Below are 55,016 nucleotides of genomic sequence, written 5' to 3'. Positions count from 1 at the left end.
AAAAAAGTGGACAAAGAAGAGAGATGGTATCCCCCTTGCCTAAGCGGAACCGGTTAGGCAAGGGGGATTAAGCAACGGTTCTCGCAAGGAGATATCATCGCAATGGATTATTACGCATCTTACAAAAACAGTAAAGACCCTTCGTTGTTGAGAAAAGAATTGGTCGGCTACGCGCTAACGTATGGCAACAAAAAAGCTGCATAGCACTTTCAAACAACTTTAAAAATGGTAAGAATAAAATGGAGAAAACGCTGGCAGGCAAAAAGGAATGGTGCCCAAAGGTCTGTCTAACAAATCTGAGAAAAACCTGCGCATGATGAAGATGTATTGGTAATTCAAAATGAAAGCCATAGCAGGAAAAGCACCGCCGATAATAAACGTATTAACGCTGCAATGATTAGATGTGAGTATAATATACCTTACTCGTCGAGTATCTCTAAAAAACTGATTCGCAGTCTGCTTTAGCGGATATGATAAATCATTTCCTTACAGAACAAGCCGATAGGCTTGATGTTTTTAGAGGTGCTTTATAGTAATCTGTTCTGCAACCTCCGGTTCGGACAGGTTTATAGCCGCTTGATAGATAGTCTATGTCCTGTTTTTATGATATAATCGGTATTATACGAAGTTTTTTTTCAGCTGCGAAAATGGCGCGGCTGAAAAACATGTCGAGTTTGCTTACCGCAAACATCACAGATTGACGTGTACGCTATCGCGCACCAATGCAGCCGTTTTCAGAAACTGATGTTTCTGAAAACGGCTGCATTTTAATGAACGAAAATAATCCCCGCACATATAACAAGGAGATAGTACTATGTCTAACACAGGTCATCAAGCATGTACAACTGTATTGGTCGGCAAAAAAGCCTCCGTTGACGGTTCGGTGATGATTGCCCGCAACGAAGATTTTCATGAAGCAATTTCGGTAAAGCTGTTTACCCTAGAGCCGGCAAGTGAGGTACAAAACCGCATCTACCATTCCCGCAATACCGGTGTGCGGGTTGCGCTGCCTGATAAGGCATTGCGTTGTACCTCTGTACCGCAGGCATTTCCCTTGCTCAAAGATGCGGTTGGCGAATATGGAGAAGCGGGTATCAACGAAAAAAACGTTGCCGTCAGCTCCACTGAAAGCGTGTACGGAAATCCGCGTGTGCTGGCATTTGATCCGCTTGTACCGGAGGGAATTGGAGAAGATGCTATTAACAGCATTGTTGCACCCTTTATCAGCTCTGCACGGGAAGGGGTTGCGTTTTTAGGCAAGCTAATTGCTCAGTACGGTTCGGCAGAAGGGAACGGAATTCTCTTTGCAGATACGGAAGAAGCGTGGTATATGGAAATTCCGTGCGGCCATTATTGGGTAGCTCAGCGTATTCCCGATGACTGCTATGCCATAGCTCCTAACCAGGTAAGTATTGAACATATTGATTTTTCTAATCCGAATGATTTTATGTGGGCTGAGGGAATTGCTGCTTTTGTCGATACCTATAAGCTCAATCCCGACCGAGAAGGCTTTAACTTTCGGCATATTTTTGGTACTTCAACCGAAAAAGACCGTGTGTACAATACACCCCGCGCATGGTTTGCTCAAAAGTATCTTAACCCTGAGATTGAACAAAGTCCAGCTTCAAACGATATTCCGTTTATCCGAAAGGCGAATAGGCTTATTTCAGTAGAAGATGTGCAGTATATCCTGAGTTCGCATTATAATGAAACCGTATACGATCCAATCGGTGCTGCCGGCTCAGAATACGAAAAGACGCGTTTCCGCTCTATTTCTCTTTCCCGCACAGCTGAATCGCATATTCTGCAGCTGCGTCCTGACACGGCTGCGGGGGTTGCCGGTATTCAGTGGCTGGCGTTCGGTACTACTGCGTTTACCCCTTATGTGCCGTTTTTTACGAACATTAACGACACCCCGAAAATCTATAAAAAGCGGACACCCTCTGTTTCACTCGATAATGCCTATTGGCTGTTTAAGATTCTCGGATTTTTTACGGAAAGCCGCTATAGAGCCTTCCGCGATTCAAATACTACATACCTGCGTGATATACAAAGCTATGCGTTCCGGCGTATCCATGAGATAACGGAAAAGGCAAAACCCTTGAGCGGAGCGGAACTCACTGCGTTTTTAACAGCAGAAAACGAAAAAACGGCGCAGTATGTCATCCAAAAAACACGCGATCTCATCGCTGAGTATATGCTTGAATCATTTAACCATTCAAAATTGAGCTTTACCATGGATAAAAATCTGTAACCGAGGGTGGCGGCAGCGAATATATGCTGCCGTTTATCGAAAAAATGACCGGACTGACTAAAGCGGAAGTCGCGAGTTTGTAATAGCTCAGCGCATCGCTCCCCTTGTACAGAGCGGGGCTACTCCTGTCCTGCTCTGTGCCCAACATGAGGGTATTGTACCCTTACTTCGCACCATGCTAAGAAGCGGTTCACGCTGCTTTGCGGCGGCAGTCGGTTCTACCTCCCTACAGATCCTCTACCCGTCGAATGTATCAAAAAAGTTATAAAAAATAATGTTTATTAGTTTTTTTGATTTTTTTAGCCATTTTTGTGTCCTACGCTTTATAAGAAAGGAAGTTGTCAGCAGCTTACAGAGCTGATGGAAATTCATTTTCTCAACCTCTCACGAGCCGAAGAGAAGGAGATACAAAAGGAGCCTATCAAAAAAGAGCAAAAATTGATACAGTGGTTGCAGTTTATAAATACAGACCTGAGGGAGGTAAGAAATATGCTGGCGGCTACATCACCGATATTGCAAATGTTGAATGAGCAAATAGATGTATTGAGCTTGAACCCGATAGAACGGAAGCTCTACGAATCACGGATGAAGCTAAAAAGCGACATTGCAACTATCTCAGAGGTACAGTATAAAGCCGGAGCTGAATGGGGGTTGGCTGAGGGCGAAGCACGCGGGCTTGCCGAGGGTAAATCGCTTGGTTCCCGCCAAGCAAAGCTCGAAACAGCACGGTTAATGAAACAAGCCCACTGCGAAATACCGTTTATCGAAAAAATGACCGGACTGACGAAAGCGGAAGTCGCGAGCTTGTAATAGCTCAGCGCATCGCCCCCCTTGTACAGAGCGTAGATAATCCTATCCTGCTCTGTGCCCAACATGAGGGGATTGTGCCTCTGCTTCGCACCATGCTGAGAGACAGTTCATGCAGCGGCGATGTTTGACAAATGCGTACATCCGTGTATCCATTTGATACCGAGTTTTGTTCGCTTATATCCTGAATGCGAACAAAACAGTGTTTCTGCTTAGCACCCCCGCCCTCCTTGGCGGGATAGATCGCACATCTCGTCGATTACAACTGCACATGGACGTGCAGTTGTAATCATGTCATCACGAACGGCGCACCAGCCGCAATCCAAGAGTCTTATCAGAGTAATGTGGAGTGAACTCACTACGCCTCGTACAGGCGGAGTCGTTCTTTGGGGCAGCGTATGCGCTGCTGCGTGCGATGCGCTGGTTATGCCCCATCGCTGGAACACCGGTCGGATCCTGTCCGCCCGCAGGCGATTGCACGTCGTACCAATCCCAGCACCGTTCGCATACATTTCCTCCCATATCGTATAACCCGTACCCATTCGCCGCCTTTTTCTTTACTTCATGCGTTCGATTATCACTATTAACATTGTACCACGCATAGTTTACGAGCTGCGTTTCCTCATCCGTTCCGGGATATGTATGCCGTGCAGGACCTCCTTGCGCTGCCCAATTATATCTTCCTTATGGTCCTTGATGATGGCAGACGAAGTTATGCCTCGATTTTTGCTTGTGCAACATCCCATATGTGCTTCACTATTTCTATAGCCGTTATGACCCCCGTACTGTTCTGGTTTTTGATAATCTGCCAAATATCTCCTGCGATTTCTTGCAGATTTTTACCGGCATTCATACTCTGCTCAAGAGCTGCTTTTGCTCTCTTATCTGTTTTTATGATTTCGTTTATCGCAGAAATATTCAATAGTTGTTCCTGCAGTGCAAAATAGATAAAACTTGTCAGCTTAACCCGTATCAATTCCCTGTTAAAACTTGAATCAGTAAAAAATCCCATATCCTTCAAGCTTTGGATAAAATCACGTTGCAGTACCGGATTTTCTTCTAAAAATATCAGATAGTCTCCGTCTATTACTGCCTTTGTTTTATGTGATGCCAATTTTTCTAGCACCTGCTTACAGTGTTCCTTTTGCATATTTTTGCCATATTTTGCATACGAATCTGCCATGTACGTTTTTAAACGGCTTTCGTTGAGATTCAGGTTGAATGCTTTTTCCCGATTGGTTTTTCCTTCTACCAGCTCATATTTTTCAAACAGATAAAACAATAAGCATTCGATGTCCCGCTTCGGCATACTGCCAAAGGGGGACTTTTGCAGTTCGGAAAGGAAATCCCTGCAAAACCGCTCCGCTGTACTTTCCCCGCTGCCGAGTTTTTCCACTGCAATATCCATTAGCTACACACCTCTCTTATAAATATATAAAAATTTATCTATAAAACCACTAACTCTATATTGAGTACAGTAGTTTTGCACAATCTGGTGCCGGCTACATGAGCTTATTGTAAGCGCCGTAGTGGAGTACTTTTGAACATCATACACCGTATCATAAAAACATATTTGATATGCATAACAGAGAAGCAAATATAAACATTGAAAAAACACTAATGGCAAAACGCGTATTGCGTGCAAAAACCTGTGAGGAGTATTTCTTATAACGTGTTCTTCATGCTTAACTACAGATAGTGCGCGCGCTGAGTTGGTTAGAAGGTGAGTAGGGGGGAAACTCGTTTACAGATAAAGACTTATCCAATTCTTCTTTTTGTAATAAAAAAGCCTCCGGGGTCGTACGGTATTGTTTTGTGCGGTGAGTAGTCTTTATCTTCATAGACTTCAGTCTATACCGGTTTTACTGCGCTGTCAAGGAAAAATATCAATACAGTGTAAAGGGATTCTATAGTCTAGAACATAGATTCCATGTGTTTTTATTTATAATGCGGAATCCCTGGATGCCCATTAGTTTCTTCTTGACAAATACTTCTGTTTAGCATTAGTATGGAAATGTGATAAGAAGTTTTGATGATAGAGAAGCAGAATCAATAGGCAAAGGTAACAAAAGTAAAAAGTTACCGATGACGATTCAAAATGTTGCAAGAAGAAAACTTCGAATGATTGAAGCTGCAAAAGTTGTAGAAGATTTAAGGATCCCTCCAGGTAATCGTTTAGAAAAACTTGCTGGGAATTTAGACGGATTTTATTCAATCAGAATAAATGATCAATGGAGAATTGTCTTTAAGTTTGAAAATGGAGGTGCAGAAAATGTTAGAATCACAGATTATCACTGATGAAAAATTACCCAATGTTCATCCAGGAGAAATTCTTAAAGAAGATTTTTTAAATGCAATGAACATTTCTGCATATCGTCTGGCAAAAGAAATCAATGTTCCTGAAACAAGAATCTCCGAAATAATTCACGGAAAGCGTGCAATTACTGCGGATACCGCTATCAGATTTTCAAAATTCTTCGGAACGACAGCAGAATTCTGGCTCAATCTTCAGAATCTGTATGATTTAGAAGAAGAAAACAATAATCACTCCCGAGAATTTGAAACAATAAAAATGTACGCCTATGCCTCAGTTGTCTAACCCCCCCGCTTCAACGCTGACATTTGTTTTGGCGCGAAAGTTGCTTAATCGATTGTAATCTCTTTATGGTTGCTATTTTAGGTCAGATTTTTATGTGATGTGCCGCTTCTTTTTCAGTTAGATTTAATGCGATAGAATGAGACCGCTTACATTTTCTCTGCTTCTATGCTACACTAACGCCATAAGAGAAAATAAGGTATAAAGATGCTTACAATACGGAATGTTTCAAAAACCTATGGGGCTTCTGCAGAAAAGGCAGTGGATAATCTTTCGTTTGAGGTAAAGCCGGGGGAGATTTTCGGCTTTTTGGGGCCGAATGGGGCAGGAAAAACGACAACAATCAAAATGATAACCGGCATTATGAGTCCTGATAAGGGAGATGTTTCGGTCGGCGGTATTGATATGTGCAAATATCCGCTTGCCGCAAAGCAAAAAATCGGCTATGTAACGGATAATCCTGAGGTTTTTGTGCAGTTTAAGGCGCTGGAGTATCTGAATTTTACGGCGGATGTGTACGGTGTTTCTACAGAGGATCGGCAACGGCGGATAGAAAAATATACGGCGCTTTTTGAGCTGGATTCGGTACTTAATACCCGTATTGGGAGTTTTTCTCATGGTATGAAGCAGAAATTGCTGATTGCGGCGAGCCTGATCCATGAACCGGAGCTGTGGATTTTGGATGAACCGATTGTCGGACTTGACCCTCAATCAGCATTCCGTCTTAAAACATTGATGAAGGAATACAGCAGCCGGGGAAAAACGGTCTTTTTTTCTACCCATATTATGGAAATTGCAGAAAAGCTCTGCGACCGGCTTGCCATTATCCACAAGGGAAAGCTCGTATTTTGCGGCTCGTTGCAGCAATTACGAGAACAGCAGGGCGGCTCCGATTCCCTTGAACAGCTTTTTTTAACAATGACGGAAGCAGGAATGCCGGATGGCGGCAGTACGGCTGTTGCCCGGCACATATAGCAGGCGGGCGATAGCATGAAACAGCAAAGAGGTACCGGTCAGCAGAATGCTGCTGTCTTTTGGCGCTTGCTCAAGATGTATATTACACTGGTCTTCGGTATAAGCCGCCTGAGTGAGTTCATACAAGATAAAAAGGCAAAGGGTGAACCCCGGAGAGCGGCAGAAAGCGGAGATGGAAAAAACGGCGGAAGCAGGATAGATAGAACTGCCGGCAGAGACAGAAGCCCGGGCGAAAAGATAGTAGACGGAGATGCCGGCAAAGATGGAGGAACGGGCAGCGAGACGGTTGATGAAGCAGACAGCAAAGGAACGGTAGCTTCCGATGCGGCAGCTCATCGCAGCGATGAGGTTTCTATCGTGAAAACAGCCCTGCTTGCATTATTTTTGATATATATCGGCGGCTGTTTTATTGTGCTATTCGGTACTATGGCAGCCAATCTGTACAAAATATTCAGCCCGCTGGGAATGCGGCAGCAGCTTTTTGAACTGGAAATGCTCATGATGCTGCTCTTCCTTTTGATGGCAAACTTTGTACTGACCCTTTCTACCTATTCGATAGGCGGTGTTGAAGATATGCTGCGGGCAATGCCTATTCACCCTGCCGTGCTTTTTGGTGCAAAGTATCTTGCGCATTGCATACCGGCAATGCTGATTTCTCTGAGTTTTTTCCTGGTAACCGCTGCCGTATATGGGTTTTATGAGCAGCAATCCGTTGTTTTTTATGCTGCCGCGGCAATCGGCGGTATATTTTTTCCGCTTCCGGTTATCGGTTTTTGCTATCTTGTACATATTCTGCTGATGCGTACTACCGCAACTTTTAAAAATAAACAGGTTATTATGCTGCTCGGCAGCTGTATCGGAATTGCACTGGCGCTGGGTATCAACTACCTTGTCCATTGGTCACGAGATCCTGCTGCATTACAGACTATGCTGATGCAGTATCAGCACGGAAGCGCTGCTCAATTCGCCGCTGTGTTACCGGCACAGCTCTTTGCAAAATCCCTTGCGGCATCTTCCACGGCGGAGATGCTGGGCTTTTTGCTCATCTTTATTGTCCTGTGCAGTACGCTTGCAGCGGCGCTGGTTTTCTTGTTTTCACAAATGTATGTAAAAACTCTGGACGGCTTTAATGAAAAAAAGCTGAAAAGATTAAATGCTTCGGAGCGCCGCAAGCTATTCGGCGGTAAACTTGTGCAGCGTCCGCTTTGGTTTTCCCTGCTGTTGAGAGAAATCCGCATGATGAACCGGGAACCAGCCTATCTGCTGAACGGTCCATTTATGATTATTATGTTACCGCTGATACTGACACTCATGTATGTTACCGGCTCAGCGGACATACCGGCAGCAGTTTCCGGCTTGCTGGAGGGGGGGCGCGGTCTGCTCATTACCGCTTTATGCGGGGCTTTTTTAGGCTCGGCAACGAATATTGCCGCAACAGCGGTTTCCCGCGATGCCAAGAATATCAGTTTTATGAAAAGCCTGCCGGTTCCAGTTGCCGCCTATATGCAGGCAAAACTTACACACGCAATGCTGGTCGCTCTTATTGGAATTCTGATTGGAACAGGAGGAGCTGCCTATTTCTTTTCGCTTCGTGCAGCAGAGACCGCCGCTGCCGTTAGTATCGCACTTGCACTGGCATTTTTCTGCAATATCCTTGCACTGATGCTTGACACTGCACATCCAAAGCTTCACTGGGACAGTCCCGCGGCGGCAATAAAGCACAATATAAATGCCATTGTGATTATGTTTACCGATATGCTTCTTGTAAGCATAACAGCAGCGGCTGCATTGTTCCTCTCATTGCCGGTGTATATGTATGTCCTGTATTTTGCCTGCATACCGTTTGTCTTGAGCTGCGGTATGCTGTACTTTTTCCTTCCTTACGCAGAACGGAAAATCAGCAGGCTGGAGTTATAGGCAGCGAGGGCTTATTCATGCGGGAGGTTTTAATACCTTTTGTTACGGCGCGGTTTGTGAACATTAACCCACACGAATCAACTGCAAAGATGCTAAGACAGCAGATTATTTGGCGATATCGGTGTTGCAGCAACTAACACAATTTCTTTCCGTAGTTCATTTAAAAGTGCATCATAGTGTTCCGGCAGAAGTTCAATATCTCCTCTGCTGAATGACATTGCATTCTGCGGATAGGCAGTGTTTGAAACAAATTGCAGTAGAATTAGAATATGCTGTACAGGATTGATCATCCGCAACATATGCATCACGAGTAAGAAGCCGAGCGTAAGTGCAATAATCATTCCGCTAATGCCGATATAGCGAAGCATGAAAGTGCATTCGTTCCATAATTCTTTTTCTTCTACAAAAGCAATGAGTTTCCACGGCAAGTTAGAGAGTGTATATACTTGAAAGAACATATTTTTATTATCAAAGATAACCCGTTGGAGACGGTCTGTTGCCTGCATAAACCGCTGCGGCTGCAGTATATCCGTTGCGATAATATGAGTGAAAATATGCTGAGGGTTTGTGGGGTCGGCAAGGATAATTCCATCTTCTTGCATCAGTATAATTGAACCGCTTTCTCCTATCCCGAATTTTGCTATTTTTGCCGTTAATGTGTTAAGCGAGAGACTTATAGCAACATTTCCGGTAAAGGCATTCTCTGCATTATAGAAACTTTTTACCATCGCAATTACCGAAGCTGCCAAATTATGGGTATAAAATGCCTTTGTGAGGGCAACTTCCCCCTGCGCATCTGATCCTAACTGATACCAAATCCGTTTACGGGGATCATAACCGGCAGATATTTCTCCTTTATAGCTGGTTGCAAAACCGCCCCACTCTGTACCCATGAAAATCTCTAAATAGTCGGAAAAACCAGCATAGATCGATTCAAATAAAAGCGAGATATTTTCTTCGGCTCTACTTTTAGAAATTGCTGAAGGTTTCATCTTTTTTGTTTCGGTTGTATAGATATGAATGGTATCATCCGCTCCCCGTACATAGGGATGGCTTGTGAGCATGTCAAGCATTTGTGAGGTACTGTCAAAAAAACTGAGGATTTCATTTTCCGCAAGTTTAACGCTGTATGCAACGTTTTTATGAAATAAATTGCACTGAGTGTGCATCCGATCAAAATGGACACTGCTAAAATAGCAGGAACAATAATAGCAATAACCATGTATCGGTTTTTTGTAAAAAGCGGAATGCGAAACTGTAGGTGCTGGCAGTTTGAAGTGTACAGCATTATTTTGTCCTTTTTGATCATGTATTTTGTTATTTGTTTTATCTATAAATTATGCAGTCTTATACTACATAATAATGAAGGATAACACAATACATCGCTAATCAGCAGGGCTTCAGCTGAAAACATAATGAAGAGAAAAATATCGCACTTTCTGTGTGATAGCATGTGCAAAAAAGAGGGGGCGCTTTTGTTTCGCTCACATAAATCCGGTATAAAAAATGTATCAGAGAAATACGGTTTTTGATATTTTTGCGGCATTGTTAACTTCACAATCCTCTTTTTTTATGTACTTACATCCGTTTTCTCAGCGGAATCCCTGAAACCTCCCCTTGACATTATTTTTCTGGATGGTATACTTACGGTACTATTTGTAAGTTCTAGTTAAATTATTCAAATGCCGATTGGATACGTCGGGATGAATAATAACTGCTGAGAAACGCTCAAAAAAGTCAGTTTGCAGGCTTTTGTAGTAAGTCTGTTCGGAAACTTCCGTTTCTGAACAGGTTACTTTGAAATGCGATATTCTAAATCGTGCTATTTGTGCGGTTTAGAACTCGTCGACCTAGTCGGAAACGCAGTTATCGAATAGGGCTAGTATTTCTGTATCGAGGTTTTTATGTTTATCAAACAATATAAAACATATTCTCTTCGCACATTTTTCTGTGCTGTTCTGTTCGCAATTCTTTCAGTGTCAACGGTTTTCGCCCAAGATAATGCCGAGGCATTGGATTCGTGGACAAAAATCGTAACAAAGATGGAAGTGCACCTGAATAATGCATATAATCTGTATATTCAGGGTAAAGCGAAAGAAGCGTATGATGAGGTAAACGTTGCGTATTTCCGCTTTTATGAATCGAAGGGAATGGAAAAAATAACGATGGGCTATCTTTCCGGAGCTAGGAAAACCGCCGTTGAAAATGCGTTTTATGAATACCGCCGCAATGTTTACAGCGATAAAGATAACGAAATGGTCAAGGCGCATAAGGATAAACTGATTGCGATGCTGTACCACGATGCAGCTGAACTAGACGGTACGTTGGATCAGAGCGGTAATGAGACGGAGGATACTGCCAAGTCCGCAGTAGTTGCGGCGTTTATTTCTTCCTTTGTACTCGTATTGCGTGAAGGATTGGAAGCAATCCTTGTTATTGCGGCGATTATTGCCTATTTAGTAAAAACAAATAAGAAAAAATATATCGGTTCAGTCTATATCGGAGCCTTGGGCGGTGTTCTGGTAAGTATTCTGCTTGCTTTTATTTTCAGTGTTGTTGCCGGAGCGCAAAGCGGTATTGCACAGGAGATATTTGAAGGTGTCGGTATGTTTGTTGCTGTTGTTGTGCTCTTTTACGTCAGCAACTGGATGCTTTCAAAATCGGAAACCGAGGCATGGGAGAAATACATCAAGTCAAAGGTAGAAACATCTGTTACTACAGGCAATAAATGGGTGCTGATTTTCGCAGCCTTCCTTGCAGTTGCCCGTGAAGGCGCTGAGCTGATTTTATTCTTCCGCGGGGTGCCCATCCACGGTGCAAGCGGACAGCGGGCGGTGATTTTAGCAATTATTCTTTCATCCCTAGTGCTTATTGCGGTATTCCTGGCGTTTAGGTTCTTAACCGTAAGGCTGCCGCTGAAACCGTTCTTCTTGGTAACCAGTCTTTTAATGTATGCTATGTGTTTTTCGTTTACCGGAAAAGGCGTTTCCGAACTGCAAGCTGCCGGTGTTGTGAATAAAACTCTTATCCCGTGGATGGGCTTCGAGTTTGACTTCCTCGGTATTTATGCTACGTATGAAAGCCTGATACCGCAGATTGTTGTGCTTGCGGTGATTATCACGATGTCTGTGGTGTATGCAAGGAAGAACAAAAAACAACGCGCTCAAATTGAAGCTGAAAAGGCAAAGTGTGAGCAAAAGTAAAAATATAAGAGACATCTCTCAGGATTGAAATCTTTAGAGATGAGGAAAACAACAGCTTTTGAGACATCCGGATGTGAGAAAGAGCATGTTCTAAAAAGCTGTAACAAATGTGGAACAAAAAGAAACTAAATATATTACAGGAGGATAGTTTCAAAATGAAGAAAACTGTATCTTTTCTTTTTGCACTGATGGCAATCGCTTTTGTGCTTGCATCATGTGAAAAACCTGCTCAAAAGCAGGAAATGGCAAAACCCGCTGCGGAACAAAAAATGGCTGCAGCTCCTGCACCGACTGAAGAAGAAGCTGCAGGTTTTGATGAGTTCCCGATTGGGGATGAACAGGATGTAGGACCGCTCCACATCGGCGGCGTTTACTTCCAGCCGGTTGATATGGAACCTGCCGGAAACAGCCTTTCCAAGAACGAAGCTGATTGTCACGTCGAAGCAGATATTTCTGCTAATGAAAACGGGGCTTCTTTGGGCTACGGTGTCGGTGACTTTGTTCCTTATCTCCATGTTAAGGCATACATCCAAAAGCAGGGTTCCAGCAAGGTTCAGGAAGTTGCATTTATGCCGATGAACGCAAGCGATGGTCCCCACTATGGTGCTAACATGAAGTTTGAAGAAGGACTTGGCAAGTACAATGTTAAGTTCGAAATCAAAGCTCCGGGTAATGACTACCTGTTGCACGTAGATAAAGAAACCGGTGTTACCAGCCGTTTCTGGACAGAACCGCTCATCGTTGAATGGAATGACTTCGAGTGGAAAGGACCGCAGTGGTAATAAGCCCTGTTCGGCAACGAATGTATCGAATGGGTCTATTCTGTGAAGGATGAATAAAAGCAGAGAAAAACACTCGCTTTTGGAACAATTTTCATAGAAACACACGACAATTACGCTGATGAGGTTTGCGCTATAAGCCTCATCAGCGTTTGCTTTGAAACATACCGTTTTCTGTTACAGTAACGGTATCTTTTGAACATTCTATCCATGAATGTTATGGATGCTCTCAAACGTCAGCTTTCGGGAGGTGTATCATTTTAAAATTTTATATTAGAGTTTTTGAAGCCGGTATTGCGTTCGCCCTTGTGCTTGCAGTAGTATTTGCTTCATTTAAAACTCAGCAGTCAGAGAGAACCGAGGAGTCTGAAAAAAAAAACAGATTATTGCATCGCTAAGTATTTTACTCGGCATCATCGGCAGTATTATTTCAGCTATCCTTCGGTCAATTCCTAATTATATCAATAGAACGCATTTTGCTTTTTGGTGCATGGTACCTGTTGCCATTTCACTGGTATTCTTCCTTATTCTTCTTTTCCTTAAAGATCAGCATAAACAAAAAAGACCGCGCCTTTACGAAAATCTCTTTGGCGCAGCGGTGTTTTTATATACGGCATCAACCATATTCTACTATCTTCCTGTTATTATCATGCTGGCGAGGACATTGGTCAATTATGGGGAAAGTGCGGTTAGCACCATCGTCCTATTCAGGCTGATCGGCTATGTGTTAGGGCTTGCGTGTATGCTGCTATCGGCGCTTGCAGTGTATAAAACACTGATTAAGCTTTCAGCACTCGAGCTGAAAGTGTCGGTTGCCGGAGCGTTGAGCATTTTCGGCATTACGCAGATTGTGGTGATCTTGCAGCGGCTCTATTCTCTCGGTATTATTCCCCGCAACGATCTTATCTTTGCTTTTATTGCCGGTGTGGTAAACCACGGAAACTTTTTCACCTTTGCTATTATCTTCTTTATTATGCTGCCGCCCATTGTTCTGTGGAAAAAGAACCGCAGTATTACCGAAGTTTACCATAATAATGCGGAACTGAGGAAACTGAAAGCAGGAAAACGTAATGCACGGCGATGGGCAAAATGCTCTTTGGCACTGCTGGCCGGCTCAGTACTTTCCCTCTCCGTGCTGCGGCATTATGTTGACCGCGAAGTTCCGCTGTCTCCGCCGGAGAACTACACTATTGCCGACGGGATGGCAATAATTCCTATCGCAGAATTAGAGGATGACAAGCTGCACCGCTATGCGTATATATCGGAGCAAGGCATTGAAGTACGGTTTATCGCTATTAAAAAAAGCGAAGGTTCGTATGGGATCGGGCTTGATGCCTGCGATATCTGCGGGCCGACGGGCTACTTTGAGCGGAATGGTGAAGTAGTATGTAAGCTCTGCGATGTAGTTATGAACAAGGGAACAATCGGTTTTCCCGGCGGCTGTAATCCCGTACCGATTGCCTATATCGTTCATGACGGTAAAATCAAAATTAAGATAGCCGACCTTGAAGCGGAAGCTCACCGCTTTAAATAGCAATACCCAGATGGAGGTTTGATAGCAATTATGTTTTGGAGAATGATAGCCGGTTCTCTTTTTCGCCAAAAGGGAAAGATGGCAATGATTGCATTCACCATTGCATTGGGAGCAAGCCTTTCAAGTGCAATGCTCAATACCATGCTTGGTGTCGGCGATAAGGTGAATCAGGAACTAAAAACCTACGGTGCAAACATCAATGTTGTGCATAAAGAAGCTTCGCTGTTGGATGACATTTACGGTGTAGAATCCGGAAGTACAAAAAAATATTTACGCGAAGATGAACTCTATAAAATTAAGACGATTTTCTGGGCATATAATGTTGTTGACTATGCCCCCTTTCTCAATGTTGCGGCAGAGTATCAGGGACAAAATAAGCCTGTCCGCCTGACCGGTACCTGGTTTGACAACACAATAGACTTGCATACCGGGCAGGAAGTTATTACCGGAATTAGGCGGATGCGGACATGGTGGGAGGTTACCGGCAACTGGGCTTCCGATGATGATGATTCCAGCTGTATGATCGGCAGTTTGTTTGCAGGCAGGAACGGCATCCATGTAGGAGACACTATCGAGGTAAAAAGCGCTGCGGGAATAGCAACGCTGACGGTGTCCGGTATTTTCAACTCCGGCAGTAATGAAGACGAATATATCTTTACGACACTGCATACGGCACAGCGGCTGTTGGGTAAGACTGATGTGTGCGAAAGTATTGAAGTCAGCGCCCTTACCACCCCCGATAATGATTTGGCACGGAAGGCTGCACGGAATCCCTTGAGTTTAACCATCAAAGAGATGGAGGTGTGGTACTGTACCGCGTATGTCAGCAGTATCTGTTATCAGATTCAAGAAGTGATAACCGATGCAGTCGCAAAACCGGTGCGGCAGGTGGCAGAATCCGAAGGGGCTATCCTGAATAAAACCAGCCTGCTTATGCTGTTGATCACGGTGCTGAGCTTACTCGCTTCTGCTTTGGGGATTTCCAACCTCGTAACCGCAAGCGTTATGGACAGACGGGCAGAAATAGGCTTAAAAAAAGCGATCGGGGCAAGCAACGCAGCTGTAACGGTCTCTGTACTAACGGAAATTATGATTATCGGGCTTATCGGCGGTACCATCGGCTACTTTGCAGGCTTAGGACTCACCCAAATTATCGGCAGAAGCGTATTCGGTTCGGCTATTCCCCCTGCCCCGATGGTTATCCCGATTGTTATTTTGATTATCTTCCTTATTACCTTGCTGGGGAGCTTCCCCTCGGTGAAATACCTGCTCAAGCTCAACCCGACGGAGGTGCTGCATGGACGGTAGGAAAGGGAGTGGATATGCATATCTTGCGAAACGCAGTGAACGGAGTAGAGCGCTATGACACGAAATAAAATGTATCTTAAAATGATTACCAGCTCCTTGGTGCGCCGCCGCTCGCGGATGCTGGTTGCCTTGCTGGCTATTGCGATCGGTTCTACGGTACTATCCGGCTTACTGACTATTTATTACGATATTCCGCGGCAGATGGGGACGGTGTTCCGCTCATACGGTGCCAATCTGATTTTTCTTCCGGCGGAAAGCGATGCCAAAATTACCCCGGAGCAGATTGCGCGTATTAAACAGGGTATCAACCCGGAGAAATTGGTGGGATTCGCGCCGTATATTTATCAGTCTGCAAAGGTAAATGAACAGCCTTATATGATCGCCGCTACAGATATGGAAAGCGCGAAAAGCAACAGCCCGTACTGGCTCATCCGCGGAGACTGGCCGCATAATACAAAAGAAGTACTGATCGGGCATGAGATCAGCCGCAATATCGGTCTTTCGGTTGGGGACTCTGTTATTGTCAATACGCCAAAACCGGACGGCGATCTTACAGTCAACAAATGCGTTGTTTCTGGAATTGTTACCACCGGCGGTGTAGAAGAAGAATTTATCTTTATGAGTTTGGATGATATAAAAAATATTATCGGCTATAACGACCAATTTGATGTTATTGAATGCAGTATTGATGGAAATCAGGAATACCTTAAATCTATTGCAGAAAATACCGCAAAAAACATAGCCGGTATTACCCCGCGGCTGGTAAAACGGGTAACAGAATCGCAGGATGTTGTTTTGGGTAAGCTGCAAGCCCTTGTGTGGATTGTTACCATTATTGTGCTCTTTTTAACGATGATTTGTGTAACGACAACGATGATGGCGGTAGTTGCAGAACGGCGGAAAGAAATAGGGCTGAAGAAAGCGCTGGGAGCATCCAATAGCAGCGTTGTAAAAGACTTCCTCGGTGAAGCAGTGATGCTGGGGCTTGTAGGCGGTATTCTCGGTGTGGTACTGGGTTATATCTTTGCAGATAACGTAAGCATTAGTGTATTCGCCCGCAGTGTTTCATTTCCGATTCAGCTTGCCCCCTTTACGGTTATTGCATCGATTGTTATCACGATTGTTTCGTGCTTATTCCCGGTTCGCGCCACCGTGGATATTGACCCTGCCCTGGTTTTACGCGGGGAGTAGAAAGGAACATCTTCTGTTTTTAAAGGTTCCCCAAAGGAGAATTATATGGATATTTTAACATTAAACGGCATTTCAAAGATATACGGCGACTTAAAAGCCTTAGACAACATCAACTTAAACGTAGAAGAAGGCGAATGGCTTTCTATCATGGGGCCGTCCGGCTCCGGGAAGACAACCCTGATGAATATCATCGGCTGTATGGATAAACCATCGCTTGGCAAGATTGAGCTTGCGGGGCAGGATATTTCCAAATTATCTGCAAAAGATCTGACTGTAGTACGGCGGGATACTATCGGGTTGGTTTTTCAGCAGTTCCACCTGGTCAACTACCTTACAGCGCTTGAAAACGTAATGATGGCGCAGTACTATCATAGTATGCCTGATGAAGAAGAGGCGATGGAAGCGCTTGCAAGCGTCGGCTTAAAAGAGCGGGCAAAACACCTGCCTAATCAGCTTTCAGGCGGCGAGCAGCAGCGGGTATGTATCGCCCGCGCCCTCATAAACCACCCCAAACTGCTCCTTGCAGATGAACCGACCGGTAACCTCGACGAAAAGAACGAGCTTTTGGTTATGGAGATTTTTGAAAAGTTGCATAATACTGGTAGTACCATCATCGTTGTTACCCACGACCCGGAGGTTGCCGACCAGGCAGAGCGGATGGTGGTGCTTGAGCACGGAAAAATTGCACGCATCGAAAAAATGAGCAGAACCCGGCCGGCGCTGCAAAGGTGAGACCGGTAAAGTAAGCGAAAGACTCACAGGAGAAGCATACAGCAAAAAATATGCTTGCTTTTAAGGGAAAGGAGACCGGTATTGTGGCAGCTGGAACAAAATATACTAAAAAATACAAACCGGATGCTGGACGGGAGAAGATAACTATCCTGTATGAAGATGAATATCTTGCAGTGGTGTATAAGCCTGAAGGGATGCTTTCCGTTCCGTATCCGGGGAGTAGGGTACAGACTGCGCTTGAAATTCTTGAACGGATTATGCGCAAAAAAGGATCATATTCTCAAGCCCATCGACCTTTTGCCGTTCATCGTCTTGATAGAGAGACTTCCGGAGTGATGATGTTTGCAATGACAGAAAAAGCCCAAAAAAAGATTATGGATAATTGGCAGACTCTGGTAACAGGTCGTATTTACCGTGCTGTTGCGGAAAATCCTGTGCAGGGAAGTGCTGTACGCGGAAATTCCGGCGCACTGAAAGATAGCGGCACAATTAACGACGGCATTGCCTATAATGTACATAATAGAGGTTTTGTTCCGCATGATAAAACCCGCTTTAAGACAGTCAGTGCTGTAACTCATTACACAATAATTGAGCGCGGAGTGCATCATACCCTCTTTGAATTAAGTCTTGAAACGGGAAGAAAGAATCAAATCCGGGCGCATCTGGCATCGAAAGGCTATGTTCTTGCCGGGGATGAAAATTATCGTGCAAGGACAGATCCTTTCGGACGGCTTGCCCTTCATGCACGGACACTTGTGTTTACTCATCCGGTTACAGAAGATCAGCTTACATTTGAAATACCTGAACCGGAAGAATGGCTTTTGTATGTGACAAAAGGAGCGAGCCGCAGCAAGCGTCATATCCATGAGAGGGAAGCATGTAGCTGCCGCACCGACAGACCTGCACGCTCTGCTTTTTGTCATTCTACTGGCAAAAAGCGCTCAATAAGATGCTCATACCTCAAAACCTGATAAGGGCATCTCGAAAAAACTCAGGTATAGTTTTTAGAGGATACCCTAAGATACTCCGGCTGTTGTTCCGGCGGCAGCTGTGTTTGTTCAATCAAAGCTGTACTGGATTCAACGAGTACCGTGCGTTCAACCGGCTCTATCTTGCCGATAAAAAAGTTGCCTGCTGCTTGAATAACGTGTACCCGGTCACGGTATTGCAGTACCTGCAAGGGGAAAAAGCTCCGCGCTGTGAGAAATTCCTCCGATTCATCCAGCAATGCTGCTGTTTTCTCTGACGAAAAGAGCGGTACCCAGTAGTAAAAACTGACATCAAAGCTGTTTTCCTCTGCGGCTGGGCTTATAGACAGCTGGGAAAGTCCGTAAATAGAACCTCCGTTGAGCGCAGCGATAACCGCAGTCTTATAGCGCTCCGGTTCGGTATCGGCGCTGGCAGGCGGTTGTACGTGCTGTTGGCTATGCACTGCGGTGCAGATTTCAAGAAATTCATGCGGGTTATAATAAATCTTCTTCCGTTCGTATGCTTCCCGCATTTTTGACGTTACAAAAAGATGTACCAGTAAACCTTCGTATTCAGAGCCTGCCTTGTTTTTAGTATATGCAGTTACCCGTGCCTGATCCAGAGCGCCGACTGCGGTGTAAAAACCTTGCACTACCGCTTCCGGAGAAAGCCCTGCGGTTTCCGGCGGTTTATTGAGGGTTCGGATAATACCGATAGCTGCTGCTATCAATATGATGATTCCTGCTGCCGCTGCTGTGAGCTTTCCTGCGTTCCTTGCTAAAAAACGTTTCCGGTTAATCCGTTTCCGCTCAGTTTGAATAAAGGCAGTGAGCTGTTTCTGAGATACCTGCTCTGTAGAGGTAGCGAGTGCCGCAGCAGAGTTCGCCGTATTGCTTGTGTCTGCGGCATGAGGTATATCAGTGTAAAAGAGAGGGCTTGCTGTGCTGCGGTATGCACAGAGCTGCTCACAGCCGGAAGGAATAGTTTGCGCAGTCTGCTGTGTCGTCAGTGCAAGCCCTTCGTTAATGAGCATTTGTACTTCCTTTACGAGCCTTGGACAGCGGAACCCGATGGGAATATAGACTCCATCCCGGATATTCTGCACAAGCTGCTCTGCAGTTCCTGATATTCCTTCCGCATTGTGCTGTTGTACTTTCGTATCTTGCTTTTCCGGATGTTCTCCGTCCATATCGGCAAAGGGAATAGCGGCGGCATTAAACGGGGCTTTTGCAGTAAGGCAGCGGTAGCTGAGCGCTGACAAGAGAAAATATGCAGCGCGGGGGAGAGGAGCCCTCTCTCCGTCCGGATGCATATAAGGATAATGATGGGTCAGTGCCGTTTTGGGAGCGGCGAGCGTACAGCGCTGCACTAAGCGCGGCGGCAAAATAATCAGATCATGACTGGCTGTATCTCGCAGCAAACACAAGGGAGCAGCCATCGCTGTGCGGAAAAACGGATCGCTCATTGCTCCGGCGGTATGTGCATCCAGCAGCATAGTGAAGAGCCGGTACAGCTCCCGCACAGCATCGCCTCTGTCCATATTGGGATCAGCGGCAAAGCTGATCAGCGGCTGTACATCGGTAAACGGAAGGATAATACCCATCTCTTCTCTTTTTTTCTCAGCATTAAAAAAGGCAGCGGTTTCGCTGAGGTAAAAAGGCTGCACAGAATTGTCTGGACTAATCCTAAATCCCGTATCGTGGAGATATTGGGTGATAGTTGACTGCGCAAAGATACGCGGTTCCATACCGGCGGTTAGGCAGCAGCATGGTTTGTTATGTAGAAGATAAGTTTGCAGTATCATAGTCTAAACTCCGTTATCGGCATTCCAACAGTAAACCTGTTCTGAAACTTCCGTTTCTAAAACAGGATACCTTGAAATGCGATGTTCACGCATCGTGTTATTTGTGCAATGCGTGAACTTGTCGACCTGTTCGAAAACGCAGTTATCGGACAGGTCTCGTATTCTTAAAAACTTAATGCGTAATTTTCCATAGCCGATGGATTTTTTTATTTCTAAAATCCTCGGGAATTGATTGGTGACTCACATCTTTCACGGTGAACAGCTGCTTGCGGTAGATAAAACAATCCGGTACAGACGGTATAACCGGTTCATCGGAAAGCGCTTCGCTACTAAACCTGAGTGTCCGTGAATTAGTAGAAAAGTAGAGTATTCCGTGAGGACTTAAAAGCGTGCAGCAGCTTCGTACAATATCCTGCCAGTGCCGGTTGACATCAAAAAACTGCGGTGTACGTTTTGAATTGGAAAAGGTTGGCGGATCGCAGATGATAATATCCCAGCGTTTCTTTTGCTGCAGAGCGCTGTCTAAAAAGGCGCGTACATCGCTTTGTACAAATCTGCAGCGCACCGGATCATCAACACCGTTCAGTTTTGCATTTTCTGCTGCCCACTGGAGGTAGTTTTTTGATAAGTCAACGGAACATACCTGTGATGCCCCACCAACCAGCGCATGAATAGAAAACGATGCTGTATAGCAAAAAAGATTGAGTACGGTTTTGTGAGCAGCTGTTTCGGCAATATGGAGGCGGGTGGGGCGGTGGTCGAGAAACAATCCTGTATCAAGATAATCTGAAAGATTGATAAAAAAACGGCAGTTCCCTTCCCGTATAATAATCCGCTTGCCGTATTCGGCAAGTTTTTCGTATTGCGCTTCGCCCCGTTGTCGTTTCCTGTATTTTCCGTACACACGGTCGGTAGGGATATCCAGTACAGCACAGAGAGCCTGGGTTAATTCAGCCGGAGAAGCTGCTTCCTTAGCACCATTAGCACTGTCGGTATGTGCAGCTCTTTCATATTCGGTTAAGGTTGCAAAGATGCAGTTCGTACCGTCTTCAATGTAGAGATCAACAGCAGCAGGAACCTCAGGAATATCCTTATCATACAGCCGATAGGCACAAGTACCGATACGGCGTGCATATTTCTTGAGATGTTTATACCGTTTTTTTATGCGGTTATAAAAAAGCGCTGCTTGATATGAGTTTGCATAGTTACACATCGAGTCCTCGCAGAATGCCACAAGAGAACACTTGAGCGTTTACACGTAAGGCATGCTGAAAAATAATGCGCCGGTGCCTGCCTGTTACATACGAGTATTCATCATAACGCCGAGGAGGGCATAACCGGATGTAAGGTCTTCTTGCTGGACGAGAACTTCAGCTGGGGCCTTAATTTTGACATTGGTAAAATTCCAAATAGCGTCAATTCCTGCTTCAATGAGCTGATTGGCAATAGTTTGTGCACTCGGTGATGGAGCGGTAAGAATTGCCAAGGCAGGTTGCAGCACCTGAATTTGTTCTGCTAAATCTTTCATGCCGAAGATCGGAATACCGTGAATCTTTTTACCGATCTTTTTTTTGTCGTTATCAAATGCTGCACAAATGTCTAAGCCATGATCGCGAAAACCTTGATATCCTGTTAAGGCGGTGCCGAGGTTCCCCGCACCGATGAGAATTGCCTTTTGCTGTATATCCCAGCGGAGAAAATGTTCAATAGCTGCAACAAGCTCATCAACCGGATAACCTTTTTTAGGTTTACCGATAATACCGGTAATTGCTAAGTCTTTACGTACTTGAATAGGCTCAAGATGAAGTTCCTCGGCAATAACCGTTCCCGAAATATACTGGTCCCCGTCTGCTTGCGCTTGTTTTACAATATGGAGATAAGAGGGTAATCTTCGTATTGAAGGTACCGCCGGAATCTTTATTCTTTTCATCTGCCTCACCTTGCTTATTAAAATAAAACATCAGAATCGCTCAAAATTGAAGCTTTGCACGTTCTTATACCTTTTATCTATCCCTAACTTCTATGATATAAACAAAAGACTGAAAGGTCAAGATAAATAATTTTAAGCATATATTCCCCATTTTTAATATTTATTTTTAGAATAAAAATGCCGAAGCGCAAAACTCAATGCTGCTTTGCACTTCGGCATAGATTTTTCGTTAAACCTGTTCGAAAACTTTCGTTTCTGAACAGGTCTATTATCTTCTATAAAACTGGAATTATAATGTCAAGAATGCGCCGGGACCAAGCGGCAAACCGGTTACATACCATATAATCATCAGCACGAGCCACGAAAGCAGGAATGCGATGGAATACGGCAGCATCATAGAAATCAGTGTTCCAAGTCCGGCATCTTCATCGTATTTTTTTACAAAGACAACGATCATTGCAAAATAGCTCATCAATGGAGTAATGATGTTTGTGCTTGAGTCTCCAATACGGTATGCAACCTGTGTTAAGGCAGGGGAGAGTCCGAGGTTTACCATCATCGGTACAAAGATCGGCGCCATAATTCCCCATTTTGCAGAGGCAGAACCGATAAAGAGATTCAAAAACGCAGAGATGATAACGAAAGCGATGATTAATGGTAAACCGGTAAAACCGATGCTCTTTAAGAAGTTTGCGCCGTTTACGGAGATAATGGTTCCGAGGTTTGTTTTGCCAAAGTAGCTGACGAATTGTGCAGCAAAGAATGCCAGTACAAGGTAACCGCCCATTGAACTCATTCCGTGTGTCATACCTTTTACGAGGTCGTTTGATTTCTTGATCTTTCCTAATGTCTTACCGTATACCAAACCGGGTACCAAGAACAAGATTAAAATAGCGGGGAGCAAACCGCCGTGCATAAAATTACTGAGGGAACTAGCCCCTGTTTTGGGATCTATTTCGCTTAAAATAGCAAGGGAGGGAAGACCGGGTAAACCGAACATACCGATAACGAGCAGTATAGTTATGATTAAAATGGAAATTCCGGCTAATTTGAGCGCCTTTGTTTCTTCTGCAGAAACGGGCATATCATCGGGCTTATAGTCTCCGTTATATGTTCCAAGGTTCTTTTCTACAATTTGCTCTGTAATTAAGGTTCCGACGATTGTTAACAAGAAGGTTGAAACAATCATGAAGTACCAGTTACAGGTAGGATCAAGTGAAATATCTATACCGGCATTGTGCAATGCTTCAATAGTGATACCGGTTAAGAGCGGGTCGGTGGTTCCCAGTAAGAGGTTTGCGGAGAAACCGCCGGAAACACCGGCAAAGGCGGCAGCAAGACCTGCCAGCGGATGCCGTCCTGCATTAGCAAATACGATAGCGCCGAGCGGGATAACAACAACATATCCTGCATCGGAAGCAATATTACTCATAATACCGGCAAAAACAACAACAGCAGTCAGCAGGCGGGGATTGATATTGGACAGGAGTTTCTTCAGTGAAGTATTGATAAGACCTGTCCATTCCGCAACACCGATACCGAGCATTGCAACCAATACGGTACCGAGCGGAGCAAAACCGGTAAAGTTTTTTGTTGCACTATTCAGCATATACCGGAAGCCTTCCACATTCAAAAGAGAAAGCGCTTTTATGGTAACATCTTTTCCTTTTTTTGCATCAAAATAGGTAACAGGTGCACCGAATGTTTCTGCAAGGGCAGATACGATAACGACAACGATGCTGAGAATAAAGAAGAGCATCGCAGGATGCGGAAGCTTGTTTCCAATCTTCTCAACACCTTTGAGGAAGCCTGAAACTTCCTGGTTCTTTTTTGTACTCATAAGAACTCCTAGAAAATAGTTTCCACACAATATATGCGGCAATCAGTACCATTATACCGGATGATTTGTTAATTTGCAAATCCCATTTTGCAGAAATATTGATAATTTACCGCAAAAGATACTGGTACCGCCCTAAAAACTCGGTTGGGTTTTTAAGAAATTGAAGTTTTTAGAGGTTCTCACTAAGATATGAAAAATATATACATTTCTGCTGTCTTTTTTGTGATTTTTTATTATAATAAAAAAAAGGATCGTAGGAGGATAGAAACGGAAATTGATTCTTATAGCTGCAAAACGGCTATTCAATTTTTCTTTTCAAATACCGATACATTATGCGATAGATTGTTTTTATTGAAATGAGGAGGCTTCACAGCGATGGGAACATCGTTTATATTAGCGCCGTCTTTATTGAGCGCAGATTTTTCGCGGCTTGCTGAAGAACTGACATTTATAGAAGCAAATGGCGGAGAATGGGTGCATCTTGATGTTATGGACGGAGCTTTTGTACCGAATTTAACCTTCGGCGCACCGGTTGTGCGATGTCTGCGGAATAAAAGTACGCTGCCCTTTGATGTGCACTTAATGGTAGAACGTCCTCAGGATTTTGTAAAAACATTTGCAGAAGCCGGTGCTGATTATTTTACCTTCCATATTGAAGCCTCTGTCCATGCTCATCGGCTTATTTCTGAGATACGGGCAGCGGGTATGAAGCCGGGGGTGAGTATAGTGCCGTCAACCCCTGTACATATTTTAGATGAGGTGTTACCTTTAGTTGATTTGGTGTTGGTTATGACGGTGAATCCGGGTTTCGGCGGGCAAACGATGATTTCCGGTTGTCTTGAAAAGGTTCGGGAATTACGGAAACGGCGCACCGAAAAACAGTATACCTATTTGATTTCCGTAGACGGCGGCATCAATGCAGCAACGATTACCAATGCCGCAGATGCAGGCGCTGATGTGATTGTTTCGGGATCATCCTTTTTTTCCGGAGATATAAAGAAATGAAAAAGAAAATAATGATAGTATGGCTGCTGTGCTGCGCCATATACGCAGTTTTTGCTGCTGATGATGCCATGCTCACCGGTTTGGATGCATACAGCCGCGGCGATTGGACTGCTGCTGCTGCTGCATTTGAACAAGCTGCGGAAACACAGCCTGAAAACCGCACTGAAGCCTTGTACTGGCTTGTGATGGCAGAAACTTCGGCAGAACGGTATGTGCGTGCATTGAGTTATGCCGATTCCTTTTTGGCTGCTGCACCCGGCGATGAACGGGCTGCGGAAGTACGGTACCAAAAAGGACGGATTCTCCATCTGTCCGGCAGCTATATAAACTCGTCAGAGGTCATGTATCAATTTATTAAAGACTATCCAGATCATCCGAAAGTTCCTTCTGCGTATTATTGGATAGGAGAGAACCTCTACGCGGAAGGCTTATATGCTGATGCCCGCAAGGTTTTTGCAGCGCTGGTGGTCGACTATCCCAGTTCAGGCAAGGTAAGCGAGGCACGGTATAAGATTGTGTTGATCGACCAGCAGGCTGTGCGCAGTGAGCTTGCCCAGATAGTAAGTGAGGCGCAGGGAAAGGAAGAAGCTCTTCCTGATGCGCAAAGCTCCGCAGCTGCTAATACCGCCGATACTGGGGCTGCTGCCCGTTCGGAAGAAGCACAACGGCGGGATGAAGAAATTGCCGAGAGGCTCAAGACATTGGAAGAAAAAATAGATGCGCTTGCAGAATCACTGTCTAAAATGTCTGCAGAACAGGAAAGCCTCCGTGTGCAAGAGCAGCAAGAAAGGCGGAAACACGCAGCGGAAGCACGGCAGAAAGAACTGGAAGAACTCCGGCAGCAGAGCCGTACTTTGGAACAGCTGTATAAGCAGCGCACAAAAGGAGTAGAATAATGCGGATATTCAATAAAAAAATATTGCTGATCTGTTTTTCAGCATGCTTGCTCTGTGGTATTGCTGCTGCGGATGAGATTGTTGAGATGGTTAGCGATCCTTTAAAACTGGTTATTTACCCAAAAACGGGGAATTTCTGCCTCTATCACTCCAAAGCGGAAGATGCCCGGAAATATGAACCGCTCTATGATGACCGTTCTCAGGCTTCCGTTAATATTTATTCGGTGCTTTTTAACGGTGCGATGTTTCATCTCAATAATAAAAGCGGAAAGAAAATCATTGTTAGTCAAACGAAAGACGAGATAACCCTAACTTTCCAAATCAGCTTGGACTTTTTGGCATCACAGACCTTTTCGTTTGTGCCTTCAAAGCAGCGCTCAACAGGCAAAATACTCAAGGTTGTAACGGAAATTCAAAATATTTCGGGTGAGCTTGCCGATATTGCGCTCAAAGCGGTCTTTGATACCTCATTAGGAGAAAAGAACTTAATTCCGCTTTATACTGATTTACGGAGCGAGATCGGTGCAGAACTGATGCTGCAGCCGGTATTGGAAAAAGATTCCGTGATTTTTTCCGCGGATAAGGGCTATGCCTGTCTATTCTTTTTACGGAATGAATATATGACGGTGCCGACCTTTGTGTATGCAGCAAACTGGGAACGGCTGGTAACAAAAAAATGGCTGCCGTCTTATGTGAGCGGTAGGTCGTTTAGGAAGTATACCTCTTCCGATCCGGGACTTTTATATGTGTGGTCTGAAAGAAAAGTACAGAATAAGGCAACATTATCTATAACAAACTGTATCGGCTTTTATGATTACCGTAATACTGCAGAAACCGCAACCGGCTATGCTGCTTATACCCAGCAAACGGGTGTATCTGTGCAGCAGCCGATTATTGTTGATCAGACAGTAAATAAATCGGTTGTTACGAAAGCGCCTGATGCAGCTCAGCCTACAGCACCTGCTGTTCAGCAAGCGGCATCCTCTAGTCAGCAGTCAGCCCCTGAAACACGGGAAAAAGCTCCCACTGTTCAAAAAAAGCCTGTAAAAAAAGCTCCGGAAAAAGACTATCAGTATGTCAAAAAGCTCTTGGACAGGATTGCAGAACTGGAACAATCTCCGGATGAACTTTCAACCGAAGAAATCCGTAAATTGCGTACGGAGGTTGATAACGCAATAAAGGCCATACAGGAAGAATAATGGCGTCTTCAATTCTCGAACAAGCAAAAAAGCAATTTGCGAGGGGAAATTATCAGCAGGTTATCCAGCTGCTGCAGCCTCATGTTACTCAATATGTCACCTCCGGTGATTCAAAAGACTCCCTCTATAATGCCTCGTTCAATAAATCGTTTCCGTTTTATTTGTATTTGGGGCTTGCTTGTTTACATGCCGGGGATATAGGAGGAGCAGTAGATTATCTGACCTGTGCACGGCGTATTAAAATGACCGATCCTGATCTGCTCTGTGCTCAGGCTGTCTTATTTTTACGGCGGGGAGATACCGCCCGTGCGATTGATTATTATCTTGAAGCTGTTGAGTATAACCCTAATCATGCATTGGCGCGGGATGGACTTGAGTTTATCCGGACGCATAATACCCCGGAGGCAATTGGAGAAGCGGTTGAAGCGGGCGAAATAAAAAATTATTATCCGCGTCCGGGTGTGCAGACATACCATAAAAAACAGTTGACTGTATTAGCTGCTGCGGGAGGAATTGCGTTTGCCGCAGTGATCGTTATTGTGTTATTGATAAAATTTCCTATCAATTTTGATAAAGTACGCGGTACACGGGCTGACCTTTCTTCTTTGGTGCTGTTGTCGGAGGAAAAAGCCCGTCCTATTGACACAAGCGGGACGTACCGCTACAGCCTTTCGGAAAAAGAAGTGTTGAAAGCGTATCAAAATGCACAAAAGTACTTTCAAAATTCACAGGATAACTTAGCGCAGATAGAGGTAAATAGGATTCTTTCTTCAAATGCAGCTCAGTCGATTAAGTATAAAGCCCGGCTTTTGATGGGCTATTTTGCAGTGCCGGGTTTTGATACCGTGCGGGACATTCCTGCGTACAGCGATGTGCGGGCTGATATTCCGCTGTATCTTGACTGTTGGACTATTTGGTCGGGAATTGCAACCAATATTCAAACTGATGGAGAAAATACCAGTTTTGACCTGTTAGTCGGATATGGCGACCGTGTACAGCTCGAAGGAATTGTTCCGATATTCTGTAATTTTTCGGTACGGATAGATTCGGAGCGTCCGATTGAAGTTCTCGGTAAGATACAGCAGCGGGGCGGTGTGCTTTTCTTGAAGGCAGCCGGAATCCATCAAAGCCAAGTGCCGGCGAATAAAAAATAGACTGTACGGCGCTCAAAGCAGGCTTTGCTTTGTCTTTCGTGTTGGCAAAACATCAAATGCAGGTACAGCGGTAAATAGGCGGGTATCTTAAATTGTAAGGTCCTCTATTGTGGTGTTGAGGCGTGTAAAATAATAGCCGTGCAAATTGACTTTTTATGGGAGTACAAACGCTGATGTATAAGGCGGATACAATACGGATAGGCGGGAAAGGGCTAGTGCGGAGTGTTACATTGGGCGGAGATGCTCCTATTGCCGTACAAACAATGTGGAAACAACCGCTGCGGGAAGATACGCTTGCAGAAACGGTGCGGAAAATTGCTGAGTTGGAACAGCTTGGCTGCGATATACTCCGGTTTGCCGTCCCTGATGCCCCAAGCGCAGAGGCTTTTGTAAAGCTCACCCGTATAACACCGATGCCGCTTGTTGCCGATATTCACTTTGATTATCGGCTTGCCTTGCGTTGTATGGATGGCGATGCAGCAAAGATACGCATCAATCCGGGGAATATCGGTACTGAAGAGCGGGTGAAGGCGGTGATCCAAAAAGCGCAAGATACTGGAACGGTGCTTCGGATCGGGGTAAATACCGGCTCTCTTCCCGCTGATTTACGGAACCGCATGGAAGAAGAAATGCAGGCGGGGCGTGAAGCTGATGAAGCGCGGGCTGCGGCTTTGGTGGAAGGCGCGTGCAGAGAGGCTGCTTTTTTTGAAACGCATGGGTTTAAACAGTATTTAGTATCCATGAAGGCTTCATCAGTGCGGGAAACCGTGCTCGCAAACGAGCTTTTTGCACAAAAGTCTGCCGTTCCGCTCCATCTCGGTGTAACGGAGGCAGGGCCTCTTGTTTCAGGTATTGTAAAAAGTACGCTTGCGTTTTCTAAACTGTTTGAGCATAATATCGGTTCCACCATACGGGTCAGTCTTTCTGATACAATGGAAAATGAATTGATTGCAGCCCGGGAAATTCTGATGGAATGCGGGAAACGGCAGGGGGGAATCCGGTTGGTATCGTGTCCCCGCTGCGGGCGCAACGGATTTGATGTGCACGGTTTTGTTGAGCGCTGGCAGCGGAGGCTTTTTGCCGAAAAAAAAGATATAACCGTTGCCGTGATGGGCTGCGTTGTGAACGGGCCCGGCGAGGGAAAATTTGCTGATATAGGTATTACCGGTGCAGAAAATATGGTGCTCCTCTTTAAGCGGGGTGTGATTGTACAGCGCATTGATGTGCAAGGCTTAAGCGATTCGGAGCGGAACGCTGCCGTCGATGCTGTCTTTGAAAAGGAATTGCAGAGTTTATGAAAAAGTTCGCAATACTATGGTGTATTCTTCTTGTGAGCGCCGGTCTCTATGCGCAAAAAACTTCGGTTTCTTCTGCCGACTATCCATGGCAGCTGTTAGAGCAAGGTAAAATTGCCTATGAAAAGCGGGAATTCGGTACCGCACTGCTCCTGTTCGGAAAAGCACGGGAACTGCGCAAAACGCAGGTTGCCGCTCAGTATGACTATCTTTTTTCTGCAGTGAAGCCTTATCAGGTGCGGGCAGCCGGCGATCTTATTGCTGATGTCTATCGGGTACTGGAGAAACGGCAGGATTATGAAGCCTGTGCAATATTAGATAAGATATTTCTGACTCATCCCCCTGCTTATTTTGATAAATCGATTTCTGCACTCTTAGACTGGTTCAAAAGAAGCGGTGTTTATCCTGAGTGCGACTATCTTATCGGCAAAGTGTATGAGCTTGAAGGAGAACTTTCCCAGTCCCGGCGCTTTTATAAGACTGCGTGGGAGTCGCGGGAATTTTTGTATATTCCGGATATGCGTTTTGAAATTATTTATTCGCTGGCTCAAATTTCTGGCTTATTAAAGCAATACGATGATCAAGAAAAATATCTCCTGCTCATTCTAACGGAAGATTCCGTCTATGGAACGACAAACGTCGAGAGCGCTACATTACGGTCGATGATCCATACCGTTAAAAACGAGCAGACAATAGAAAAATTTTTCTCACTCTACCGGCATCATAATGATATAGCCCTCCGTGCTTATATTGAACTAACCGATATTTATATGCGTGCTGAAGAATACGACCGGGCATTTAGAACCGCTTTGCTCGGCTCTGATATCGCGGTAACGTACATGAGCGATACCCTCAAGCGAGTTGATTTTACGTACACCTACAGTACTTTTTCAGATTTGCTGCTGAGGGTTGGTACTAATAAAGATATACTGCATTGGACCGAAACAAAGAAAATCTGGGATGTCTTTTTACAGCTTGCCGACCTTCTGTATCGGCAAGGATATGTTGTTCAGGCAAGTGATTTGTATTACAAACTCGCAGAATACTGTCCTTCGTACACCTATGCAAAGGAAGCGTCTTATAAATTTTCGCAAACTTTTTAGATAGCATCGCTTTTGTGCATTTACCGGTGCCTGCCATGGATTCCACGGTTAAAAGATATACTCCTTGTGTATATTTTTTAATACGCGATGTTTGCAAAGCAACCTCGACATCCACTACCGCCACGGATGGCGGCGGTTCCATGCAGCAGTGACGTTTTTGCACAGCAAAAACTCGCGTTCAAAAATTGACAAGGAGGTCAATTTTTGAACTTGCCGCGGATGGCGGCGGTTATAGCAGATGCGATATTTCAGCGGTTGAAAATAAACCTACGATTTAGAACACCGCATTGCAAGGTAGTTTGTCAGAAGCATAAGTTTCCGAACAGGTTTAATGTTCTGCATTTTTCTTTTTCTCTGTTTTCTTCTAAATCCCTGCCGTGTGGTTCAGCCATTGCCAAAAGATACAAATCCGGTTTACAATGCTGATTATTTACAAACATATTTATATTGAGGTTTATATGTTATTGAAAGGAAAAAAAGCATTGGTAACCGGTTCCTCACGGGGAATTGGGAAAGAGATTGTCCGCCGCTTCTTGGAGGAAGGGGCGGAAGTGTGGGGACTTTGTACAAAGCCGTCCCAGGGAAAGGCAGAAATGGAGGCATTTGCAGCTGAGCATAACAGTGCATTCCATGAAATATATGCTGACTGCGGTAATGCCGAGGAGCTGACTGCTGCGGTTAAAGATGCGCTCAAGCAATCCGGCGGCTTTCAGATTTTGGTCAACAATGCCGGTATTACACGGGATGGTCTTTCGTTCAGAATGCCGCAGGAAGACTGGGATGCTGTGCTGCGGGTGAATTTGACAGGTGCATTTTTAGCTTCTCAGATTGTTTCCTCGGATATGCTGCGGAAACGGGAAGGTTCCATCATCAATATGGCAAGTATTGTCGGTCTCCATGGTCAGGGCGGACAGGTCAATTATGCAGCAAGCAAAGCGGGCTTAGTCGGATTTACGAAAAGTCTTGCAAAAGAGATCGGCAGCAGAGGGGTACGGGTCAATGCATTAGCGCCCGGCTACATTGAAACAGATATGACATCCTCATTACCGGAAGATGTCCGTAAAAACTGGGTAGAAACCGCAATCCCCTTAAAGCGGGGCGGTACCCCTCTTGATGTAGCAAACGCTGCTGTCTTTTTAGCATCGGATTTGTCTATGTATGTTACTGCGCAGGTACTTGGCGTAGATGGCGGTATGGGCGCTTAATTAGAGGAGAAAAACATGAGAAGAGTTGTAATTACCGGCATGGGAGCAGTTTCCGCTTTGGGAAATACGGTTGCGGAAACGTGGGATGGAATAAAGGCGGGGCGTTGCGGAATCGATAAGATTACTGTCAACTACGATACCGGAGATGACCGGGTAAAAATTGCTGCCGAATGTAAACAATTTGATCCTACTGCTTTTATGGATAAAAAAGATGCCCGCAAAATGGCGCGTTTTTCTCAGCTTGCCGTAGCAGCTGCGGTACAGGCAGTGGCTGATGCAGGGCTTTCAAAAGAGACTATTGATGGAAACCGTACCGGCGTAATGATTGGAAATGGAATCGGCGGCTTTGAAATTCACGAAAGTTCGTTCAAAAAATATTTTGAATCGGGGCATTCTCGGATTCCTCCGCTTACTATCCCGTTGCTTATTCCAAATGAGGCTGCAGGGAATGTCAGTATGCATTTCGGATTGCACGGTGTTTCGTGGACAATTACGACTGCCTGTGCTTCCGGTACCGATGCTTTAGGCAATGCCCTTGATTTGATCCGCTCCGGTAGAATGGATATGTGTCTTGCCGGAGGAACTGAGGCAGCGATTACAGGATTTGGGATTAATGCATTCAGCGTTCTGCAAACCCTTGCTGCAGACTATAATGATGAACCGCACAAAGCATGTTGCCCCTTCGATAAAAAACGGTCTGGTTTTGTGATGGGAGAAGGGGCTGGTATTCTCATTCTTGAAGAATACGAACATGCTAAAAAGCGCGGCGCAAAAATATATGCGGAGCTTGCAGGTTACGGCGGCTCATCCGATGCATATCATCTTACAAGTCCTGATCCGGAAGGAACAAGCGGCGCTCTCGCGATGATAAAAGCGTTGGAAGATGCGGGTGTCAAACCGGAAGATGTGCAGTATTACAATGCTCACGGAACATCCACCCCCATTAATGATCCCTCAGAAACATCAATGATCAAAAAAGCCTTTGGAGAGCAAGCCTATAATCTGAAAATCTCTTCTACAAAGTCGATGATTGGGCACTGCTTGGGTGCTGCCGGCGCTTTAGAGGCGATTATCTGTGTAAAAGCGATTGAAGAAGGCTTTTGCCCGCCTACTATCAACTTGACAGAGCCTGATTTGGAGGCAGGATGCGATCTTAACTATCTACCGCAAAAGGGGGTAGCATGTACTGTTGATTGTGCAGCCTCCGGCTCGCTCGGATTCGGCGGACACAACGGTGTGCTCGTGTTCAAAAAAGTAAAAGAGAATCTCTAAAAACTTCAGTTTTTTAGAGGTTTTCCTTAAGCTTTTTTGCGATGTTTTATAAAAATAGGATTTTTGTAAAACTCGCACGGTAATAGGCAACACGGACGTTGCCTATTACCGAAACATCGTTACTGCGTAGAACCACCACCATCATCCGTGGCGGTTTTTACGGTCATAACAAGATAAAGACTTATTAAAAAGACTCGTTATCAGCTTTGCTGATGCAGCATCTCTAAAAATCTATACCTGAGTTTTTAGAGATGCCCTATGATATAATTGATTGAAAAAAGGTATAATAATGATGAAAAGTTCGTATTATGGAGATGATCCTTTCCCTGAAGGGGGGCGCTATGCGTGTTAAAAATACAAAAAAGCGGTTTTCTATCCACAAAAGGTTAATGCTTATTTTCGGCTGTTTAATTACAATAGCAGCTATTGCCGGAGGTATCATTGCGATTCGCCTGGCACGTAAAGCCGTAATCGAAAAAATTGAAACGCATCTTATTGATAAAGCGGAAGATACTTCAAAAATTATTGATAGCCGTATTGCTTCTGTTTTTCAATTTCTTGAAGGTATTCAGCAAATGCCGTGGATGCAAGATGAACGATTAACGTTCGCAGAGAAAAGCCAGCTATTTGCTTCCTCCAATGTGCGCAAAAGTATAAAAAATTTCGGTGTCAGCGATGCCGCCGGTATCCGCTATGCTTCCGATGGAACCACCGCCTCTGTAGCGGATAGAGAGTGGTTTAAAGCCGCGATTGCCGGGCATCCATCTCTGTTTGAGCCGCATATTTCACGCTCAACGCATACATTGCAGATACTGTTCGCTGTACCGATTTATGATCCCCATCAGCGGGTGATCGGTGTATTTGACGCGCTCTTTCCCAGTTCTGTGTTGAGCGATGAAATTAAAGATATTGTTATTGGGAAAACCGGTGAATGTTATATACTTGGTTTAACCGGTACAATAGTTGCGCATAAAAACCAAGAATTTATAGAAAAGTCATATAATATAATCGAAAGCTCTACAAATAATCCCGCACTTACCTCAACTGCAATGTTTTTACGTCATGCATTAGAGACTGAAACAAGTGAAGTGGGATATTATACCTATCAAGAAAGACCGTATATTGCTTCTTATGCTACCATCAAAGCAACCGGTTGGAAAGTTGTTATTAAGGCGCCGGTTAATGAATTTATGGAAACGGTTGCTATCCTGCAAAAAACGATGATGATTTTTGGTGTTATCATTTTACTCATTGCTCTCGTAATTATTTATGTTGCGGCACGCGCTATCGTAAACCCGATTCAAAGGGCTGTTCTTGCATTGAAAAATATTGCACACGGTGAAGGTGATCTGACTGTCCGCTTACCGGTACATGGAAACGATGAAATGAGCGATATGGCTGAGTATTTCAATGAAACGATTAAAAAAATTGCTGTAGCGGTACAGTCTGTTCGTGTTAACGCCGGTTTGATGGAAACAGTTGGAAGCGAGCTTGCTGCCAATATGACCGAAACAGCAAGCGCCGTTTATGAAATCAGCACCAATATAGAGAGTGTGAAGAAACAGGTTATGAGCCAGTCCAAGAGTGTCATTGAAATCGGCTCTTCGCTACAAATGATGACGTACACGATTGAAAAACTGGACACACATGTTGATATTCAAACGGAAACGGTGGATAATTCACTTGTTTCGATCGACAAAATGGTAAAAAGTATTCATACGGTAAACGGCAGCATAGAGCAAAACCTACGGATACTGGATGAACTAACCGAGGCAACCGATAATGGTAAGACGGCAGTTACGGAATCCGTCGGTTTGAGTAAAGAGGTTGATGCGAGTTCCGAAGTTCTTCTTGAAACCAGTAGTGTCATTCAAAATATTGCTGCGCAAACGAATCTACTCGCGATGAATGCTGCAATCGAAGCCGCTCATGCAGGAGAAGCAGGCAAAGGCTTTGCTGTTGTTGCCGGAGAAATCCGAAAACTTGCCGAAGAATCCAGCGCACATGGAAAGAATATTACAAATATTCTGCAAGGTCTTAAAACCAAGCTGGAACGGGTAACAACTTCGGCTGAATCAATCGAAACTCAATTCGATACTATTTTCGGACTTGTTGAAAAAACAAGAACTCAGGAACAAGTGATAATGCAGGCTATGCAGGAACAAAAGGATGATAGCGCACATGTTGTTCAGGCAATGGAAAAGATTGGAAACGTAACGCATGCGGTACAACATGTTTCGCAGGAAATGCTGAAAGGGAGCGCCGCTGTTTCCGATGAAATGAAGCTGCTGGCTGCAATGTCCGACACTATTGCGTGCAGTATGAACGAAATGGCTGCCGGAGCTGTACAGATTAACCAAGCTGTGCAGGAGGTCAACGAAATTTCACAGAAAAATAAAAACAGTATTCAAAATTTATCCGAAGAAGTCGGTAAGTTTAAGACATAAGGGAGAATAACATGAGTGTTACAAAAGACATTGAAACATTGCTTCCGCACCGGAAGCCCTTTTTGTTTGTTGACGAAATTATCCGTGCAGATGATGAAGGCAGCGAAAGCCGGTATACCTTTAAGCCGGAAGAGTTCTTTTTTAAGGGACATTTTCCCGAATATCCGGTGGTACCCGGTGTAGTGCTGGTTGAAACAATGGCTCAGGCAGGCGGCGCCGCGCTCAGTTCCATGGGAAAATTTGAAGATGGGGCGCTGTTCTTTTTAGCGACCGTGGATAAGGTGAAACTCCGTGCGCAGGTACGTCCGGGAGATACGGTGCGCATCAAAGTAAAAAACCTGCGTGTGTCATCCCAGATGATCAAACAGTCCGGTAAGCTTTCTGTGGGTGATACGGTCGCTGCAGAGGCAGAGTGGATGTGTCTTGTGGGAAAATCTTAGGATATCTTTGCAAATATTACGGTGGCATCTGAGTTGCCGCATCATGAAAAGTGTACATCCTTGTATACTTTTCATGATGAGTTTCAGCTGGAGGCGAAGTATTGATTCTCTGACAGGATGGCATACATGTCGAGGTTGTTGATTTTTACATAAAATTTTTATATCTCGTCCCGGATAAACGTTCAGGGAGAGTTGCTCTTTTATGTTATCTACGATATACTAACTCGAGGAGTAACTATGTTTCCATTTACGAAGAAAGATACGGATGAAAAGGAAACCGCAGCGAATACGGTAACCGGTGTTGTATTTCAAGCGAAAGAAATTGAATCGCTCATGTCTGCTATCGAAGACATTGCTTTTAATATAAAAAGCGGAATTAACGGGGCATCTCAGGTTATTTTAAAAAACCTAAAACAGGAAAATCAATTCGATTCATTTACTGAAAGCATCCGCTCCATTCTGAATTCCATCATATCGGTACAGGAGCAGCTCGAAGAAGTGCATAGCTGTACAACGGCGTTAGAAGATACTGCCGGAAAGGCAAATACCTCAGTAGAGCAAATTACCGATTCGGTCAATCACGTTGCAGCTATCGTCTCCGATAGAATTTCTGTAACGTCACAGCTGACTGATGCTGTGGCAAAAGGTTCCCTTAAAGTAAAAGACTTATTTACCGTTATTGACAGTCTGAATCAGAATATCGATGCGGTTAAAGATATTATCAGCTCGATTAACGATGTAAGCGCTCAGACAAACTTACTTGCAATGAACGCAGCAATCGAATCCGCCCATGCCGGTAAAGTCGGACTTGGTTTTGCCGTTGTTGCCGGTGAAATTAGAAAACTTTCAGAAGCAACCGCTCTTAATGCAGCCGATGCATCTAAAACACTGAAAAACATGCTTGATGCGCTTCATATTGCGAGAGATACTGCCGATGAAACGCGCACAGCGATGACGGTAATCGGTAATTCGGTAAATGAGACAACGAATACATTCCTCGAAATTTCTTCGGAAATGAACAGTCTTGCCGGTACCAGTACCTCGGTACGGGATGCGATGATGCTCTTGCCCGAATCTGCAGCCGATCTCAATGCTCGGGCTGACACAGCGATCGACCATATTGCACGGATAGCGGAACAGGCAGATAACGGTAAATCAACCCTTGTACAGCTGCAGCAGACCGCTGAAGAAGTAAGCGCTTTGATGAGTAGTGCGCTCTTTAATATGAATAGCATTATCGACAGTACGGTTAAAATTGATACAACAGTAGAAAAAGGGACTGACCTTACAACCGGAAAAACGGTTGCTAAGAGCCAGACTATGCCGTTTGGTCTTATTGTATTGAGGCACCTTGGATGGGTTACTAAAGTACGTGCATCAATCGACGGAAAACTTGTAGCAGGCAGCATAGAACTAGGCGATCATAACAAATGTGACTTGGGGCAATGGATAGAACACGAGGCTTCTTCATATCAAGGAGTATTGCAGCATCCTGAATTTAAAAAGCTCTGTGTTCAGCATGAAAAACTGCATGACATTACCCGGACAGTGGTCAATCAATCAAAAACATTGCCCCGTTCCGAACTTGAGGCTTTTTATTCTCAGCTGCTTGAAATCTCCGCTGCTGTTATCGACAGCTTAAGTGTATTACGGCAGTTTGTTGATAGTAAGTATGCTGCGAAAAAATAGCGGATCAGTATAGTTCGGGGCGTTGATTTGCATGAGATATGCCTGCGGAAGCGCTTGTTATGAGCTTTCCGCAGGCAATACCTGCGATTTATCCGGTTTTTATGCACCTTGAAAGAGCAGCCATCGTGCAATGATTCCTGCAATGGTACTGAATGGCGGGGTTCCTGTTTGGGAGTAGTCTTCAAGCATATATCCAATTTTTATAAAAAATGTAGTAATACTGGTAAGACCTGCCGTCAGCATTAAAACACCAAAAAAGATAATCAATATTCCTGCCGTTATTTTGACACCCCGTGCATGCTGCTTAAACCAGCGCAGCAACGGCTCCGTTTTGTCAAAAAACAGTCCTGTCAGCAAAAAGGGAATACCCAGACCAAGTGAATATGCCCCAAGCAGAAAGGCTGCCCTTGCAACATTTCCTGATTGTGCTGCAAACAGGAGAATTGATGATAAAATGGGACCAATGCAGGGACTCCAGCCTGCTGCAAACAGCATACCGAATAGGAATGCCTTGGAAGCTCCTGCTGCATTGTTCGGAGCCTGTGCTTTGAGTTCAGTCCTCAAAAATGGGATAAAGTCAAATAGCATGTTCAGTCCAAGGAGAATAACAACAATACCGGCTCCGCGCATGATGTTCCGCGGAATAGAGCTGCCGATAAACCGTGCGCCGGTTCCAAACAAAATAGCAAGAACAACAAATACAACAGTGAACCCTAGTACAAAACTCAAACTGCGTAAGAATAAGCGGAATCGTCCGCTGCTGCCGTCTCTAATTTGTGACAAAGATTCCCCTGAGATAAACGAAAGATATACAGGGATGAGCGGCAGCACACAGGGACTCAAAAAAGAAAGAAGACCGGCAAGAAAAGCGCCTGCAAGTCCGGGCAAAGAGGTACTACCCATCGGCAAGTTCCTTGAATACTTTGATCAGCTCCTGTTGATCATACTCCATCGCACCGATACGGGCAGCAATAACCTTTCCGTTTTTATCGACAATATAGGTTGAAGGTATCCCCCGCGCTGCAAATATTGATGATAATTGCTGAGATTCATCGAGATAAATGGGAAATGTGTATTTATTTTTTTCAATAAATGAAGCTACTTGAGCTTGCCGTTCCCCTACATTTACTGCAACAATCTGAAAAGCGGAGTTTTTTGTTTGAGCATACAATCGTTCTATTGACGGCATTTCTGCACGGCATGGCGGACACCATGTTGCCCAAAAATTCAGGAGCGTAATCTTCCCTTTAAAGGCATCAGCGTTCATTGAACCGCCTTCCAGTTTTGCTACTGACGTAAGCGGTAGGTCAATCGGCTCTTCATATATGTAGAATCCAAGCGATGCGAGCCGTTCCGATACGGTGCCGGCAGTAGTAGAGTGTATCGCCGTTTGTTGCCGGGCGGTATTCGGCATAGACGAAGCCTCTGCTGGAGTAGCATTAAGGGCGGCTGACTCAGAGGCTTGTTGCTTTGCAGAACAGCCGGATAGCAGTACGGCTGGAACCATACAGAATACAAAAAGAATTGTTCTAACTTTCATGTAAATAAAATAGTATATTTACCGCAAGAAGTCAAATATTAGGAATCATTTTTATTTATAACTTGCTACAATCGTTGCTTTTTTTGGTAAGCAACTTGTTAAAAATCCTCATTTAGCCTATTATCTGTGCCGGACACTATGCCGTAAGGAGATACGCAATGCACCAGCTTTCACTGGATCTTTATCAATTATTAAGCGAATTTAGTCAGCATGAGGCTCAGCGGGTCAATGCTGCCGAAGTAGAGCCTGAGCATGTCCTCTTAGCACTCATTATGAAGCGTGTCGGACGCGGTTATCAGCTATTACAAGCGCTGCATATTAATTTTTTGAATTTGCAGCTGGTGTTAGAACAAAAAACACCGATTAGAAAAGGGGAGCCGGTACACGGAGAAATTCCTTTGTCGAACAAGCTCAAGCTGCTCATAGATACTGCGGCGGCTCAAGCGTATACAATGCAGCATGAGGCTGCGGGTACTGAACATCTTATTCTGGCGTTTGCTCATATTCAGGAGAGTATCCTTGCCCGGTTTTTTGCCGAACGCGGTATTTTTGTTGCTGATGTACAGCGCGAGCTGGATAAAATGAACGGAGCAAAACATATACGGCAGCCGGAGGGACAAGATGGGCAGCAGAACAAAAAAAGGGATAAAAAGAAGCATAGTGTTTTAGCTGAATGCAGTAGAGACCTTACGCAGATAACCCGTGAGGGGCGGCTTGATCCCGTTATCGGGAGAACACGGGAACTCAAGCGGGTTATGCAGATACTGTCGCGCCGCAATAAAAATAATCCCGTATTGATCGGAGAACCCGGAGTTGGTAAAACGTCAGTTGTTGAAGGTCTTGCTGCTGCGATCGTCAAGGAGCAAGTACCTCGGTCCCTATTTGGTAAGCGCATTATTGCCCTTGATCTTGCCTCTGTTATTGCAGGCACGAAGTACCGCGGACAGTTTGAAGAGCGCATTAAACGGATTATTGCAGAGGTTAGTGAGGCAAAAGACATTATTTTATTTATTGATGAATTGCATACACTGATCGGTACCGGCGGCTCTCAAGGTTCACTCGATGCTGCAAATATGCTGAAACCGGCGCTTGCCCGCGGTGAAATACAGTGCATCGGCGCTACGACACTCGATGAATACCGTAAGTATTTTGAAAAAGATTCTGCACTTGAGCGCCGTTTTCAGTCTGTATTCATCAAAGAACCTACTCCCGAAGAAACATGTGCTATTCTCGGCGGACTTAAATCAAAATATGAACGGCACCATCATGTTCATTATTCGGATGAAACCATTAAAAAGATTGTCGAGCTTTCTTCCCGCTATCTTTCAGACCGTTTTTTTCCCGATAAAGCGATCGATGTGATGGATGAGGCGGGAGCTTTAAAAAAGATGGATAATACCGAGCTGCCGCAGAGTTTGAATGATCTTGAACAGCGGATTGCTGAACTTTCTCAACAAAAAAATGATTTAGCGGCAACTCAAAATTATGAACAGGCTGCAACGGTACGGGATGAAATCAAGCTGCTTAAAAGTCAGTTGGAAAAAATTAAACTCCGTTGGCTGAATGAAGAAAATGAAGCAGTGCTGGAGGTTGAAACTGCCGATGTCGCCGAAACAATCGCATTGATGACGGATATTCCCATCAAAAGCCTCGGCTCTGATGAGGCAAAGCGGCTTGCGGCAACTGAAACGGAACTGCATAAAACCATTGTCGGGCAAGATGAGGCAATCGGAATTATTGCAAACGCGCTGCGCCGTTCCCGTGCAGGTATTGCTTCCGCAGATCGTCCTATCGGCTCATTTCTCTTCCTTGGACCGACCGGCGTAGGTAAAACACTGCTTGCCAAAGCCCTTGCCGATTTTTTGTTTGGCTCTGCCGATGCCCTTGTCAGAATTGATATGAGCGATTATATGGAAAAACATGCCGCTGCACGTTTAGTCGGCGCTCCGCCCGGTTATATAGGATTTGAAGAAGGCGGTATGCTGACCGAAAAAATCAGGCGGCATCCCTATTCGGTTATTCTGTTCGATGAGATTGAAAAGGCGCATCCTGATGTGTTTAATCTGCTCTTACAAGTTTTAGAGGAAGGAGAGCTGCAGGATAGTCTCGGGCACACAGTCAACTTCCGCAATACGGTCATTATATTTACCGGTAATCTCGGTACGAAGAATCTGCTGAGTGAACCGCTCGGGTTTACCGCTCCGGACAACCGCGCAATCGATTATCAAAGTATGAAAAAATCAGCTGAGCTGGAAGCAAAGAAAGTGTTTAGCCCTGAGTTTTTAAACCGTTTGGATTCTTTGATTGTCTTTACTCCGCTTTCGGAACAAGAAATAGAAGCTGTGTTTGAACTGGAGCTTGCTAAGTTGACTGCCCGCCTCAGCGCCAAGCAGCTTACGGTGCGCTTTAGCGGAGCTGCCCGGTCTTACTGCATCCGGCACGGCTATGATCCTTTGTTCGGTGCTCGTCCAATGCGGCGGCTGCTGCAAACTGAAATTGAAGACGCGCTTGCGGTTAAGATTATCACCGGCGAATTTACAGCTGGAGATACCGCTGCTATCAGTACGGATGGCGATGAGGCTCTTACCATCAGTATTGAAAAAAAGGTACCTCTTGTTACTCAGGCAGCAATTACCTTACTGCCTGAAATTGCGCCGGAACCCCTAAAAGGGTAGGGGGCGTGTAGAAAAGGTTGGTATGGGCGGTACTATGTTTGAATAGAGAGATGTCCCCCATCCATCCTGTATGTTGTACACTGCGGGTCTAAAATAACAGTATCGTGTGTAACAATCAGAACAGCAGTACCGAGTCTGTTTATTTCTTTGACAGCGTGCATTACCCCTGCTGCTGTTTCTGCATCGAGATTTGCAGTAGGCTCATCAGCGATCAAAAGCTGCGGACTGTTCATAAGGGCGCGGGCAATGAGCATCCGCTTTGCTTCTCCGCCGGAGAGGTTATTGGGAAATTCATCTTTGAGGTGTAAGATACCCATCATTTCTAATAAGCTCAATGCCCTGCCTTCCGTATCACCATCTCTGTCAAACAGAAAAAAAGGTACTCGTACATTATCAATCACCGATAGATTGGGCAATGTACCCAGCGATTGCGGCACAAAACCGATTAATTCATTTCGATAATGGCTTTTTTCGCTGTCAGTCATACGGGTAATATCCCTTTCATTAAACATAACGGTACCGCTAGTGGGTTCCAACAGTCCGGCAATCAGATTGAGCAGGGTCGTTTTTCCCGATCCGGAGCGCCCGACAATAAAAACAAAATCAGATCTGTCAATACTCATCTCAACATCTTGAACGGCAAAAAACGCTGAGCCGCTGCGCTGAAATGAACGGGATAATTGATGTGTTTGTAATAACATAGCTTCCTTAAAGTACAACAGTTGAATAAAATATCAGAGCCTTCGGCTCTGTTCCGCGAGGAAATGGTTTATCATATCCGCTAAAACGGATTACGAATCAATTTTGGAAACTGTTGCATTCGTGCACGGAATGCGCACATGTCAACAAGTGATGTTTGCTTGCAAAGCAAACTCGACGTTCACTACCGCCAGGGACGGCGGTGGTTCCATGTAATAGCGATGTTTTTGCATAGCAAAAACTCGTGTTCAAAAATTGACAAGGAGGTCAATTTTTGAACTTGCCAGGGACGGCGGTGATGCCATACAGTAGCAAGGGGCTGTCAAAAAACTTCAGTTTGATAGAATGCATACATATATCCGGTATGTTTACCGCAGAGCTGTTATAGCCTGCAGCTGTTGTATGAATACCTTATTTTTGCTCATTTGTTCTACTGTGAACGGCAGCCGGTACGTCCAATTGGAGCTGCTTACCGTTCCCGGTATGTTGATCCGCTCATCCTGCGCCTTTACCTCAGGGAGCTCATCAAGGATGAGGGCTAACCAATCCTGGATGGGGAAGACAGCAAGGTATGACGGCACTTTCACCAGTGCTGCTAAGAGCGCTGCTGCGAGTTCTTTTGTATATGCCGGTTTTTCTCTTGCAATAGGGCAGAGCCGGGCTTGTACAGCGCTGTCGATTTCTAAGGCCTCATAAAATGAAAGCATTCCCGCATAGTCCAGTTCCTCTTCCCACCATTGCCGCATGGTTGAAGAATCATGCACAGAGGTAACGGCAACTGCTTCCTCAGGATAATCCCGCAATGGTATAAAGGGGCAGCCTTCTTTCGCCCACGAGCGTTCCCACCGGAATACCCGTAAGCTGAAAATATGCAGCTTTTGCAGTACCTCAGGCAGCACCGCTGGGCTTGCACCGAGGTCTTCGGCACAGGGGAGCATATCAACCGAGACACACAGTTCAGACAAAATGCTGTCCGCCTGTTCCTTCCATAGTTCATTCTGCTGGAGATTCTTTTTGTCGGCAAGCGCTGTGAATTGCTGCTTTTCTTCTTCCGAAAGTGAGTGCCATGCGGTGGTATTTTGATAACAATATGCTGCCGTGTACACTGAATCTCCATTCGTATTCTTGCCCGCTTTAACCAGCATCCTATCAGTCCACTTTTGTTTTAAGGCTGTCTCTACTGGGGCTGGTAAGCCGTACCGGCTTAGGTCTGCTTCGCTTTTTATCTCGCTTTTAAAAAGCCATAGTTCTTCATTTCCGATCCTGTCGGCAACCTTATGCAGCAGTCCGTGGGAATACAAATAATCACCGTTTACGGCATCTTGTACAATGCCTGTCCAGATATGAGGTTCCGCTATCCACCGGATACGCTCTTTTGAAAAGCCGGCAGTTACTAAATCGGCAGAGGTTATTTCCGCATAAGGAAGCGGCTTACCTAAAAGTCCGGTTGTCTCTCCTTCCGGAATTGCCCAAATCCTAAAAAAGCCGAGAATATGGTCTAACCGGAATGCATGATAATACTGAGCTGCATGGCGGAGCCGATCCTTCCACCATTGGTAGCCGCTTGCTTTGAGGTTTGTCCAGTTATAAATCGGAAAGCCCCAATTCTGTCCCGCGGGATTATCCCCATCGGGCGGACTGCCTGCACGAAGATCGCTGCGGAAATATTCAGCATGAGCCCAAAGTTCAACAGAATCTTCGTTCATTAAAATAGGAATATCGCCTTTAACTAAAATACCGTTTTGTGCGCAGTGCTGTACTGCTGCTAAAAGCTGCTTATGGAGGTGCATTTGTACCCAGGCATAGAAGAGATGTTCACGTTTTAATGCCGGATCGTTCCACGCTTTTGTGATTTTTGCTGCGGAGGGAAAACGCATAGCAGCCGATTCTTTCCAATCTTTCCATGAAGCATGATAATTCTGACGTTTGATATTTTTGAAGACGGCATATTCAATGATCCATTGATTAGCCTTTATCCATTCGGCAAGCTCGCCGGTATCAGCACTTGCGATAATGGCTGCTTCAGCTTTATTAAATATTTCATGCAATAGTACGTTTTTTTCGTGCAATACCATCCGGTAATCAAAACGGTCCGCCGGCGCTTTGGGCGTACAAACGGTTCGTAACTTCTTTATCTGAGGCTTGAACGTATCTGCTTCCGGTATATCTTCTAAACACACATAAAGCGGATGCAGTGCAAATGCTGAAAGGGCGTTGTACGGGGAGCTATCGGTTCCGGTATCATTGACCGGTAAGAGCTGAATAACCTTCAGCCCTGCTTTTTTGCAAAAGTTTGCAAAAGGGATTAAATCAGAAAACTCTCCCACGCCGCAACTTTTTTTTGTATACAGAGCAGAAACCGGTATAGCAGCTCCGCATAGAGCCTTGTGAAGCGATGAAAATTGCATTGTCTCTCTCCTCAATCGTTCTATATTATGGAGACAGGCTCAAAAAACTCATCCGTGTTTTTTGCTATCTCCATAGCAATACAATGTGTCTAACGCAGCTAAAAAACAGCCGTTTTTAAAGTTCTCCGCCTGTTTTTTGAGCCTTTTTTTGTACTTCTTCCGCTTTACGGGAAATTTTATTCCATACACCTGAAATACCCATTGCTTTTTTTACCGCTTTGAGGGTTTGTGCCGCCTCAGCACGCATCCGCATGGTGCCATTATAGATAATTTCGTCAACAAATCCTGTTTTTGAGGCATAGAAGGCGCGCCGTTCCCGAATGGGTTCAAGGAAGGTATTTAACGCAAAGGCAAGTTTATCTTTTACCTCAACATCGCCGACTTTTCCTTTCCGGTAGCGGTCTTTGAGATCTTCTACCTCTGCTTTATTGGGATTAAAGGCATCGTGGTAGATAAAAACAGGATTGCCTTCAACAGTTCCTGGAACATCGGCACTGGTGCGGTTTGGATCGGTATACATACTGCGGACTTTTTTGATAACGGTTTTTTCATCGTCGCACAGGAATATCGCATTACCCAGACTCTTTGACATCTTAGCCTGCCCATCCGTACCGACAAGAGAGCCGCAATCGCTTACCATCACCTCCGGGATAGGGAATACATCGCCGTACATATAATTAAAGCGTTTTGCAATTTCCCGGGTTAATTCAACATGGCTTTCATTGTCTTTTCCCACCGGCACAAGATGCGCCCTCGGCAGTAAAATATCGGCTGCCTGTAACACCGGATATCCCAGTAAGCCGAAGGGAAGCTCTGAAAGCTGGGCAGCCTTCGCCATATCTTTTATTGAAGGGACGCGCTGCAAGCGGGGTACGGTAACTAAATCACAGAAAAATAAATTGAGTTCGCATACTTCCGGTACCGCTGATTGCAGGTAAATAACCGACTTTTCAGGGTCAATACCGCAGGCAAGGTAATCCAATGCCATCTGCCGCACATTGTCTGTCAAGGATTCGATATATTGTTTTTCAGGTTTAGTTGTAAGGGTATGTAAATCTGCAATGATAAAAAAACATTCAAATTCATCTTGCAGACGGACACGATTCTTTATTGATCCCACATAATGTCCCAGGTGAAGGTTGCCGGTTGGGCGGTCTCCTGTTAAAATTCTTTTTCTTTCCATAATACTAGTAATAATATCATGTTTATCAAGGATAACGCAAGGGGCATACATCGCGAGATATGAACATCTCCCGGGCAGCTCTTTGTGCTTTTTAATTTAATGTGACCGCAGAAATTTGTAAATGATTTTAAAAGATTTCTTATCTAATATCTATTCTAATATCTATGTGATTCGCGAGGGTTCGCCGAATATCCCAGCTCAATAGCATCGGAAGTATTTAAAAACTCAGGGATATCCCAAAAGTTGGTTGCTTTCGGGACATCCCCGGCGAGTTTAAAATTAAGTCTTTCTATAGCAACGACTTAATTTTAAACATCGCATCTACATCTAAGGCAAACCTCTAAAACCCGAAGTTTCTGGACAGCCTCAACTTAATGCCTTTCCTTACACAATAAACCAATAGGCTTGATGTTTTTAGAGGTTCTCTCTTTATTTTACCAGCTCAAAATCTGAATATTCGTTGGTTCCGTCTAAACTATTGATTACGGTATAGCCCGCAGCCGCTAGCTTTTCTGCAACGGCAAAGGAACGGTTACCGGAATAGCAGTAGGTTAATACCGGTTTATCTATCGGCAGTTCTGCGAGTTTTTGTGTGATATTATCTGCATCGCCTGAAATTGCACCTTTTAAGTGAGAGACTGCATAGTCCTGAGGTTTGCGGGCATCGACCACGGAATATTTTCCGGTATTTACCAGCTCCTGCATTTGTTTTCCTCGTATATTCGTTACTTTTGTGAGTGAGGTGTATGAATAAGTGCTGACTCCTGCAGCATTGAAGAGTTTTTTAAATCCGTTTTTCCTGAGGATTTCCGCTGCTGCCTTACTCCGTCTTCCGCTCCTGCAAATTGTGATAATGTTTTTATCTTTTAAATCATCAATTATTCTGAGCTTATTCGATATATCATTTAAACTGATATTGATTGCATAGCGGACATGTCCTTCATCATATTCATTTTTTTCACGGACATCAATGACAAGATATTCCTCTTTTTCTTGTTTATCCGACATGATGTTATCCAATTCGGCACCTTTCATTTCTATGATACCTGTTTGGGGGGCGCTGCTCTGTTTTGCACAGGCAGCCTCACACACTGCAATAAATACTGCTGCAATTAGTACTGCTGTTCGTACTGCAATGTTGTTTCTTACTTTGTTCATTAAAAACTCCTCTAAAAAGTCAAAAAGACTCGTCGGGCATCTCTAAAAATCTAACCGAGTTTTTAGAGATGCCTTATTGACTTTCGATTGATTTTTTACATACGTCCGTACCGAAGTAAGACGTGCGTATTAAACCTGTTCGGAAACTTATGTTTCTGAACAGGTTACCTTGAAATACGATGTTCTAAATCATGCAATTTAGAACTCATCGACCTATTCGAAAACGCAGTTATCGAATAGACCTAGTATATACAAATTTGTGCTTGAGCAAACTCTGCTAAAAGAAAAGCCGCGTTGTTTGTTTGTAAGGTTCCTCATGCAACCTCCTTATATCTATCTATCCGCAGCTGCCGCATGAGCCGCAGGTACTGCATGGACTGCTGCCAAGAGGTACCCGGGTGTCGAATACCTGCCGTTCAAAGGCTTGCCCTGTTTCTGTTACCGCAAGTCCGCCTTGGGCGGTTTCACGAAGCGCAGCAGGGAGTCCGTCGCCGACTTGCTTGAGAGCTTCTATCGTTTCGTCAGCGGGAATAGCGCTTTTAATGCCTGCAAGTGCCAGTTCCGCAGCGGTAAAAGCAAGCGTAACGCCGGAGGCATTTCTTTTGATGCAGGGAATTTCCACGAGACCTGCAACGGGATCGCATACTAGTCCCAAAATGCACTTGAGCGCTATGGCTACGGCATGTGCTGCCATCTCCGGTGTACCGCCTAAGAGTTCTACAATGCAGGCTGCTGCCATTGCGGAAGCAGTGCCGCATTCAGCTTGGCAGCCTCCCGAAGCACCTGCTATTGATGCCTTGTTGGCAACCACCATGCCGATAGCTCCGGCGGTAAACAGCGAGAGAACCGCTTCTTTCCGCGGAACACCGCGTATTTTTATGAGAGAACCCAATGCACCGGGGAGAATCCCGCATGAACCGGCTGTAGGCGTTGCAACAATTTTCCCCATCGCAGCGTTTATTTCTGAGACCGCCATTGCCATCTGAATAGCGTTAGACATAAGGTCGCCGCAGAGGTGCTTGCCTTGGGTAATTGTCTGCTTTAGCCGGTACGCATCCCCGCCGGTGAGTCCGCTTGTAGATTTAACCCCCGGTTTACTGCCGTTTTCAATCGCTTCCAGCATAACCGTCAAGTTTTCTTCCATTTTCCGGATGAGTGCGTCTTCCGGTTGTTCAAGCTGCGCAGCCTGATCTTCTAATACAATTTCCCGGATGCGTTTATGCCGGGCTTCCGCTGTTGTATATAATTCGCTGATAGATTCATAACTAAGCATCGCTGTCTCCTCTTGTATAGTAAACCTGTTCGGTAACGCGGTTATCGAGCAGGTCTATTGATGCACTGCTCTATTTTAAAATGGTCTGACAAAAATCACTTTGGTAACACCGGGTATTTTTTCGATAGCGGTTTGCAAATCTTCACCAAGAGAGCGTCCATCGACCTGCAATGTCATAATTGCCGTTCCTCCCTTTTTATCCCGTGCAAGGTTAAACTTATAGACATTAAGCTGATACTGAGCCATCAATGCGGTTACAGCGGCGATCATTCCCGGAATATCATGGTGTACTACGATAACGGTGGGGGATTGCCCGGTGATTTTTACTTCCCTGCCGTCTATGTGGGTAATAATGATGTTACCGCCGCCGACGGATGCTCCTTGGACACAGACCGTTTTTCCGCTGGCATCAGTGAGGGTGATTTCTGCCGTATTCGGATGAGCATCGGGGATGACAGTTGGTTCAAACGTGATGGCAAGCCCGCTTTCTTCGGCTATTTGCAGGCTTTTTCTGATCCGTTCATCATCGGTTTGCATACCCATAATCCCGGCTGCGAGTGCCCGGTCTGTTCCGTGTCCTTTGTATGTTTGTGCAAAGGAGCCGTGCAGTCTGATATATGCCTTTACTGCAGGAGTACCGAGCAGCAGCCTGCTCATTAAACCGATTCGTACCGCCCCGGCAGTATGGGAACTGGAAGGTCCAATCATAATAGGACCGATTATATCAAATACGTTCATCCGTAATTCTCCTTTTCCTTTCAGTATAGCAGAAAATGAATAATTGAGGAATGAGAATGTTTAATGAAGTTTCAGTTTAGGGTGGATTCTTTGCAGAGGTCATTCCTACCCTTGACCTAATATCAGCTTGCGCATACACTCTATACCAATGAGAAAGAGAACTATTGCCGTTTATGGTCTAGCGCTGATATATGAACTATGCAAGGTGTTCTATATCGCTGCAGCTTCCTTCCATTCTAAACCGGAGATATTACTCTTTCGGTATATTGAACTGGCAGCAGTTTGTGTGCCGGTGTTGCCGTGGCTGATGTTAGCGCTCAATGAAAAAGCTTTTTATTGGGCGCTGTATGCAGCCGCATTATGTAAATTATCGTCCGTATGTGCACAGTTCCTCTATATTTTTCACAGAGGATTTGCTATAATGGAAATTATATTTACTTCAGTACAAAAAGACGGCAGCCTTGATTTTTCAAGAGAAGTATTCTTTTTTCTAGCGGCTGATACGGTACTGTTGTTTTACTCGTTTATGAAGGGGAGTGTATATCATGCAAATAATACCGGTTGCTAGCGGAAAGGGCGGGGTAGGGAAGAGCCTTCTATCTGCAAATCTTGCAATTGCACTCGGACAAGCAGGAAAAAGTGTTCTCATTGCCGATTTGGACTTAGGCGCTTCAAATTTGCATTTAGTACTTGGGCAGCAATCGAATGCACATGGAATCGGTACTTTTTTATCAGGAAACTCGTCGTTTGAAGATATTATTATAAAAACCGGCTATCCAAACGTTCGTTTTATTCCCGGCGACTCTGAAATTCCGGGTTTTGCAGCCTTAAAAGCAGTCGATAAAAATAACTTGATCAAGCAGATGCTCAAGGCAAACACCGATTATCTTATTCTTGATCTTGGCGCCGGTACTCACTTAGGAATATTGGATTTTTTCCTGTTATCTCCTCAAGGTATTGTGGTTACGGCTCCGTCGGTAACGGCAACCTTGAATGCGTATCTTTTCTTAAAAAATGTAGTATTCAGAATGCTGTATAGCGCTTTTAAGCGGAACAGCGCAGGATTTAAGTACCTTGAAAAACTGAAATCGGATTCTTCTTCAATGCAGCGGATGTACATACCGCGTATTGTTACTGAACTTGAGAAAGTTGATCCAAAAAATACCGAACTTTTTTATTCGCACTTGCAAATGTTTAAACCTCGGCTTATTATGAATATGCTGGATGATCCTAAGGATGCCGATAAGGCGCTGAAAATCCGCCGGTCGTGTCAAGAATACCTCAATATCAACCTTGAGCACCTTGGGGTAATTTATCGGGATAGTATTCAAGATACGGCTCTCGCATCCCGCTTGCCGGTTATCGTATATAAGCCGCAGGCAATGGTTTCGCAGGCTATTTACCGGATCGCTGATAAAATCCTGCAATCGGAAACCGATACATTCCAAGATATGACAGCTTATGCTGAATATGCAGATGAGAGCTTTCAATCTGCGGAGCTGGAGGCAGAAACGGATTTCCGTTCAAAGATGGGCTATATAGAAGACCTCCTCGGCACGGATGCGCTGACAATGAGTGATATTGCCGAAATGCTTAAAACCCAGCAATATGAGATTTCCGTCTTAAAAAAGGAAAATACCTTATTAAAACGGAAAATTAAAATAGCCCTTGAACAAGGTTATCGTGTGTAATGCGGTTATACTATGAATTGGACTATTAAACAAAACGATCACAACAAAAAGTGGTATTTTTCGGTTAGCGGTGTAGAAAGTGCGGATTGTGTTTTTCCTCAATATGAGGAGATGAAAGCGCGGGCTGTACAAGCAGGTGTTCCTGCTGAGAATCTTATCAATGCTCGGCAATTTGAGCGTTATCTTGATAAGATTGTATATGGAAAAACCCTGCCTATTCCGCTCGAAATAGAACTCGATCCTTCTTTTGACGCACGGCTTATCATAGAATCCGATAAGACAAAAGCGGTACTGTATATCAGAAAGGCAAAGGATGCTCCTCATTCGGTTGATAAAAAATTGATCACCAATATGCTCAACAACAGCGGTATAGAAAATATCGATTTTAAGTCTTTGGATGAAAAAATTACAGCGTTTTCTGCTGCCGCTGAACGTGAAATTGAATTGGTTGTAGCTGAAGGTATTCTGCCTCAGAGGGGAAAAAACAGAACGCTGATTCCTCATATAACAAAGCTGCAGAACGAACAGGCCGCGGCGCTTCGAAAAAAACTCATTCATGCGGTAGAGACTGCGCGGGAACAAGCTCAGGTTATTTATGATAAGGACTTTCCGCTCTCGGAAGCTCAGTATCTTGCTGTAGCCGCAAAGAATGATTTGCTCTTTGAGTTTTCACAATCTGAAATAGGTGAAGACGGGATGGATATTTACGGTAATCCTATCCCCGGTCTACCCGGTAATGACCCTTTTGTACTCGATTTACGCAATGTTGAACAGACAAATGATCACCTAAAAGCAGCTTGCAGCGGTATTTTGCTTTTAGCTCAAAACAATGAAGGGCTGAAGTTGCGGATTATTCCGTATAAAGATGCCGAGGTTAAAGCGGTTATCAGCGAAGACAATATGGAAGCGATATTGGTGATGGAATCCGGGAAGGGGGCAGGCAGCCGTTTATCTCTCTCGCAGCTTAAAAAAGCGCTTGAAGCGGTGAATCTTCCTGAGAATCGATATTCCGACGATATACTGAAAGATGCCATGTACGAAGCCCATTTATCATCAAGAGCTATTGAGTTTACAGTGAGTAGGGGGATAGAGCCGGTTGCTCCTCATTCATATAAGTTTGACTGGAAAGTTCAGTTTGGGCATTCCAATACCGTTTCAGTAAAGCGAGGTGACGTATTACTTGAAACAACCTTGTTGGAAGCTGGGGAAAAAGGAGTTGATGTTTTCGGTAATATTATTGAAATAGATAAAGCCGAGGTACTCAAACTTCCTCAAACCGATACAACGGTTAGGTCAACACAAGATGGAAAAAAAGTAGTTTTCACAGCAGCTGCCGCCGGTGAATTTGTGAAAAGTACCGAAATGCTTAAAATTCTTAATTCCAAGACAATTTCAACTGACGTAAATAATGAAACCGGCGATATTCTGTTTGCTGGAGATATTATTGTCAATGGAAATATCGATGCAAACCGGAGTATAAAGGCTGGCGGCTCGTTAACGGTCAATGGAGATGCTGGAATATCGCTTTTATATACAAAGGAATCTCTTTTAATGAACGGCGGAATACGTGGAGGGAGCCGCGGTACAGTGTGGACAAAAAATACCATGGCGCTCCATTTTGCAGAAACAGCCCGGCTTTTTGCTGGGGGAAATATTTATATTGATGATTATTGTTTCCGCTGTGTGGTTAAGACAAACGGTGAATTGGCGATTTCCGGAGAACCGGGAAGTTTTATCGGCGGGAATGCTCATGCAGCCCGCGGTATGAAGGTACGGAATTTAGGTGACTATAAAACAGTCCGTACCATTATATCTTTTGGACAGGATTATCTGATTAAAGACCGGATTGAGGTATACGAGAAACAAACCCAGGAAAATCTCGCAGCGCTTGCACGGATCGAATCTGAATTGGAGAATCCTGCAACACCGGCTGACCGAATCCAAGAATTGCGAGAGCAAAAAGTGATTTTACTGAAATCAAACACGGCTCTCGGCATTAAGATTTTTAAGCTCAAAGAGCATTTTGAATCCCATATTCCTTCGGCAGTAAAAATCACCGGAACAGTATATCCGGGCGTTATCTTAGAAAGTCACGGAAGATATTATGAGGTGCGGGAGCCTACTTCCCATGTTGTTTTTACCTTTGACCCTGAATTGGGCAGGATAATCTGTAAGCCGATTGACGAAAAACCGGCTAAAGAACAGTCGTCGGTGTTAACAGAGCTGGAGTAGAGACGGTTATCAAAGATTTTCTGCGGAGTTTTATATGATTTGTGCTATTCAATATCCGTCGTGGATTAAGCCTGAGGTTATTCCCGGTTTTCCCTTTCTACGATGGTACGGGCTGATGTACCTTGTTGCCTTTTCCATTGCGTTTTTGCTCTTCCGGGTGCAGGTAAAAAAAGGTGAATTACAGAAGTATGCTCAGAGCGAAAAAGCCATCGCTGATGAGGATATTGTTGATTTTTTTACATGGTCTTTATTCGGTTTGATGATCGGCGCACGGGTGTTCGCGACGCTTGTGTATGAACCGACGTGGCAGTATTGGCAAAAACCGTGGCTGATATTCTGGCCCTTTTCCGAATCGCGGGAATGGACGGGTTTACAGGGGATGTCGTATCATGGCGGCTTTATCGGCTGCCTTATCGGGGCTTTTTTATGGACAAAGCGGCATAAGCAGCCTTTTTTCGCTTGGGCTGATACCGCTGCTGCCGGAATCCCGCTTGGCTACACATTCGGCAGAATAGGAAACTTTCTGAATGGGGAACTCTACGGCAGAATAACCGCAAGTCCTATCGGAATGCTCTTTCCGTCGGTACCCTTCTATGACTGTTTCCCGGTAAAAGAGCCGTGGGTACAGGAATTTGCTGCAAAAGCAGGACTGACCATACAGGAAGGTGCGCAGTATATCAATTTGCCCCGTCATCCCAGTCAGCTGTATGAAGCGCTTTTTGAAGGGGTGCTGCTCTGGGTTGCTATATGGCTTATCAGGAATAAGAAACCGTTTAATGGCTTCCTATTCTTTTTTTACACCATGGGCTATGGAGTTGTCCGTTTCTTTATAGAGTATTTCCGCCAGCCTGATTATGAACTTGGGTTTAGAATTACTGCCGCTGCTGATGAGGCAAATATTTATCTGTTCAATTCATGGAAAAATATTTCTACCGGTCAAGTTTTCTGCTTTATCATGATAGCAGGCGCATTGATTTGTATGGGAATATTAGCTCGATACAGTAAGCGGACAAAGAAGTATGCGTAATGGTCTTTTGTCTAAGCCCCGCAATGAAACGGTTTATACTTTTCCTCTTTTTTCTGCCGGTGTGCGGGTTGGGTATGCTGTTATGCTCATCTGCATTATTGCAGCCTCCGCGGTGATGTATTATGAGCAGAAGCATATACCGGTTTTGGGCATAATTTTAGGCTGTTTTTCGTTTTTTGTACTGTGCTATAAAGATCAGTGGCAGTTCAACTGTACAGCACAACGTCTTGAATATACCATCGGATTCATTTTTCTTGCCGGTAGAAAACGATATACCTTTGCCGATATCGAAACAACCGAAACAGAATATTTTACCAAAGGTAAAACATCATTTATGAAGTGTATTATCTGCTTTTCCAATGGGGAGAAAAAAACGATAGCCCTGTTTCCGGTGCGGAAAACCGCATTGAAACGGCAGTGGGAAGCAGTTTCAATGTTGTTCCAAAGTAGAAAAATGTCAACCGATGTATGAATAGGGCATCTTTTAAAAACTCAGGTATAGTTTTTAAAAGATATCTCATCGGCAAAACTGATAACGCGCCTTTTTGATAAGTAGCGATATTTTTGCTTTGCCAAAATTCGCGTTCAAAAATTGACAAAAAGGTCAATTTTTGAACTTGCCGCGGATGGCGGTAATTCCACTAGGAACCACCTGCATCCGTGCCGGATCGCACACACAGTGCGAAACATTGAGTAATACGCACAAATCGCGTCGGGGGTGTTGATTTCTTGTGTAAAATCGTATATTACTACTTGACAGATTATCAAAAAATCACTACAATACAAAACATATTTACGCCAACTTAGCTCAGCTGGCCAGAGCACGTGATTTGTAATCTCGGGGTCTA

General features: G+C 44.6%; 44 protein-coding genes and 1 pseudogene. 30 read left to right on the top strand and 15 right to left on the bottom strand.

Translation table 11 applies throughout. The features are described 5' to 3' along the window. Nucleotides 1-814 precede the first annotated feature (814 nt). Complete coding sequence (locus ACTTJ8_RS02810) at nucleotides 815-2,254, top strand: C69 family dipeptidase (RefSeq protein ID WP_442720248.1); 1,440 nt, start codon at nucleotides 815-817, stop codon at nucleotides 2,252-2,254. Between the two features lie 309 nt (nucleotides 2,255-2,563). Further along, nucleotides 2,564-3,064 carry a PD-(D/E)XK nuclease family transposase gene (locus ACTTJ8_RS02805; RefSeq protein WP_442719771.1) on the top strand — a complete coding sequence of 167 codons (501 nt, stop codon included), beginning with the start codon at nucleotides 2,564-2,566 and terminating at the stop codon, nucleotides 3,062-3,064. Nucleotides 3,065-3,358: 294 nt separating this feature from the next. On the opposite strand, the pseudogene ACTTJ8_RS02800 reads toward ACTTJ8_RS02805, so the two are convergent. Continuing rightward, nucleotides 3,359-3,724: pseudogene (locus ACTTJ8_RS02800) on the bottom strand (formylglycine-generating enzyme family protein); the annotation flags it as partial. A gap of 49 nt (nucleotides 3,725-3,773) precedes the next feature. Further along, complete coding sequence (locus ACTTJ8_RS02795; protein WP_442720247.1) at nucleotides 3,774-4,469, bottom strand: hypothetical protein; 696 nt, start codon at nucleotides 4,467-4,469, stop codon at nucleotides 3,774-3,776. Between the two features lie 608 nt (nucleotides 4,470-5,077). Here ACTTJ8_RS02795 and ACTTJ8_RS02790 point away from each other — a divergent pair. The 4 genes from ACTTJ8_RS02790 to ACTTJ8_RS02775 all read left to right on the top strand — a co-directional run bounded on the left by ACTTJ8_RS02790 (nucleotide 5,078) and on the right by ACTTJ8_RS02775 (nucleotide 8,549). Further along, nucleotides 5,078-5,359, top strand: a complete 282-nt coding sequence (locus ACTTJ8_RS02790; RefSeq protein ID WP_442720246.1) for a type II toxin-antitoxin system RelE/ParE family toxin — start codon at nucleotides 5,078-5,080, stop codon at nucleotides 5,357-5,359. Next, entirely contained in the window at nucleotides 5,334-5,660 is a 327-nt protein-coding gene (locus ACTTJ8_RS02785; protein WP_442720245.1) for a HigA family addiction module antitoxin, read from the top strand. The genes ACTTJ8_RS02790 and ACTTJ8_RS02785 overlap by 26 nt, the downstream gene beginning before the upstream one ends. Nucleotides 5,661-5,864: 204 nt before the next feature. Beyond that, nucleotides 5,865-6,632 carry an ABC transporter ATP-binding protein gene (locus tag ACTTJ8_RS02780; protein WP_442720244.1) on the top strand — a complete coding sequence of 256 codons (768 nt, stop codon included), beginning with the start codon at nucleotides 5,865-5,867 and terminating at the stop codon, nucleotides 6,630-6,632. 15 nt (nucleotides 6,633-6,647) lie between these two features. After that, a complete protein-coding gene (locus tag ACTTJ8_RS02775) occupies nucleotides 6,648-8,549 on the top strand; it encodes a putative ABC transporter permease subunit (protein ID WP_442720243.1) in 1,902 nt (633 codons plus the stop codon). Between the two features lie 92 nt (nucleotides 8,550-8,641). Here the strand turns inward: ACTTJ8_RS02775 and ACTTJ8_RS02770 are convergent, their stop codons facing one another. After that, a complete protein-coding gene (locus ACTTJ8_RS02770; RefSeq protein WP_442720242.1) occupies nucleotides 8,642-9,622 on the bottom strand; it encodes a cache domain-containing protein in 981 nt (326 codons plus the stop codon). An 831-nt stretch (nucleotides 9,623-10,453) separates the two neighbouring features. Here ACTTJ8_RS02770 and ACTTJ8_RS02765 point away from each other — a divergent pair. The 7 genes from ACTTJ8_RS02765 (at nucleotide 10,454) to ACTTJ8_RS02735 (ending at nucleotide 18,267) form a co-directional block, all read left to right on the top strand. Further along, nucleotides 10,454-11,752 carry an FTR1 family iron permease gene (locus tag ACTTJ8_RS02765; RefSeq protein ID WP_442715422.1) on the top strand — a complete coding sequence of 433 codons (1,299 nt, stop codon included), beginning with the start codon at nucleotides 10,454-10,456 and terminating at the stop codon, nucleotides 11,750-11,752. Nucleotides 11,753-11,907: 155 nt separating this feature from the next. Next, on the top strand, nucleotides 11,908-12,534 hold the full coding sequence (locus tag ACTTJ8_RS02760) for an iron transporter (protein ID WP_442715421.1): 627 nt from the start codon (nucleotides 11,908-11,910) through the stop codon (nucleotides 12,532-12,534). Between the two features lie 487 nt (nucleotides 12,535-13,021). Beyond that, nucleotides 13,022-14,065: a Fe-S-containing protein gene (locus ACTTJ8_RS02755; RefSeq protein WP_442720241.1), complete on the top strand. Its 1,044-nt coding sequence runs from the start codon at nucleotides 13,022-13,024 to the stop codon at nucleotides 14,063-14,065. Nucleotides 14,066-14,095: 30 nt separating this feature from the next. Next, nucleotides 14,096-15,373: an ABC transporter permease gene (locus tag ACTTJ8_RS02750; protein WP_442720240.1), complete on the top strand. Its 1,278-nt coding sequence runs from the start codon at nucleotides 14,096-14,098 to the stop codon at nucleotides 15,371-15,373. Nucleotides 15,374-15,427: 54 nt separating this feature from the next. Further along, nucleotides 15,428-16,564 (top strand): ABC transporter permease, encoded by a 1,137-nt coding sequence (locus ACTTJ8_RS02745; protein WP_442718354.1) that lies wholly within the window; start codon nucleotides 15,428-15,430, stop codon nucleotides 16,562-16,564. Nucleotides 16,565-16,609: 45 nt separating this feature from the next. Continuing rightward, on the top strand, nucleotides 16,610-17,296 hold the full coding sequence (locus tag ACTTJ8_RS02740; protein WP_442715417.1) for an ABC transporter ATP-binding protein: 687 nt from the start codon (nucleotides 16,610-16,612) through the stop codon (nucleotides 17,294-17,296). A gap of 83 nt (nucleotides 17,297-17,379) precedes the next feature. Next, nucleotides 17,380-18,267, top strand: coding sequence for an RluA family pseudouridine synthase (locus ACTTJ8_RS02735; RefSeq protein WP_442720239.1), 888 nt, complete (start codon nucleotides 17,380-17,382; stop codon nucleotides 18,265-18,267). A 20-nt stretch (nucleotides 18,268-18,287) separates the two neighbouring features. On the opposite strand, the gene ACTTJ8_RS02730 is transcribed toward ACTTJ8_RS02735, so the two are convergent. The 4 genes from ACTTJ8_RS02730 to ACTTJ8_RS02715 form a co-directional block, all read right to left on the bottom strand. Next, nucleotides 18,288-20,069 (bottom strand): hypothetical protein, encoded by a 1,782-nt coding sequence (locus tag ACTTJ8_RS02730; RefSeq protein ID WP_442720238.1) that lies wholly within the window; start codon nucleotides 20,067-20,069, stop codon nucleotides 18,288-18,290. Between the two features lie 172 nt (nucleotides 20,070-20,241). Continuing rightward, nucleotides 20,242-21,282: a class I SAM-dependent methyltransferase gene (locus ACTTJ8_RS02725; protein WP_442720237.1), complete on the bottom strand. Its 1,041-nt coding sequence runs from the start codon at nucleotides 21,280-21,282 to the stop codon at nucleotides 20,242-20,244. An 84-nt stretch (nucleotides 21,283-21,366) separates the two neighbouring features. Next, nucleotides 21,367-21,999 (bottom strand): redox-sensing transcriptional repressor Rex, encoded by a 633-nt coding sequence (locus ACTTJ8_RS02720; RefSeq protein WP_442718350.1) that lies wholly within the window; start codon nucleotides 21,997-21,999, stop codon nucleotides 21,367-21,369. A 289-nt stretch (nucleotides 22,000-22,288) separates the two neighbouring features. Next, the gene (locus ACTTJ8_RS02715; RefSeq protein WP_442718349.1) at nucleotides 22,289-23,839 is read right to left on the bottom strand and encodes an AbgT family transporter; all 1,551 of its coding nucleotides are present in this window, start codon (nucleotides 23,837-23,839) and stop codon (nucleotides 22,289-22,291) included. Nucleotides 23,840-24,214: 375 nt separating this feature from the next. Here ACTTJ8_RS02715 and rpe point away from each other — a divergent pair, with 375 nt between their 5' ends. The 11 genes from rpe (at nucleotide 24,215) to ACTTJ8_RS02660 (ending at nucleotide 37,544) form a co-directional block, all read left to right on the top strand. Continuing rightward, nucleotides 24,215-24,844, top strand: a complete 630-nt coding sequence (rpe, locus tag ACTTJ8_RS02710) for a ribulose-phosphate 3-epimerase (protein WP_442715411.1) — start codon at nucleotides 24,215-24,217, stop codon at nucleotides 24,842-24,844. Next, nucleotides 24,841-25,740 carry a tol-pal system YbgF family protein gene (locus ACTTJ8_RS02705; RefSeq protein WP_442715410.1) on the top strand — a complete coding sequence of 300 codons (900 nt, stop codon included), beginning with the start codon at nucleotides 24,841-24,843 and terminating at the stop codon, nucleotides 25,738-25,740. Before rpe ends, ACTTJ8_RS02705 begins: the two co-directional genes overlap by 4 nt. Then, on the top strand, nucleotides 25,740-26,939 hold the full coding sequence (locus ACTTJ8_RS02700; RefSeq protein WP_442715409.1) for a hypothetical protein: 1,200 nt from the start codon (nucleotides 25,740-25,742) through the stop codon (nucleotides 26,937-26,939). The genes ACTTJ8_RS02705 and ACTTJ8_RS02700 overlap by 1 nt, the downstream gene beginning before the upstream one ends. Then, entirely contained in the window at nucleotides 26,939-28,093 is a 1,155-nt protein-coding gene (locus ACTTJ8_RS02695; protein WP_442718348.1) for a tetratricopeptide repeat protein, read from the top strand. Before ACTTJ8_RS02700 ends, ACTTJ8_RS02695 begins: the two co-directional genes overlap by 1 nt. 155 nt (nucleotides 28,094-28,248) lie before the next feature. Further along, nucleotides 28,249-29,391, top strand: coding sequence for a (E)-4-hydroxy-3-methylbut-2-enyl-diphosphate synthase (gene ispG, locus ACTTJ8_RS02690; protein ID WP_442720236.1), 1,143 nt, complete (start codon nucleotides 28,249-28,251; stop codon nucleotides 29,389-29,391). Further along, complete coding sequence (locus ACTTJ8_RS02685) at nucleotides 29,388-30,491, top strand: hypothetical protein (protein WP_442718347.1); 1,104 nt, start codon at nucleotides 29,388-29,390, stop codon at nucleotides 30,489-30,491. The genes ispG and ACTTJ8_RS02685 overlap by 4 nt, the downstream gene beginning before the upstream one ends. Before the next feature lie 458 nt (nucleotides 30,492-30,949). Then, nucleotides 30,950-31,696, top strand: a complete 747-nt coding sequence (gene fabG / locus ACTTJ8_RS02680; protein WP_442720235.1) for a 3-oxoacyl-ACP reductase FabG — start codon at nucleotides 30,950-30,952, stop codon at nucleotides 31,694-31,696. Nucleotides 31,697-31,711: 15 nt separating this feature from the next. Further along, a complete protein-coding gene (gene fabF / locus ACTTJ8_RS02675) occupies nucleotides 31,712-32,968 on the top strand; it encodes a beta-ketoacyl-ACP synthase II (RefSeq protein WP_442715404.1) in 1,257 nt (418 codons plus the stop codon). Nucleotides 32,969-33,309: 341 nt separating this feature from the next. After that, the gene (locus ACTTJ8_RS02670; protein ID WP_442720234.1) at nucleotides 33,310-35,415 is read left to right on the top strand and encodes a methyl-accepting chemotaxis protein; all 2,106 of its coding nucleotides are present in this window, start codon (nucleotides 33,310-33,312) and stop codon (nucleotides 35,413-35,415) included. Nucleotides 35,416-35,426: 11 nt separating this feature from the next. Further along, nucleotides 35,427-35,855 (top strand): 3-hydroxyacyl-ACP dehydratase FabZ, encoded by a 429-nt coding sequence (fabZ, locus tag ACTTJ8_RS02665; RefSeq protein WP_442720233.1) that lies wholly within the window; start codon nucleotides 35,427-35,429, stop codon nucleotides 35,853-35,855. 237 nt (nucleotides 35,856-36,092) lie between these two features. After that, nucleotides 36,093-37,544 carry a methyl-accepting chemotaxis protein gene (locus ACTTJ8_RS02660; RefSeq protein WP_442718343.1) on the top strand — a complete coding sequence of 484 codons (1,452 nt, stop codon included), beginning with the start codon at nucleotides 36,093-36,095 and terminating at the stop codon, nucleotides 37,542-37,544. Nucleotides 37,545-37,643: 99 nt separating this feature from the next. Here ACTTJ8_RS02660 and ACTTJ8_RS02655 read toward each other — a convergent pair whose 3' ends face one another. Together ACTTJ8_RS02655 and ACTTJ8_RS02650 are read right to left on the bottom strand one after the other, a co-directional pair. Beyond that, the gene (locus tag ACTTJ8_RS02655) at nucleotides 37,644-38,447 is read right to left on the bottom strand and encodes a cytochrome c biogenesis CcdA family protein (protein WP_442720232.1); all 804 of its coding nucleotides are present in this window, start codon (nucleotides 38,445-38,447) and stop codon (nucleotides 37,644-37,646) included. Continuing rightward, entirely contained in the window at nucleotides 38,440-39,084 is a 645-nt protein-coding gene (locus tag ACTTJ8_RS02650) for a TlpA family protein disulfide reductase (protein WP_442720231.1), read from the bottom strand. Before ACTTJ8_RS02650 ends, ACTTJ8_RS02655 begins: the two co-directional genes overlap by 8 nt. 158 nt (nucleotides 39,085-39,242) lie before the next feature. On the opposite strand from ACTTJ8_RS02650, the gene ACTTJ8_RS02645 reads away from it, so the two are divergent. Continuing rightward, entirely contained in the window at nucleotides 39,243-41,759 is a 2,517-nt protein-coding gene (locus tag ACTTJ8_RS02645) for an ATP-dependent Clp protease ATP-binding subunit (RefSeq protein WP_442715398.1), read from the top strand. A gap of 32 nt (nucleotides 41,760-41,791) precedes the next feature. Here the strand turns inward: ACTTJ8_RS02645 and ACTTJ8_RS02640 are convergent, their stop codons facing one another. From ACTTJ8_RS02640 to sdaAB, 6 genes are all read right to left on the bottom strand, one after another. Continuing rightward, the gene (locus ACTTJ8_RS02640) at nucleotides 41,792-42,460 is read right to left on the bottom strand and encodes an ABC transporter ATP-binding protein (RefSeq protein WP_442720230.1); all 669 of its coding nucleotides are present in this window, start codon (nucleotides 42,458-42,460) and stop codon (nucleotides 41,792-41,794) included. A gap of 366 nt (nucleotides 42,461-42,826) precedes the next feature. After that, nucleotides 42,827-44,866, bottom strand: coding sequence for a 4-alpha-glucanotransferase (locus ACTTJ8_RS02635; RefSeq protein ID WP_442720229.1), 2,040 nt, complete (start codon nucleotides 44,864-44,866; stop codon nucleotides 42,827-42,829). A 115-nt stretch (nucleotides 44,867-44,981) separates the two neighbouring features. Beyond that, nucleotides 44,982-46,049, bottom strand: coding sequence for a tryptophan--tRNA ligase (gene trpS / locus ACTTJ8_RS02630; protein WP_442720228.1), 1,068 nt, complete (start codon nucleotides 46,047-46,049; stop codon nucleotides 44,982-44,984). Between the two features lie 429 nt (nucleotides 46,050-46,478). Further along, nucleotides 46,479-47,207, bottom strand: a complete 729-nt coding sequence (locus ACTTJ8_RS02625; protein ID WP_442720227.1) for a rhodanese-like domain-containing protein — start codon at nucleotides 47,205-47,207, stop codon at nucleotides 46,479-46,481. Nucleotides 47,208-47,544: 337 nt separating this feature from the next. Next, complete coding sequence (sdaAA, locus tag ACTTJ8_RS02620) at nucleotides 47,545-48,480, bottom strand: L-serine ammonia-lyase, iron-sulfur-dependent, subunit alpha (RefSeq protein WP_442720226.1); 936 nt, start codon at nucleotides 48,478-48,480, stop codon at nucleotides 47,545-47,547. 75 nt (nucleotides 48,481-48,555) lie between these two features. Then, on the bottom strand, nucleotides 48,556-49,218 hold the full coding sequence (sdaAB, locus tag ACTTJ8_RS02615; protein WP_442716670.1) for an L-serine ammonia-lyase, iron-sulfur-dependent subunit beta: 663 nt from the start codon (nucleotides 49,216-49,218) through the stop codon (nucleotides 48,556-48,558). A 148-nt stretch (nucleotides 49,219-49,366) separates the two neighbouring features. Between sdaAB and ACTTJ8_RS02610 the strand changes: the two genes are divergently transcribed. The 5 genes from ACTTJ8_RS02610 to ACTTJ8_RS02590 are packed head-to-tail and all read left to right on the top strand — an operon-like array spanning nucleotide 49,367 to nucleotide 54,640. After that, nucleotides 49,367-49,786: a hypothetical protein gene (locus tag ACTTJ8_RS02610; protein ID WP_442720225.1), complete on the top strand. Its 420-nt coding sequence runs from the start codon at nucleotides 49,367-49,369 to the stop codon at nucleotides 49,784-49,786. After that, nucleotides 49,764-50,909, top strand: coding sequence for a nucleotide-binding protein (locus ACTTJ8_RS02605; RefSeq protein ID WP_442716672.1), 1,146 nt, complete (start codon nucleotides 49,764-49,766; stop codon nucleotides 50,907-50,909). Before ACTTJ8_RS02610 ends, ACTTJ8_RS02605 begins: the two co-directional genes overlap by 23 nt. Before the next feature lie 12 nt (nucleotides 50,910-50,921). After that, on the top strand, nucleotides 50,922-53,141 hold the full coding sequence (locus ACTTJ8_RS02600) for a FapA family protein (protein WP_442720224.1): 2,220 nt from the start codon (nucleotides 50,922-50,924) through the stop codon (nucleotides 53,139-53,141). 37 nt (nucleotides 53,142-53,178) lie between these two features. Continuing rightward, a complete protein-coding gene (gene lgt / locus ACTTJ8_RS02595; RefSeq protein ID WP_442716676.1) occupies nucleotides 53,179-54,168 on the top strand; it encodes a prolipoprotein diacylglyceryl transferase in 990 nt (329 codons plus the stop codon). Beyond that, nucleotides 54,161-54,640 (top strand): hypothetical protein, encoded by a 480-nt coding sequence (locus ACTTJ8_RS02590; RefSeq protein ID WP_442718334.1) that lies wholly within the window; start codon nucleotides 54,161-54,163, stop codon nucleotides 54,638-54,640. Before lgt ends, ACTTJ8_RS02590 begins: the two co-directional genes overlap by 8 nt. Nucleotides 54,641-55,016 lie beyond the last annotated feature (376 nt).

Source organism: Treponema sp. (genome assembly GCF_052169735.1).
Taxonomy (GTDB): domain Bacteria; phylum Spirochaetota; class Spirochaetia; order Treponematales; family Treponemataceae; genus Treponema.
This window is presented reverse-complemented; position numbering and strand designations above follow the sequence as displayed.

Bases quoted from the DNA above. Each gene is read 5' to 3' on its own strand.
- ACTTJ8_RS02810 (WP_442720248.1), top strand. From the start codon at position 815: ATGTCTAACACAGGTCATCAAGCATGTACAACTGTATTGGTCGGCAAA.
- ACTTJ8_RS02795 (WP_442720247.1), bottom strand. From the start codon at position 4,469: ATGGATATTGCAGTGGAAAAACTCGGCAGCGGGGAAAGTACAGCGGAG.
- ACTTJ8_RS02785 (WP_442720245.1), top strand. From the start codon at position 5,334: ATGTTAGAATCACAGATTATCACTGATGAAAAATTACCCAATGTTCAT.
- ACTTJ8_RS02780 (WP_442720244.1), top strand. From the start codon at position 5,865: ATGCTTACAATACGGAATGTTTCAAAAACCTATGGGGCTTCTGCAGAA.
- ACTTJ8_RS02775 (WP_442720243.1), top strand. From the start codon at position 6,648: ATGAAACAGCAAAGAGGTACCGGTCAGCAGAATGCTGCTGTCTTTTGG.
- ACTTJ8_RS02770 (WP_442720242.1), bottom strand. From the start codon at position 9,622: ATGCTTGACATGCTCACAAGCCATCCCTATGTACGGGGAGCGGATGAT.
- ACTTJ8_RS02765 (WP_442715422.1), top strand. From the start codon at position 10,454: ATGTTTATCAAACAATATAAAACATATTCTCTTCGCACATTTTTCTGT.
- ACTTJ8_RS02760 (WP_442715421.1), top strand. From the start codon at position 11,908: ATGAAGAAAACTGTATCTTTTCTTTTTGCACTGATGGCAATCGCTTTT.
- ACTTJ8_RS02755 (WP_442720241.1), top strand. From the start codon at position 13,022: ATGGTACCTGTTGCCATTTCACTGGTATTCTTCCTTATTCTTCTTTTC.
- ACTTJ8_RS02750 (WP_442720240.1), top strand. From the start codon at position 14,096: ATGTTTTGGAGAATGATAGCCGGTTCTCTTTTTCGCCAAAAGGGAAAG.
- ACTTJ8_RS02745 (WP_442718354.1), top strand. From the start codon at position 15,428: ATGACACGAAATAAAATGTATCTTAAAATGATTACCAGCTCCTTGGTG.
- ACTTJ8_RS02740 (WP_442715417.1), top strand. From the start codon at position 16,610: ATGGATATTTTAACATTAAACGGCATTTCAAAGATATACGGCGACTTA.
- ACTTJ8_RS02730 (WP_442720238.1), bottom strand. From the start codon at position 20,069: ATGATACTGCAAACTTATCTTCTACATAACAAACCATGCTGCTGCCTA.
- ACTTJ8_RS02725 (WP_442720237.1), bottom strand. From the start codon at position 21,282: ATGTGTAACTATGCAAACTCATATCAAGCAGCGCTTTTTTATAACCGC.
- ACTTJ8_RS02720 (WP_442718350.1), bottom strand. From the start codon at position 21,999: ATGAAAAGAATAAAGATTCCGGCGGTACCTTCAATACGAAGATTACCC.
- ACTTJ8_RS02715 (WP_442718349.1), bottom strand. From the start codon at position 23,839: ATGAGTACAAAAAAGAACCAGGAAGTTTCAGGCTTCCTCAAAGGTGTT.
- rpe (WP_442715411.1), top strand. From the start codon at position 24,215: ATGGGAACATCGTTTATATTAGCGCCGTCTTTATTGAGCGCAGATTTT.
- ACTTJ8_RS02705 (WP_442715410.1), top strand. From the start codon at position 24,841: ATGAAAAAGAAAATAATGATAGTATGGCTGCTGTGCTGCGCCATATAC.
- ACTTJ8_RS02700 (WP_442715409.1), top strand. From the start codon at position 25,740: ATGCGGATATTCAATAAAAAAATATTGCTGATCTGTTTTTCAGCATGC.
- ACTTJ8_RS02695 (WP_442718348.1), top strand. From the start codon at position 26,939: ATGGCGTCTTCAATTCTCGAACAAGCAAAAAAGCAATTTGCGAGGGGA.
- ispG (WP_442720236.1), top strand. From the start codon at position 28,249: ATGGGAGTACAAACGCTGATGTATAAGGCGGATACAATACGGATAGGC.
- ACTTJ8_RS02685 (WP_442718347.1), top strand. From the start codon at position 29,388: ATGAAAAAGTTCGCAATACTATGGTGTATTCTTCTTGTGAGCGCCGGT.
- fabG (WP_442720235.1), top strand. From the start codon at position 30,950: ATGTTATTGAAAGGAAAAAAAGCATTGGTAACCGGTTCCTCACGGGGA.
- fabF (WP_442715404.1), top strand. From the start codon at position 31,712: ATGAGAAGAGTTGTAATTACCGGCATGGGAGCAGTTTCCGCTTTGGGA.
- ACTTJ8_RS02670 (WP_442720234.1), top strand. From the start codon at position 33,310: ATGCGTGTTAAAAATACAAAAAAGCGGTTTTCTATCCACAAAAGGTTA.
- fabZ (WP_442720233.1), top strand. From the start codon at position 35,427: ATGAGTGTTACAAAAGACATTGAAACATTGCTTCCGCACCGGAAGCCC.
- ACTTJ8_RS02660 (WP_442718343.1), top strand. From the start codon at position 36,093: ATGTTTCCATTTACGAAGAAAGATACGGATGAAAAGGAAACCGCAGCG.
- ACTTJ8_RS02655 (WP_442720232.1), bottom strand. From the start codon at position 38,447: ATGGGTAGTACCTCTTTGCCCGGACTTGCAGGCGCTTTTCTTGCCGGT.
- ACTTJ8_RS02650 (WP_442720231.1), bottom strand. From the start codon at position 39,084: ATGAAAGTTAGAACAATTCTTTTTGTATTCTGTATGGTTCCAGCCGTA.
- ACTTJ8_RS02645 (WP_442715398.1), top strand. From the start codon at position 39,243: ATGCACCAGCTTTCACTGGATCTTTATCAATTATTAAGCGAATTTAGT.
- ACTTJ8_RS02640 (WP_442720230.1), bottom strand. From the start codon at position 42,460: ATGTTATTACAAACACATCAATTATCCCGTTCATTTCAGCGCAGCGGC.
- ACTTJ8_RS02635 (WP_442720229.1), bottom strand. From the start codon at position 44,866: ATGCAATTTTCATCGCTTCACAAGGCTCTATGCGGAGCTGCTATACCG.
- trpS (WP_442720228.1), bottom strand. From the start codon at position 46,049: ATGGAAAGAAAAAGAATTTTAACAGGAGACCGCCCAACCGGCAACCTT.
- ACTTJ8_RS02625 (WP_442720227.1), bottom strand. From the start codon at position 47,207: ATGAACAAAGTAAGAAACAACATTGCAGTACGAACAGCAGTACTAATT.
- sdaAA (WP_442720226.1), bottom strand. From the start codon at position 48,480: ATGCTTAGTTATGAATCTATCAGCGAATTATATACAACAGCGGAAGCC.
- sdaAB (WP_442716670.1), bottom strand. From the start codon at position 49,218: ATGAACGTATTTGATATAATCGGTCCTATTATGATTGGACCTTCCAGT.
- ACTTJ8_RS02610 (WP_442720225.1), top strand. From the start codon at position 49,367: ATGAGAAAGAGAACTATTGCCGTTTATGGTCTAGCGCTGATATATGAA.
- ACTTJ8_RS02605 (WP_442716672.1), top strand. From the start codon at position 49,764: ATGCAAATAATACCGGTTGCTAGCGGAAAGGGCGGGGTAGGGAAGAGC.
- ACTTJ8_RS02600 (WP_442720224.1), top strand. From the start codon at position 50,922: ATGAATTGGACTATTAAACAAAACGATCACAACAAAAAGTGGTATTTT.
- ACTTJ8_RS02590 (WP_442718334.1), top strand. From the start codon at position 54,161: ATGCGTAATGGTCTTTTGTCTAAGCCCCGCAATGAAACGGTTTATACT.